Genomic DNA, 57,671 nt, shown 5'->3' on the forward strand with positions numbered 1-57,671 from the left:
GAGACGAATCGGCGGAATGGGGGGACGGCCCGTCGTACTCGTGTAGAAGGGCCTCGTTTTCTCCGTAATAAAGGAGAAGTCGATATGCATATCGATTAGCCGGAGCAAGTGATCTTCAGGAACTAACCTATCCGTACTGGCCATTTCGACTTGAAATCTTCCTTGGTTGAGATGCTCGGAGCTCATGCTCGTCCCCCACATTCATTCGCTTTTTCTATATGATAACACATTACCGCGTTAATTAATTGAAATGTCTTTTTCAACAACCTGGTTTTTAGCATTAAAACTTTCGTCGGAGGCGGCACCGAATCCAGCCGAACCGGGCGCGTCCCTCCCACGATCCCGCCGCTCCTCTCCATCTCGTTTTTCCTCGTTCCCCCGGCTCGTTCCCGCATTTTTTGACAAAAATCCGCTTTGAATCGTGAATGGTGTCGAATTGTTTAGTTTTTTTTAAGTGGCGTTCTTTATACTTAGGTCTGGAGAACTGAGCCTTCGGAAGGGGCGCGGTTGGCGTAATGCCAATTCCATGACAGAGAGAGGGATATAATGAAGGGATCAATCGGTAGGCTGTTCAGTCGGAGAAGAATCGCTGCGGTGCTTGCTTGGATGCTTGCCCTGCAGCTGGTTCTGTCAGGGTACTCGTCTGGCTCGAGAGTCGCAGGCGCGGAGCCGGAGAAGCCGGTCAAGTACATCACGTTCTTGTACACGGACTTCGTTCAAGCTTCCAACCGTTTGGTGTTTAACGGCAGCTCCAGCTATGTAGGGAGCGGGGGCGATTCCGGCAATCTTCGCCTGACTCCGAACCAAGGCGACAAGTACGGCACCGTGTTCAACAAAGAGAAAGTTTCGTTGCGGGCCGGCACCGGCTTCAGTACATATTTTACGTTCAAGATGACGAGTCCGGGAGGAACGACGGGCACCCCTCCGGGCGCGGACGGCATCGTGTTCGCCCTGCAGACGCGTTCGAACAGCGCAGGCAGCCTCGGCGGCGGCATGGGCTTCGAGAACATCACGAACAGCGTCGGCATCGAGTTCGACACGTTTAACAACGGCTCTTCACAGTGGGGCAATAACGGAGACCCGAGCGACAATCACGTCGCCGTCGACTTTAACGGTGTGGTTACCCACGGCAAGAACGGCAATCCGGCGGCCGTCAACGTAACGGGCATCGACTTCAACTCGGGGAGCGACGTGCATGCCTGGATCGACTACAGCACGGTCGAACAGAAGCTGTACGTTTATCTTAGCTCGAACGCAAACCGGCCGACGACGCCGACTTTGACCCAGAGCAATGTCAATCTCCAAAGCTACCTCGGCGCCGAAGAGATTTACGCCGGCTTCACGGCGGCGACGGGATCGGCATGGCAGAATCACGACATCGAGCAATGGTACTTCACGAACAAGTATGATCCGATCGACTTGAACAGTGCGACTTATGTCGAGGCTCCGAGTATTTTCTCGGTGACGTCGGCCGTGTATGAGCCGCCTGTCCCACCTTCGGTAGAAGGAGCCGTCTATCGCAAGGCGGATGTAAGGCTGGTCGATTCGAAGGGCAATCCGGGACCGGATTTGAACCTCATTGTGGAGAAGGAAGACAATGTTACCTTCCTCGATCCGGACAACGACTTGGCTCCGCTCGATACGGCGCCAAGCCTTGCGACGGATTCGAACGGACAAGCGACTTACTATTATATGGCGACGGACATCGCTCAGGCCGTACCGAGCTTCCGAATCTCGACCGAGTACGGGGCTTATTACGATCTGAAGATTACGGTTGCTCCAACGGTAGAGACGGGAGAGCCCATTCCGCAATACATCGCGGACAATCCGACCGATCAGCGAGCGGTCATTCCTGTCCAAGTAGTCAATACCGGCGGGGAGAATACCATATGGGGCGTCGATTACAGAGAGAAGACGGATGACGACAGCAACGTCTGGATTCCATATTCGGGCACAGTTCCCAAGGCAGTTCTGGATACCTCCGGCACGTATAACGTCACGCTGCAAGGCTTGAAGGAAGATACGTATTACGAGGTTCGAGCGTATGCCATCAACTCGAAGGGCGAAGATAAAGGCGAAGCCAAGACCTTCGCCGTTCAGATGCCGATGCCGAAGGAGCAGCTCACGTATCTGAACGCAGGACCGTCCAAGATTTACCGGGACGATGCGGAGTACGCAACGGTTGTTGGCCAGAACCTGTATTGGCTGCTGAAGCGTCTGCCGCATACGGATCTGAGCGTTAAGCTGACCGGAGAGGACAATACGGAATACGTCATTCCGCGTTCCGATATCCAGTCTCCGACCAACAACTCGCTGAAGATCAAGCTGCCGACGATAAGCGGCGAGAAGCTGCCGCTCGGCAAGTACGATATCAGTATCGGACATGAGTACTTCGACAGCAAGCTGTTCGAGAATGCGATCGAATTGACGGATGATCCGGCTTACCGCTCGATCAACTACGAGGTTGTGACGGTAGAGAACCCGAAAGTACGTCCCGATCCGAATGACGTTGAAGAGATCGAACTGCGCGGTCCGTTCGTCGTCAACGCATCCGAGCCGAACATTTATCGTCTGCGCGACACGAATTCGGTGGTCACGCTTAACGATAATCTGTTGTTCAAGGGGACGGATCTTACCGTCGACAAGTCAACGGGAGAGATCACCGGTAACGGCAGATTCTACGTTAACGGCAAGAATACGATTCCGCTTCTATCTACGTATACGGTCTATGAGGGGCAATTCAGCTTCACGCCGGCCACCTTCCGCTTCACTTTGAACGGAGGATTGGCGGGAGCGGCTTCGGACCTGACCGGTCTCAATATGCCGGTGTCCGTCAACTCGTTCACCTTCATCAAGGGCGGCATTCGCATCTCCGGCAGCGCCAACCTCGGCTTCAAGGCGGCCGGTACGACGATCGGTGCCTCGGCCGACGTCGAGGCCCTCGAGTTCAAGCAGAACCGCTTCGATCTCGCAGCCAAATTCGAGGTTCCGGCGGAGTTCAAGTCCGGCCCGCTCGAATCGGCGGCGCTGCGGTTCTCGATCGACACCCGTGTGCCTCAATTCGGAGTCGGGGCATCCGCCGAACTGAAGAAGGCGAAGATCGGCTTCGACATCGACCTGCTTATCGTCGACAAGAAGCTCGATTCGATCAGCTTCGCCGTCCAGAAGGAGATGAAGCTCGGCTCGACGGGCGCGCAGTTGACGAAGCTCGGCGGCGGCGTGTCCAACATGACGGCCTTGTCGCAGGCTCCGCTGACCTTCTCCGTTCTGGCGGGCATGTCGGACTACATCACGCCGAAGCTTGCCGGCACTTATATGGTGAACGGCAACGACCTGAAGGTGTCGCTGTCCGCCAACCACTTCGAGGCATCGGGCAAGCTGGCAATCTACAAAATCAACATCGCAGGCGTCAACATGTTTGTCGTGTTCAACCCGACCGGCTACAAGGGCTACAACCGGGCCGGCTTCGACTTTGACGCGCAGATCAACATCATCGACATCATTGTCGGGCAGGTTGCGGCCAGCTACTTCCAAGGCTCGTCCTTCGCAGGCTACGCCAAGGCAGCCGTGCAAATCCCGGGCAGCGTTCCGCTTGTCGGCGGCTATAAGCTGACTTCGGCGGAAGTGGGCGTCGATTCGAGCCGATTTAAGGGCGCACTGTCCGTCATCGGCATCGGGTTCACGGTGAAGTATCCGTTCTCGACCAAGAGCTTTGACTGGGACGTCGACCTGAGCTCGACGATCAAGAACGTGGCTAATGCAGTCGTGAATACGGCCAAGAGCATCTACAACACCGTCAGCAGCTGGTTCTGGTATACCGACCCGAACACAGCCGGAGAATGGACGGCAGCGGACACGGGCGACATCCCGGGCGTCACCGGGGAGAAGCTGTTCTCCGCCAGCGATATTCGTTCGACCGCCTTCGGCACGTACAACGCTGCCAAGTTGGCGACCGTCGTCGCGGAGACGAACCCGAGCGTCGAGAAGTCCGGCGGCAAGTTGGTCCATTCCTTCGCCGTCGACAAGGCCTATTCGGGTCTGATCGCGATCGAAGGGGAGCAGGCGAATCTCAGCCTTACTCGTCCGAACGGCGCACCGTACGAGATTGTGTTCGAATCGGAAGACGAGGCCAAGATCAACGCCTACTACGACGAGTCCGCGGACAAGACGGTCGTGGCGGTCGATCTGACGCCTGGCACCTGGAAGCTTAGCTCGGCAAACAGCCTGAGCCTGGCGATTCATAAGGTACTGTTCCGCCATTCGTCGCTGTCGCTCGCCGATGCGGCCGAACTGCTCGACGGCTCGGATGTGCAATCGATGATTCCGGTCACCTTCGCGAAGCGCGGCAAGTACCTCGTCGAGCTCGAGGAGACGGTTGCAGACGCTCTGCTGCTGAAGTCGGACGGCCGTCCGTACGCAACGGAAGCAAGCTCGGCAAGCGAAGCTTACAATACGCAATGGGTTGCGGAAGACGGCAAGCTGTATCTTCTCGTCGAAGCGCCGGAAGCGGGAACGTGGTATGCGATCGCCGGAGCGGAGGCTCATGCGAACCTGTACCGCATGGCGTCCGATGCCTCGATGAGCGAAGCTCTCGCCTGGATCGAAGGCTCCGAGTTCGTCTCAGCTGCGAACTTCACGGGACTTAAGGGCTCGCGAGTTCTTCTCGAGATCCAAGGCGCAAGCACGGAGACCAAGCTATACCGTCCAGACGGTACCGAGTATCCGCTCGTAACGGACTCGTCCGACGAGGACTGGAACGCGGTGTTCGACGCTTCGCAAGGCGTTATCCGCGCGCTTGTCGATGTCGATCAAGAAGGCGTCTGGCTGGTCAAGTCGAACGGCTTCACCGATTCGTTCGGTCTGACGCTGTCGGGCCGGATGACGATGGAAGAATTGACCGACGAGACGTCGACGATTACGTACTCGCTGCGAATCGGCGAGAAGGGCAAGTATCTGTTCGATATCGCGGGCGGAGACGCCAGCACGAAGATTTACGGCATCAACGGGCAGGAAGTGGCCGTCATCACCGACGAGAATGCCGCTAACCGCAACGCGATTGTGGATGCCGAAGGGCTGATGGTAACGGTGGACGCATCGGCTGCCGGTACGATCAAGATCAAGACGAAGCTTAACGCTTCGATCAAGCAATACCTGCTGACTCCGATTCCGGAAGTGACCAAGCTCAAGGCATCGGCACAGCTTGCACGCAATACGTACGAGGTCGAATGGAAGGTCGAGAACGCCAAGCAGGATACGAAGGTTAGCCTGATTCTGGCGAACGGCGACAAGGACGAAGAAGGCAAGATCGTTCCGGTCGGCGATGTGCTCGCATCCGATCTGCCGGCGACGGGCATCCGCACCGTGACGCTTCCGGAAGGGTATCTGCCGGGAGACTATTACCTCGCGGTTGTCGCGGACAGCGAATCGTACGGCCCGATCTACAAGACGTTAAACGATCCTCTGACGTACCAAGCTGTGAAAATGCAGCCGAAACCAACGTCCGTCCAAGCGACAGCGATCGGCAACGGAGAGGTCCGGATCAGCTTCACCGATCCGGGGTATGCAGAGACGACATCTTACCGGATCTATCCGGCCGATGTGAACGGCAATGTGGACTTTAACGGAACGTCCTATGAGGGCGAAGTCGCTTCGGGCAACGGAGCGAACCAAACGATTGTCCTGTCCGGCATCGAGACGGGAGTCGATTACCGGTTCCGCGTCATGGCTATCAAGGCGGAATACGGAACGATTGCGGGAGTCAACGACGACACGCTCATCAATCTGTACGTCAGCGAACTGTCTGACCCGGCCAGCGTCACCCTGCCGGTTCCGAATCCGGCGAAGCTGACCGTCTCTTACCTGGACGACGGCGACAGCGTTCCGCTGCAAACGTACTATCCGTACAACGTCACGGATGAGACGCTTGCCGGTCTGACCGCCGAAGAGAAGCAAGCTCTGCAGCATACGTTGGCGGTTACGTCCGCGAGCGATGTCGTTCTCAAGGCGCAGAGCGACCAGAACGCAACGATTAAGCTGTATGTGGACGGCGACGAGGTTGCGGCGTCCGGCGGAACCCCGGGAGAATTCCATCTCGGCGAGCTGAGCGAGAAGGCGTACACGATCGAGGTTGAAGCCGTTAATAGCGCAGGAGACGTCAGCTACTCCTACGGAAGACTGGTTGTCGATCGTACGGCTCCGTACCTGTACCTGAAGACGGCGGTTAACGGACAAGTCATTGAAGGCGACCGCGTTAAGCTGGAAGGCGTATCGGAAGCGGGAGTTACGCTGACGATTAACGATACGGTCGTACCGGTCGACGCAATGGGCCATTACATCTATTACGCCGCCATTCCGGCGACGGGATCGCTGCCGATCGAGATGATCGCAATCGATCAGGCAGGCAACGAGACGATTCATCGCTTGGAGGTATTCTCCTCCGGCGAAGCGGTTGCGGGAGAGACGGCAGTCGATCTCGGCGCGCTCGGAACGGACGACGGCATCTTCACATCGACGTTCGAATCGTCGGTTGCGGATTACGAGCTGGGGCTCGATGTCCGCACGAAGCAGCTTCGCGTCTGGGCCGTTCCGGTCGATCCGGAAGCTACGGTGACGATTGCGGGTCAAGCGGCCGATGAGCAATTCTCGGCGCAAGTTCCCGTCACCTTGGGGATGACGATTCCGATTGTCGTAACAGGCGCAGACGGAATTGCCACGAAGTCGTACTCCATCGAGGTGAAGTCGGAATCCGATCTGGCGAGCCTCAGCGGGCTTGAACTGGAAGGCATCCTGTCCGACAATACGGCTTCCGAAGAGTCGGTCGAGCTGTCTCGCTCGTTTAACGGTTCCGTCGACAGCTATGACGTCGCGGTCTCGTCCGATATCGAGTCCGTCAAGGTTACGCCGACCGTTGCGGCGGCAGGCTCGCTGATTAGAGTGGGCGAAGCGGTTGTGGCATCCGGCCAAGCTTCGGCTGCCATTCCTATCGCAACGAGCGAAGCCGGAACGACAATCACGGTGGATGTGCTATCGCTGAACGAAGCCTCGGCAGCGACTCCGGATTGGACTCTGGCGACGACGTACACGCTTCACGTCACTCGCGCAGCGAGCAGCGACGCATCGCTCGCGCAGCTTCAACTGTCCGGCATCTCGATGACTCCATCCGTGTTCGACAGCGAGGTGTTCGAATATAACGCCCGTGTCGGAGCAAGTGTAGAGTCCGTTCAATTGAATTACGCTGCTGCTGATTCTGACGCCGCCGTGACCTTGAACGGGGACAACGTAAGCTCCAGCGGAACGAGCTCCTTGGTGCTCAATCAAGGAACGAATCGCTTCGCGCTGAACGTACAGGCGAAGGATGGCTCCGAACAGACCTATCAGATCGTTATTTACAAGGACAAGGAGTTCTCGCAAGCTCTCTTGCTGAGCGATCTGTCGGTCGACGGCCTTGAGCTGACTCGCGAATTCGCTCCGCTCGTTCGCAACTACGCCGTAACGAAGGAGACGCTGGGCTCTTCCGTGAAGATCACGGCAGTTGCGAATGTCGAAGGAGCGACGGTCAAGGTCAACGGAGTCGTCGTGGACGATAACGACATCGCTCTGGCGAACCTTAACGTCGGCGACAATTCGGTTCTGATTCAAGTCGAATCGCCGGACAAGTCGGAGACGAACCTGTACTCGATTGGCATTACCCGCAGCTTTGTCGGCGGCGGCAGTTCCTCCGAGACGTTCAACGTTAAGGTGAACAACGGCGACAACGACAAGATCGCCAAGGGTGTGAAGACGGAAGAGAACGGCAAAACGATTCTGAAGGTGACATTCCTTGCCGACGAGACCAAGAAGTTGCTCGAGAGCGAGGGTGCGAATCCGGTCATTACGATCGACGCGGGCATGACGCCGGACCGCATGACGACCGAGCTGACGGCCGATCTGGTCGAGAAGATGAAGGAGAAGGACGCCATTCTGTTCTTCGACGCGGGAGGCTCGACCTATCGCCTTCCGACCTCGGCCATCGATCTGACGCAGATTCGCAATACATTCTCTTCGGGCTCGCTTGAGGATATCGTGGTCAAGGTGGATATCCGTCTTGTCGGCGAAGACGAGAGCCAGTCCATCGCCAAGCAGGCGGCCGCGTCGGGAGCTGCGGTTATCGGAACTCCGGTGGAGTTCACGATTACGTACACGTATAACGGACGGACGATCGAAGCGGATCGCTTCTCCGAATACGTACAACGCTCCATCGCTCTGCCGGAAGGAACCGCGGCTTCGCAGATCACGACCGGCGTCCGCATCGCGGAAGACGGCACGCTGCAGCACATTCCTACCGTCGTGACGCGAGTAGGCGATCGCGAGTTCGCCGTCATGAACAGCTTCACGAACAGCGTCTACACGCTGATCTCGAACAAGGCGACCTTCCCGGACATCGCGGGCAAGTGGTCGCAAGACGCGATTGAGAACCTCGCATCCCGCAAGATACTGGCGGGGCAAGGAGACGGCACGTTCGCACCGACCCGCGGCGTCACCCGCGCGGAATTCGCGGCGATGATCGTCCGGGCGCTCGGGCTTCCGACGCAAGCGGACGGCAGCTTCTCCGACGTGAAGACGAAGGATTGGTACGCATCGTCCGTCGCCTCGGCGAAGGCCTATGGCCTGATCAACGGCTACACGGACGGCACGTTCCGTCCGCAGCAGACAATCACGCGCGCCGAAGCCGTCGCCATCCTGAACAAGGCATGGGTTCTCGTCGGCAAGAGCGCAATCAGCGAATCCGACTCGGCATTGACGCTCGAGAAGGTTGTCGACCAAGCCGACATTCCGACTTGGTCGAGAGCGGCGATCGGTTCGGCTCTGCAGCTCGGTCTCCTGACCGGCTACGTCGACGGCTCCGTGAAGCCGCTCCGCACGGTCACGCGCGAAGAGACTGCCGCGATGCTGCAGAACCTGCTCATCCGCAGCGACCTGATCGATTCGAACTGATCGGATAGCTAGGCAAGTATCCCAGCAAGGCACAAACGGCATTCCCGTCCGGTTCCGGACGGCGAATGCCGTTTTTTTGCACATTTATTTATTGCCCGTATCGCGTCTTCGCCAAGCTTCCCCGACATACTCGGACGCCGTCCGCCAGATGCCAAGAATTTATGTGAAAATTCACATTCATGCAGCACGATAACGGGCCGGTTGACCGGTTTTATGTGAAAAATAGCATACATAGAGAAAATTCCAGCTCGAACCGCCGCATGTATGCTAAAAACAACATAAAACACCGTGATTTCCGCCCAATGCGAGCCGACGAATGTGAAAAACCGCATAAAATCGAATAAGACAAAGACAGCGGACGAGAGAGGCGGATCGCGCCTTGGCGCGCCGTCGCCCATACGGACTCACTGCCGAGGAAAAACGAAGCGGGGGAGCGGCATCGGGGGATCTCCTTGAGGCGGTGGAAGCCGTTATCCGCCGCAACAGCGAACTCAGCCAGGTACGGACGGCACTCTATCTGCTGCTAAGCGGCGGAGTATATCGCATCCGCATTCACTCCAGCGCGTCAGGCGGTATGGGCAGGCTCTGCACGATCCCGTTCATGCTGAACGAGGCGCAGGGCATCGTCTGCGAATGGATCGTGTCGTCCCCGGAATAAACTTCGGTCAGTTCGTAGCGGGTTCCATCCAATACGTATTGCTCCAACGTTAAATTAGAGAGGTCGACAATCCAATATTCCGGCACGCCGTACTGGGCATACACGACCCGCTTCTTCACCTTATCCCTCCGGCGCGAATGCTCGGAGGTGACTTCTACCACAAGATCGGGAGCTCCGTTAATGCCCCTGTTGCTAATGATCGACATTCGGCTTCGATGGATGATAACAAGATCCGGCTGCCTGACCTCCGTGTCGGACAAGATGACGTCGATCGGCGATGCGACGATGATATAATCGTTGCGACAACTGGTTGTGAGTATATAGTGCAACACGCCGGTTATCGACTGGTGAGTAAACGTAGGAGACGGGCTCATGAGCTCCAGTACGCCGTCAGAGATCTCGTAACGCTTCTCATCGTCGACCATATTGGCATACATCTCGTACGTCACGGGATATTCCCGGATGAGCTCTTCATAGGTTTTCTTCTTCATGCGGCTTCTCCTCTCCTATTAAAAAAACAAGTCCTATTAAAAAACAAGCACCCCGGCAAAGAAACACGGCTCGTGTTCGACTTTGCGAGGTGCTTCCCCGACATAATTACCATCATTATGAAGAATGACCTATCAGTTGTCAATGAGATTTGTCGAATTCCCGATTCCGACGGCTTGCCAAGCAGCGCTGACGAGCGAAGCCAGCTTGCTCTTCTGCGCATCGGTCAGGCCGGACAGCCGGGAGGCGGCGACGATGTAAGCGTCCCGCGCGTCCTGGAAGCTGGCCGTCGGCGAGAGGAGACGGTCGCGGAGCAGCACATAGGTGAGGCGGCCGAGCGTGTCGCGGCCCTTGAGGCCGAAGTCCGCGTTGTCGATCTTGAGCGCGGTCAGGTAAGCGGCATGGTTCGGAATGCCGCTGTTGACATGAACGCCGCCGTTGTCATGCTTCTCGTCCACGGGCAGATCGACGTATTCGCTCATGGACGCGGGCTGGCCGTACTTGGCCGGGTCGGCCAGGCTTCGCGAAGCGGCGCCGGTATCCTCGCCGATCTCCCAGTCGTCCGAGTCCATGACGGAGGCCATGATGTCGGAGATCGATTCGTTCAGCGCGCCGGACTGGCCGCGGTATTCCAGACCGACCGTGTATTGCGTCACGGCGTGCGTCATCTCGTGGGCGACCAGATCGAGAGCGCAGGACGTGCAGTTGGCGCCTCCGTTCGCCAGACCGGTCGCTTCGCCGTAATACATCGCCCAACCGGTCCAGACGGCGTTGTCGCGCATCGTCTTGCTGTCGATATGCACGAACGACAGAATATCCATGTTCTTGTCGTCGAGGCTGTTGCGCCCGAAGCGGTTCTTGTAGAACAGGTAGACCCGCTTGGCATTGACATGGGCGTCGACGGCCGCCGTGTCGGCGAACGTCTTGGCGGTCGAAGCGATATACTCGTAGCCCTCGGGACGGGTTTTGCTCTTGGACGGCTTGCGGAAGTCGAGCGTCTTGATCGCGGCCGGCCGTGTCGTATCGATCAACTGATAGATCGTCGGCTTGCCCGTCGACTTCTCGGACGAGATGTAGAACGACTGCTGCGCGCCGTTATACCCCTTGCCCCAGCCGATCGGCGCTGCGGCTGCCTGAACAGAAGTCGCTCCCGATGTCGATCCCGATGCCGAAGCTGCCGCGATGGCGTTCATCCCGCTGATCCGGTTGATCTCATCGATCAGAAGCCCGGTATGCGCATCGATCCAACCGACCCAATCGCCGAGCTCGGGCAGCGTGAATCGCAGCTCCGTCTCGTAGGCCAGGTGCGCGATGCCGCCGAACGAATAAATAACCAGGCTCGCCTTCGGCGCCGGCACGTCCCCGTCAACCGGCGAGCTTCCGATCGGCCCGCCGAGCTTGCGCGCAAGCTCGGCCTTATACATAGCGATCGCTTCGCTCTCCGTCAGCGAAGGAGTCGTGTTCAGCGCCGATAATTCGGCTTCCGGAAGCGCGCGCGGCTCGCCGCGCGGAATCAGCTCCTCCGAGCCTGCGGGACGATCGAGCGAGAGGTAGCTTCCGTAGATCGGAATTCCCCGATAAGCGGCTTGAAGCAGGTAGCTTGCGGCTCCTTCGACTCCGACGCTTGCGTGTACAAGAAGATAGTCTCCGCCGGAGTACGGAGCAGGCAGCGCGCCGAGAGCCGCTTCATCGGCAGCAGCAGAGGCGGATTCGGCACCGACGGAGCGGCCGGAAGAGCCGGGGGCGGCTGGAACGGCTGCGGCGGCAAGGAGAAGCAGCGCGAGAACGGCGACAATCGTTCGGGCTCCTAAGAGCGGTAAATTCGCGGAGCGCGGTTGCGGCATGAGAACCTCCAGAACATTCGATGTCATCAAACGACGCCCTCGGCGCATAACGGCCGAAGGCGTCTTGCATGTTCTCTCTATTATACAATAGCTGCTAGCTTCCTAGGAACGCCTGTCTCTCAATTCGTTCGCTCAATTCGAACGCTCCTGCTCCTTCAGCATCACGTCGTGGGCGCCGCCTTCGACGATGCTCGTCGAGGAGACGAGCGTAATCTTCGCCTTCTCCTGCAGCTCCGGAATCGTCAGCGCGCCGCAGTTGCACATCGTGGACTTGAGCTTGCTGACGGTGAGGTCGAGATTGTCCTTCAGCCGTCCGGCATACGGAATGAACGAGTCGACGCCTTCCTCGAACTCGAGCTTCGCTTCCTTGCCCGCGCCTCCGAAGTCGTAGCGCTGCCAGTTGCGCGCCCGGCTGGAGCCTTCGCCCCAATATTCCTTCACGAAGTTGCCGTTCACGAGCAGCTTGCGCCCCGGCGCCTCGTCGAAGCGGGCGAAGTAGCGGCCCAGCATGACGAAGTCGGCTCCCATCGCGAGCGCGAGCGTGATGTGGTAGTCGTGCACGATGCCGCCGTCCGAGCAGATCGGGATGTAGATGCCCGTCTTCTCGTAATATTCCTGCCGCGCGGCTGCAACCTCGATAACGGCGGACGCCTGGCCGCGGCCGATCCCCTTCTGCTCGCGGGTAATGCAGATCGAACCGCCGCCGATGCCCACCTTCACGAAGTCCGCGCCCGCCTCCGCCAGATACAGGAACCCGTCTCGGTCCACGACATTGCCGGCTCCGATCTTCGCCTTTTCCCCATAGGTGCTCTTCACGAACCGGATCGTCTCCGCCTGCCATTCCGAATACCCGTCCGAGGAGTCGATGCACAGAACGTCCGCCCCCGCCTCGAGGAGAGCCGGAACCCGCTGCGCGTAATCCCGGGTGTTGATGCCCGCCCCGGTAATGAGCTGCTTGTTCTCGTCGTGAAGCTCCAGCGGATACTCCTTCTGGCTGTCATAATCCTTGCGGAAAACAACATAAAGAAGGCACCCATCCCTGTCCACAACAGGCAGACTGTTCAGCTTGTGCTCCCAGATCATGTCGTTCGCCTCGGGCAGCGTGATGCCTTCCTCCGCATAGATGAGAGAGGGCAGCGGCGTCATGAACTCGGACACCGGCGTCGACAACGGCGTACGGCTCTCCCGGTAATCGCGGCTCGTGACAATGCCCGCCAGCTTGCCGTTCGGCGCCCCGTCCTCTGTGATGGCGATCGTGGAGTGGCCGGTCCGCGCCTTCAGCGCGAGCACGTCCTGCAGCGTATCGTCCGGCTTCAGGTTGGAGTCGCTCATGACGAAGCCCGCCTTGAACTTCTTGACCCGCCGCACCATCTCCGCCTGCTTCTCGATCGATTGCGAGCCGTAGATGAACGAGATGCCGCCGCACTTCGCAAGCCCGATCGCCATATTGGCATCGGACACCGCCTGCATGATCGAGGAAGCGAGAGGCACATTCATCGTCAGCGCCGGCTGTTCGCCCCTCTTGAACTTGGTGACGGGCGTCCTCAGGGTGACATTGCCCGGAATGTGCTGCTTCGTCGTCAGCCCGGGAACAAGCAGGAACTCGTTAAACGTGCGGGAAGGCCGCTCATAATAGTAGGCCATGCGAATACTCTCCTCTCGAAAATGTCAATATAGCTTACACGAAGCTTAGGCAGTGAACCGGGACTCCGAGGTCGGACGCCAGCTTGCGGTAATGCTCGCCCTTGGCGATGATGGCCTGGATGCCGACCAGCGTCACGTCCAGCTCGGCAAGCTGGGCCGCGATGCCTCGCAGCGTCGCTCCCGAGCTGATGACGTCGTCGACAAGAAGCACCCGGTCGCCCTTGCGGAAGCCTTCGAAATATAAGTAATTCTCATTATAAGCGGTCTCCCGCTTCATGCGCACCTCGTATTCTTCATACAGCTCCGTGCTGAGCCGGAGAATATTCATCGGCTTGCCGAGCTTGTAGGCGGCGAGCATGCCCCACGTGTGGCCGCCCGGCTCCGGAGAGACGATGTAATCGTAGCTCTCGAAGCGCTGACGGATCGTCTCGGCCAGGCTGTCGGCAATCTCGGCCATGAGCTCGGGAGCGATGTACGTGCCGCGTTCGCCGAACGGATACAGCTTGAAGTCGTAGAAGGTCGACGGGGTCTTCTTGATGCGGACGCTGCGGGCGTCGCGGATGGACTTGTCGAGCTGCGCGTAAACCTTGGACATCGTGCTCACTCCTTGATCGTTCGGAATAGGTAGACCAAATAGCCCCGAGCGAAGAGACGTCGCCGCTCGGCGCCGAAGCGGTCGATGCGAAGCGTCTCTTGTAGCCTGGGGCAATTAACGGTTGCCTGTAGATACGCCTGCGCCGTATTCGCGGGCTTATACAAGAGTTTGAAGAGTTTGTGTCACATTTTATTACATGAATAATTTTCACAATATTATCATTGCGGCTGTCGGCTGTCAATCGTCAATTCTTAAATTGGGCTTGGGAACAAGTGCCTCGCAAACTCCATTTATTGTCCACAAGTACGGTTCCAAATGACTCTTTGGGGTCATGCCATGTCAGCATGAATGCCTCTATACTCGGGCTAGATTGTCAAACCCGAACGGAGGAGTATTCCATTGAGCGAATTGGCCCATTCCATCCCGCCGGAGGCGGGAAATCCGCCCAAAGCGCCCAAAGCGCCGAAGGTCAAGCAAGCCGTGCATCAAGCGGTGTGGAGATGGCACTTCTATGCCGGCATCATCTTCGCGCCATTCCTGATCATCCTGGCGGTAAGCGGCGCCGCCTATCTGTTCAAACCTCAGATTGAAGGCATTCTGTACAAGGACCTGTTGACCGTCAGCCTGACGGGGCAGCAGGCGATGTCCCCTGCGGACATCATCGCGAAGACGGAGAAAGGGTATCCGGGATCGACCGTAAATTCGCTTACCCTGACCAACGATCCGAAGGCTGCCTACTCCATGTCGGTCAATTACGCCGGCAAGGCGACGACCATGTACGCCGATCCGTACACCGGCAACATCAACGGTTCGTTGGACAGCAACAAGACGTTCTCGGCTGTCTTCAAGAAGCTGCACAGCCAGTTGCTTATCGATGGCACCTGGACGAATCGACTCGTCGAGTTGGCGGCGTGCTGGGGGGTTATTCTTATTGCGACCGGTCTTATTCTCTGGTGGCCGCGCAGTCGAAGCGGCATCTGGGGCACGATACTGCCCCGACTCAGCAAGCCGGGCAGCCGAATGTTCTGGCGCGATCTGCATGCCGTGCCGGCGTTCTGGATCTCCATCATGCTGATTCTCCTCATCCTGACCGGACTTCCCTGGTCGGGAGTGCTCGGACCGAAGATCAGCAAGCTGGCGGACAATACGAATACGAACGTTCCTCCTTACGCTTACAGCTTCCTTCCCGGTCCGGAATCGGTTACGGTCAAGTCCAAGGATATTGCCGATGACTTGCCATGGGCCACGCAAGACTTGCCCGTGCCTCTATCGTCTGCAAGCGGCGGCTATATGACGTTGTCGGTCAACGACGTAGAGGCGATTGTCGACAAGCAGAATGTACTGAAGCCTTACACAATTACGCTTCCCAGCGGAGAGGCGGGGGTGTTTACCGTCTCGACCTCCCATAAGAAGCCGGACCATGATGCAACGCTTCATATCGATCAATACAGCGGCGCCGTGCTGACCGATGTTCGCTTCGCCGACTACGGCATCGCGGGCAAGCTGATCTCTTATGGCATTGCCCTTCACGAAGGACGCTTGTTCGGCCTCGCCAATCAACTGCTCGGGTTGGTCGCGGCTCTCGGTCTCGTGCTGATCTCGATCAGCTCATACTTTATGTGGCGCAAGCGCAAGCCTGACGGGCTTGGAGCGCCCAGTCGGACGAAGAACCGCAAGGTGTCGATCGCCGTACTGGCGCTGATGCTCGTATGCGGCGTGCTCATGCCGCTCGTCGGCGTATCGCTTGTTGTCGTCCTGCTGCTCGACTGGCTCGTCATACGCAGAATCAAGCCGTTAAAGACATGGTTCGCGGCTTAGGGGGGACTCATATGAGAATTCATTACGCTTCGGTTCGCAACGGCATAGCGCTTGCCATGCTCTTGATCGCCCTGGGCGGCTGCACCTCAAACACGGAGGGCTTGGACGAGAACGGCCTTAAACCTCATCTGACCGTCGATCTGAAGGTGGAGGCTCCGGCGGATGTTCTGGCGGAGGTTCCTCTGTCCGTGGAGGTCAAGAAGAGCGGGGAACCGCTGGTGCAAGCGGAGAAGGCGGAATTCGTCGTCTGGCCGGACGGAGATTCGGAGCACGCCGTGACGATTGCGGCCAGCGAACAATCCCCCGGCGTGTACACCGCGAACTACGCATTCGGCACTGAGGGCATGTACATCGTGCAGAGCCGCGTCTCTTCCGGCAATCTGGAAGTAATGCCGGCGAAGCGAATCGCCATCGGAGCAGCCGCAGTGGAGGCATTGGAGCAATTGGAAGGCGCAGGTGAAGGGGAAGGAGAAGCGGCGCAAGCCGCTTCGGAAGGTCATCACCATTAACATTATCCGATTTGAGGTTCTATAGCTGCGAACGAGGGTACAGTCCTTGCTCGAAGGCGTAACGAACGAGCTGCAGCCGATTCCGCAGACCGAGCTTGAACATCAGGTCCTTCAGCGCAATTCGGACCGCGCTCTCGGACAGCAGCAGCTCGTCCGCGATCTCCTCGTTCTTGTAACCTCTGCACAAGAATTCCAGCAACGTTCGCTCCATGATGCTCAGCACCGGCAGACCGCCGCCATTAAGGGGGCCGCGCGAGACGAACTGCTGCAGGATGTGGCGGCCAAGCTCACTCGGAAGCGAGGCTCCCTCAATGAGGAACGACCTCAAGTATTCGTGCAAGGAGGCCGGGTCCAGCGACTTCAGCGCATAGCCCTGAGCGCCTGCCCGTATGGCGTCGAAGAAGCATCGTACATCGGCGGATTCGGATTGAAGAATGACAATGACGGACGGGACTCGTTCCTTGATCCGTTTAATCGCATCGAGCCCGTTCATGTCCGTCAGCTCCATGTCGACGAGCGCCATGTCCGGCTTCATCTGCTCGGTGAGGACAACAGCTTCGACCCCGCGGTCGGTCTCCGCAACAACCCTGATCGTGGAATCGAGCTGGAGCAAGGTTCTTAAGTTGTCTCTGGATGCTGCCTGACGATCGGCAATCAGAATAGTGGCAGGGCCGTTCATTGCGATCACGACTCCGTTCTTCAGCCGGGAATAGAGGCTTATCCCCATGTTAACCCCAATCGGGAGGGGGACGTAATGCCTCGAATTGGTCATTTTCAGCGCGTGCAAGGCGATACATATGACTCTTTGGAGTCATGGAATCCTTGGTGAACCAATTGATAAAATAAGATGACTGCAAGAACGAAGGAGGAACCCCCGTGTATAAGTGGATCATGTCCACTCTGATTGTTGCCGCTTGCTTGTTCGGGATCGGATTGCTCGCGAACGGACTTCCGGAGAAGGAAGAGAGCGCCGAGCCGTCCGCTTCCTTCACCGTGCCGGATACCGTTGTCGACATCGCAGCCGACCAGCAGATCTACAAGAGCAGTTGTCTGTCCTGTCATGGGGATCAGCTTCAGGGCGGAGTCGGTCCCAAGCTGACGACGGTCGGCTCCGAGATGACCAAGGAACAGATCTACAAGCAGATCAAGAACGGCGGCGGCGGAATGCCGAAGTTCGAGAGCAGGCTGACCGAGGATGAACTGATCAACCTCACCAACTGGCTCGCAGGCAACAAATAAGCAACAAGGGAGACCGTTGTCGCAATCGACATCGGTCTCCCTTGTTGGCTATCTTCACTTGTCATACCCCTGTTCATATGCATATCTGGCCAATTGCACGCGATTGTCCATGTGAAGCTTCTGCAAAATATTTTTGAGATGATTCTTGACCGTATGCTCCGAGATAACAAGGGAATCGGCGATATCCCGATTCGAATGCCCCTTGGACACCCACTTCAGAATCTCCTGCTCTCGAGCCGTCAATGGAATGGCGGGCTGTGGAGTGCGGGACGGCGAAGTGAATTCGTGCAGGATTCGCTGGGCCAATTCTCGCGACAGGGGCACCTCGTCGTAAGCGATGGCGCGCAAGTATTCGGTCCAGGCTTCGGGATGCAGATTCTTGAGCAGATACCCGGAAGCGCCCTTCTTGAGAGCGTCGAGCAGATGCAGGATATCGTCCGATACCGTTACCATGACAATCTTCACATAGGGGTACCTGTCCTTGATCGCCTTCGTGGCTTCAAGCCCGTCCATGCCTTGCATATTGATGTCCATCAGAACGATGTCCGGCATCCACTGCTCCGTCAGGGCGATCGCTTCCGCTCCGTTCGAGCCCTCAGCCACAAGCTCGAAGATCGGATCCTGACTGAGAATATACCGCATCCCTTCTCTCGCGTGCCTGTGATCGTCAATGATGATGACGCGGAAAGGCTGCTCCACTGCGATCTCCTCGCTTCCTCGTGAAGTCGCTTCATGCTCGCGCTTGCCGTTTATTCCTGGACGGTCAGCTTCTTCGCTATCGCATAATGCTCTTCCTCGAATTCCATATGAACGGTAATCGTATATTCGCCGGCAGAAGGGAAGATGTAGTCTGCCGTGTAGTTATCTCCTTCGCGGGTTGCATCAATCAGGCTGGGCAGCGAGCTCTTGGAATTGATCTGCAGTTGAACCTCGGCTTCCTGGTCGACATATTCGGGATTGTCGACTTGGACAATAAGCTTCGTGCTCTCGTTCGCGACGGGCGCTGCGGGATTGCTCGACAGCACGACCTCGGAATACTTGAGCGTCGTCTTCCCCGAAGCCGAGCAGCCCGTCAATGCTGCGAAGGCAAGCAGGACAACCAAGACCGTCTTTATCAATCCGCTTGGATAGATGCGCATCATTGGGTCATCCTCCTTATCTTAAGGTGATCTTCCTTGTTTGTTACGAGGGCCTGGAAGGCGCCGTACAAGCCGCCTTCGCTCCGGTAGTCGTTCGCCAGGGCTGCGATGTCTCCCGAATAACGAACGTGTCCGGAGGCCATGAACAGCGCCCGGTCCGCATAGGCTTCGGCAATGTTTAATTGGTGCGTGGAGAAGACGACGGCCTGGCCGGTGCCCGCCGCTTGCCGGATCAATTGGCCGAATGCCTCCATCCAATAAGGGTCGAGTCCGTTCGTCGGTTCGTCGAGCAGGAGCAGGGCAGGCTTCGCCAGCATGGCCTGCGCGAACAACAAGCGCTGGCGCATCCCCTTGGAGAAGGTGGATACCTTGCGGCTGCGCACCTCCGTCAGACCGACCAGCTCCAGCAGTTCAAGGATGCGCTCCTTGCCGATGCGGCGGAGAGCCGCATAGAAGGCCAGCGTCTCGTATGCCGTCAAGGCCGAACCGAATTGGAATTCGTCCGGCATGTAGCCGATTCGATTCGCATAAGCGATGCGATTGTCCGACCAGCTCAGCCCGTCCAGGCGAACGGAGCCCGCCGAAGGCTTGGAGATGCCGGCCAGCATGCGAATCAGCGTACTCTTGCCCGCGCCGTTGCCGCCGCACAAGGCGACGATCTCCCCTTGGCCGACTTCCAGCGAGCAAGGATGGAGAAGAGTGGTCTTGCCAATCTCCTTCGATACCTGGTCGACTTCCAGCACAACCTTAGTCACGTCGCCGCCCCCGTTCCCATAGCCAAGTCGCCAGCTCCACATAAACGAGAATCCAGAGCAGGCAGACGGCCGCGAACACCAGGCTTCCCGTCGGTCGCTGAATCCAATCCACCCACTGATAGTACTCGGGACCGAGAATCGAGCCTCCGCCCATTTTCACAATAAGGAACAATCGATTCAGCTCCGCGGGATTGCAGAAGATCAGGAGAACGAGAGCCGGCTTGATCCACACGTAAGGAAGGAAGCCGAGCACCGCCATAAGAATCGTCGGCCAGCCCAGAATGAGGAAGAACCAGATGCCGACCCCGTAGGTGAGCGCTTGCCAGCGATTGCCGCAGATGGCTCCGACAAGGACGGCTATGCCAAGGAACAAGAAAATGATGAGAGCGGAGAACAGCAGGAATCTTCCGAATTCGGACGGCTCGAACGCCTGGCCGAACAAGGCTCCTATGGCTCCCGACAACCCGAAGCCGAAGCCTGCGATAAGCAGCAGAACGAGGGCCAGGCCCGCATACTTGCCCCAGATGTAAGAATGCGTTCGAAGCGAGAAGGAGGAGAGCAGCCGCCATCCCCCTTCTTCCTTCTCCGTCGTTAACGAGAACGAGCCGAGCAGCATCGTCATCAGAGGCAGCAGGTAGAGGATCAGATTGATCATCGTCCCGGTTGTGCTTGTGTAGCCCGACAGGCCCGTTCGCGATTGAATAAGCAGCAGAGCCAGGCTGAACAGGGCAAACAGGGCCATAAACGAGTACGCCCACGGATTGCGGAAGCCGAGCTTGAGTTCTCTTAACGCTATCGTTCGTAAATGAAGCATGGCCACTGCTCCTTACTTGGACTCCGAGCCCATGTCCATATCCATCATCTCGTCGGCATGCTCGGACATCATGGAGTGCATCATGTCCTCGTTCGTCGCCCATTCATGGCTCTCCAGATCCTCGGCCGTCAGCAGTTGGCCGACTCCTTCCTTGGAGATGTATGCTTCCGCATCCGTCTTCTCCTTGAAGGAGATCACATTAAACGCCATCGGGGTGCGAATCGACTTGTCGTACACGTAGGTTGCATCGCTCAGCTTTACCCATTCCTTCGTGTTGTAATCGCGCACGAACTGCTCGCCGATGTTCTTCGTTCCGTTCTGTTGCTTCCACACGTGCAGATCGCCAAGGTCGTCGAACTTGAGCGCTTGCTTGCTCTTGAGAATAATCTCGGTTGCGTACTGATCGTCGGCCACTGCCATATTGCAGATCGGACACTTGTCGACGCTCTCGTCGATAGCCACCGGCTCGTAGGTTGTCTTGCCGCATCCGGCCAGGATGGCCATAGCGAACAGTGTTGCCAGCATAAACGCGATTGATCTCTTCATGATTTGCGATACCCCCATCTGTAAATTGTCATTGCCGATGCGGCAAGTAGCGCGAGCCCGAGCCGCAGCGTCGTTCCTCTTCCTTCGGAGCCGCCCGGTTCTTCGTACCAGGAGGGAGGCTCGATTCGCGGCTTCAGATCCTTCAGCCACTTGGAGGTGTCGGTTCGGAATACTTCCGCCAGGAACGGCAGCCCCGGCGACTGGAAGAAGATCTGGAAGGCGTCGATGTCCTCTGTCGCCTGAAGGAAGAACGGATCGATCTCGTAGCGAAGCTCGCTGAAGCCGTCCCCGTTCTCGTCGAGCCCTCCGAAGTCGTCCCAATAATTCCCGCTAAGCGTGTTGTCGTCGCTCTCCGTCGCCTGGGCCTGGATGACGTTGGCCGCGAATACGCTGTCCTTGAACGCGTTCCCGCTTGCCCCGATCATCTGCATGCCAATAAAGTTGCGCGAGACTTCGTTGTCCGCAAGCGAGTTCCCGGTCGAGTTCTCGATATAGACGCCGACGCGATTCCCTTCGACGCGATTGCGATCGATTCGGGAGTTGTGAACGTCATACAGCAGGATCCCCTGGGAATTGACGTTCTCCGTCTGCTTGTCGAAGCGGTTCCCTTCGACGACGGCGCCTTCCACGCCCATGACCATGCCGCCGGTAACATTGCCTTCGCCGACATTGTCCACGAGCTCGGGCTTGCCCGAGAACATGAAGTGGAAGCCGTAGCGGGAATCGATCGCCGTGTTGCCGCTGACCCGGGTCTCGTTGCTGCTCTCCACATAGATGCCGTCGTGAACGTGGATAATCGTATTGCCCTCGATGACGTTGCGGGAAGAACCGAACAGATCGATTCCGTTGCCGCGCTTGGAGAACGCCTCTGACCGCTTGCCGGCCCCGGCTCCCTGAATCCGGTTGTTCCTCAGCTCATTGTCGTTCGCTTCCCGCAGGTAGATGCCGCCCCCTTGGGTCACCAGGTCGATTCCTTCGATCCGGTTCCGATCGGACTGAACAAGCACGGAGGGCTTCTTCGGGTCCGTTCCCGAATCGCGGATGATGAGATCCCGAATAACGATGCCATCCGCCTTCAAGACGAGTGCGGGCTCATCCCCCGGATTCGTCAGCGTCGATTGCCCGGCCGAAGCAAGCGTAATCGGCTTGTCGATCGTTGCCGGCCCCGCATATACCCGTCCGCGTTCAAGCGTCAGCGTCCCACCGGACGGCGTGCGGTCGATCAGCGGCTGCAGGTCCTGTACGCGGTCCTTCCCGTAGTCGCTGTCGGCGGTCGTTGCCGCTGCGGAGCCGTCGGCGCGAACTTCAGCGAAGCCTCCGGCCGGCCAGTTGCTCGCGGCCAAGAGCAGCAGAACCATCGTGGAAGCAACCACGCCGCCTCGGCGGACTTTTCCCATACCATGCATGTTCCCTTCACCCGATTCCTTGCTTTGTCCATCCACTTCTATTGTAACGAATGGGTTAACTATTCAGGATGGCTCGAAGGGGCTATTCGTACTTCCATACGGCGGGGGAAATGTGAGGGTTTTGCGAATTTTGGATCATGGCTCCCGTTCGCATTGCCTCATGCTACAATAACAAGAAAAGAGAAACGGTCTTATTCTCTGGAATGAAGAGGTAACCTAGCGCATGTCCGTCTACCTGATCAAGTTCGTCTACAGCTTCGTGCTTCCTCCCGGAGGCTTCCTCGTGCTTCTGCTGCTTCTAGCTGTCCGTCTGCGGAGACAAGCCCGCCGAGGCGCGCTTGGGCTATTCGCTCTGACGCTTCTGTTCTACGCATCGTCGACGCCGCTCGTCTCGAACGTTCTCGTCGGTGCGCTTGAGGGGACGTACGGGCAGCCGAGCGATCCCCAGGGGGACGTGATCGTCGTGCTCGGCGGAGGGGCGACCCGCACGACACCCGATCTGAACGGCCAGGGCAACCTGTCCGGTTCGGCTGCGAACCGCCTGCTCGCGGCGGCGAGGCTTCATCTGACGACCGGTCTGCCGATTCTTTTCTCCGGGGGCCAGGTATACGCCGAGAGCGGGAACGAAGCGGACATCGCGCGCCGCCAGTTGATGGAGCTGGGCATTCGGGAGGACGCGATTCTCGTCGAGAACCGCTCGCTCAATACGGAGCAGAACGCCGAATATACGGCCGAGCTTCTGGAGGAGAAGGGGCTCTCCCATCCGATTCTGATTACGTCGGCCATTCATATGCCGCGGGCATCGCACGAATTCCGCCACGTCGGCCTAGACGTGCTGCCTTATCCCGTCGATTACCGGGTGAACGACACGCGGAGCTTCTCGCTCTCCATGCTGCTCCCCGGCGCCGAGGCGTTCGCCGCGACCGGCTCCGCGTTGAAGGAGTACCTGGGGCTTCTTGCGGCGAATCTGTTCCGTTAGTGTGCAATTAGGGGGGAGTGGGGGGGCAATTCAATGTACATTTAGGATGCAAAATGCCTCTTCGCAGGGGAAGCGGGGGCATAGCCGGAAATTTTTGTGAAATTTCACATTCGTGCAGTGCGATAACGGGCAGTTTGGACGATTCTATGTGAAAAATAGCATACATGGCGGAGATTCCGGATCGAGTTGCCGTATGTATGCTAAAAACCACATAAAACGCCGAGATTCCATCCAATTCAAGCCGATGAATGTGAAAAACCACATAAAATCGCAAAAGTCATCGGAGCAGAGGGGAGAGCAGCGTTGATCATGTCACGCCGCCATCGCCATTAGCTGCGCCTCTGCCTCTGCCATCACCATCGCCGGAGTCGATGGCGATGCCGAACTTGCCGGACAGGTCGGCATCGGCCAGCACTCGGCGCGACCTGCGGCCGGACCCGGATGCGGCACCATCGGCCTTCGTCATCATGTCCTTGGACTTCTCGGCAATGGTGCTGGCGACGAGGTCGGCCATCTTGACGTTGCGCATCGTGAAGAACAAGGCGGAATCGTCGTCCAGGCGCGCGCCGATCCCGTAAAGCACGGCAGCGACGTGTTTGCACATCGAGGCGCCGTCCGGGCAACTGCAGGAGAAGCGGATCTCCTTCGGCGACGGGAACAACCCCTTGCCCTTCATCGTGAACAGCTCGGACAGCGCCGCGGGCAGCTTGCCTGCGGCCAACTCCTGCAAGGAATCGATCTTCCCGGCGCAGGCCTGCACCATCTCCTGCCAGATGCCCGGAGCCAGCGGATCGATGGCGACTTCCACCTTGTAAGGCTTGGAGGCGCTGCCTTGCACAAGCGCCGCGATCCTGCCTGCGGCAAGGCGCAGGTCCAGCACCGCGCCATGGCGCACATAGCTGCGGCCGCGGTCGATCCGATTGGCATAATCGGCGTAGCGCTCCAGGTTGTCGCACCACGACTTGCCCCACCAGGTGCGGGCAACCGTTCGGCCTGTGATGCGGACCGGCGCGATGTCGGAGTTGCCCTTCCGCAGCTTCTCCACTGCCTTCTCCGCTTTCCTGCGTTTCTCCGCTACCGGCACATACTTCGGATAATCGTTGTAGAACGCCATTTTTGCCACACCCCCGTCACTAAGATGACAGCTTCATCAGTTCGATCAGTTGCGCGTTGTCCATCTCCGTAATCCAGCTCTCCTGCAAGTCCGGCACGATATCCTGCGTCAGCCTGAGCTTGGTCTCGATAATCTGGTCGATCTTCTCCTCGATGGTGCCCTCGGTGACGAATTTATGCACCAGCACATGGTTCTGCTGGCCGATTCGGAACGCCCGGTCCGTCGCCTGGTTCTCCACCGCAGGATTCCACCAGCGATCGAAGTGGATGACGTGATTGGCCTTCGTCAAGTTGAGTCCGACGCCTCCGGCCTTGATCGACAGGACGAGGAACGGCAAATAAGCGTCATTCTGGAATTCAGCGACAATCTCGTGCCGCCGTGCGACCGGCGTTCCGCCGTGCAGCACCATGCCCTTGTGCCCGAAGATTTGCTCGAGGAACGCTCGCAGCGGTTCGGTCATCTCCTTGAATTGGGTGAACACCAGCACGCGTTCGCGCTTCTCCAGAATCGTCTCGCAGATCTCCTTCAGCCGCGCGAACTTGCCGCTGTCCTCGGCGCGGAACACTTCCTGCCCCAGGTACTGGTCGGGGTGGTTGCAGATCTGCTTGAACTTCAGCAAGGACGACAGGATCAGCCCGCGGCGCTGGATGCCTTCCTTGGCGGTGTCCAGCTTCCGCTGCAAGTCCTGCACAAGCTTGCCGTACAGAACGGCTTGCTTCGGGGTCAGGCCCGCATAGGTCTTCATCTCGATCTTGTCCGGCAGGTCCGAGATAATGGCCTTGTCCGTCTTCAGTCTGCGGAGGATAAACGGCCCGACGACCTGCTTCAACCGCTGGTAGCCCTTCGGCTGCTCGCGCATTCGCTTGGACAATTCCGTGAATTCCTTAGCCGTGCCGAGCATCCCCCGATTCAGAAAATCAAACAGCGACCATAGATCGGACAAGCGGTTCTCGACGGGGGTTCCGGTCATGGCGATTCGGGCTGCGGCTCTCACCTGCTTCACGGCTCGGGTCTGCTTCGTACCCGGGTTCTTGATCGCCTGCGCTTCATCCAGGATCAGCGTGTCCCATTCGATTCGGCTGAGCCAATCATACTTCAGGAGCATGCCGTAGGTGGTGATCACCAGATCATAGGCTTCGAGGTCCGGCATCGCGCCGCCGGCGTCGTTCTCGTCGTCTCCGCCGCCGCGCATATCCCGATTCTCGGACGGGTGCCACACGTTATACTTCAAGGAAGGAGCGAAGCGATCGAGCTCCCTCATCCAGTTGCCGATCAGCGAAGCCGGAACGATAAGCAGCGAGCGTTCGCGGCGTTCCGGCCGCTGCGTCCGCACGGCATTGAGCATGGCGATAATTTGGATCGTCTTGCCCAGACCCATGTCGTCCGCCAGGCAGGCGCCAAGCCCGAGCTTCTTCATATACAGCAGCCAGCTCACGCCGCGTTCCTGGTACGTGCGCAGACTGGCCTGGAAGTCGTCGCCGGGCGAAGCGGCGCGTTCAAGCGTGTCCGGGTGAAGCAGCTTGTTCTGCAGCTCCCGGAACCATTCGCCATGCGTGACTTCCAGCTCCACGGCGGAGTCGGAGCCGGTGTCGAGGGCTTGGGCGGCGTCCAATTGCAGGCGCATCGCCTCGGCAATCGTCAACGGCTCCCGGCCAAGCGTCTGCCGCGCCTTCTCATAAGCCGCCAGCGCTTCCTGCAGGCGCTTGTGGTTCACTTCCACCCACTTGCCCTTCAGGAACACGAGTCCTTCGGCTTCCGTCAGCAACCGCCGCAGTTCTTCCTCCGAGACGGCTTCGCCGCCGAGCCATAACCCGGCATCGAAGCTCAGCAAGGTGTCCGCGCCGAGCTGGGCCGGCTCGGTGCCGCCGATGGCGACGCTGACTTTGACGTTCCTGGACTTGCTGGCCCACCACTTGGGAATGCGGCAGAGGATGCCGGCTTCCTCGTACATCGTTACCTCGGTCAGGAAGGTATAGGCTTCATCGGACATCAGGCCGATCGGGTGGAAGATGTCTCCGGAATCGAGCAGGTCGGCAATGAGGCTGCTGCCGGCTGCGGCCTTGTGAACGGTGGACAGCAATTGCAGCAGCTTAATCTCGTTGTCGTTATATTCGATCAGGGCGTTCTTCAGCGGCAGGTGGCGGGATTTGCCCGATGCCTCGCCCTCGGCCTCGGCCGCATAGGTCGCCATGAAGGAGAAGGGATATTCCTCGGTCTCCTTGTTCTCGACCAGATGGAAGTAGATTCGACCGGCAAAATGGACGTGAGCGCGGCTGGCCGCCAGCAGCGATTCCACGCTGCCTTCCCAGGACGACAGGCGGGCGGCATAGGAGTCGTGGAGCCGGCTCCACGCCCGATCGAGCCATTCCCGATCCAGGAGGCTCTGGCCATGCAGATAAGGGGCGCCACCCAGCAGCCTGTCCGCCGTCTCCTCGTCCAGCTCGGCCGTCGCCCGTTCCCGCAGTTGCTCCAGGTCGGGATTAAGCGCAAGCCGGCGCACAAAAGATGAGGCAATCTCGATCAGATAACGCAACGATTCCGCGAGCTCGTCCGGCCGTTCGATATAAGCGAGCGAGAAGAATAAATCCCGATCGCCTCTGGCGCAGCGAGCGTGGATATCTTCCTGCAAGGCTTGCGCTTGCGCGGCGGGAGCCGCGGCATCCCATACATGCTGCCAATCCAATTCAAATCGTCCATCCGGCTGCACAATCGCAATCAGCTTTTTGGCGGCATTCTCATGCACTGTGGTTCAACTCGCTTCTATCATAAATACGGAAATAGATTCCGAGGGGAGAACAGAGGCGTTCTTATGATTTATCATAACATAGGACGATCCGATAGTTGAACCTGTTCATGGACGTTGGACAGGTTGGCGCCGGAGAGCGTATCGCATTCACTCCAGCGCGTCAGGCGGCACGGGCAGGCTCTGCACGATCCCGTTCATGCTGAACGAGGCGCAGGGCATTGTCTGCGAATGGATCGTGTCGTTCCCGGAATAAACTTCGGTCAGTTCGTAGCGGGTTCCATCCAATACATATTGCTCCAACGTTAAATTAGAGAGGTCGACAATCCAATATTCCGGCACGCCGTACTGAGCATACACGACCCGCTTCTTCACCTTGTCCCTTCGGCGCGAATGCTCGGAGGCGACTTCCACCACCAGATCGGGAGCTCCGTTAATGCCTCTGTTGCTAATGATCGACATTCGGCTTCGGTGAATGACAACAAGATCCGGCTGCCGGACTTCCGTGTTGGACAAGATGACATCAATTGGAGAGGAGACGATGACATAATCGTTGCGGCAACTGAGTTTGAGTAAATGCAACAACTCGTCGGCAATCGACTGGTGCGTAAATGTAGGAGATGGACTCATGAGCTCCAGCACGCCGTCAGAGATCTCGTAACGATTGCCATCGTCGACCATATTGGCGTACATCTCGTACGTCACGGGAGTTTCCCGGATAAGCTCGTCATAGGTTCTCTTCTTCATGCGGCTTCACCTCTCCTAATAAAAAAACAAGCACCCCGGCAAAGAAACACAACTCGTGTTCGACTTTGCGAGGTGCTTCCCCGACTTTATTACCATTATTATGAAGAATGGATTGTCTGCTGTCAACCGCAGTCGGATTGCGATCCGACGTTTTGCGCGGTTTTATGTGGTTTTTCACATTCGTTGGCTTCGATGGGCGGGAATCTCGGCGTTTTATGCGTTTTTTCGCATACATGCGGCAACTCGAGCCGGAATCTCCTCTGTGTATGCTGTTTTTCACATAGAATCGTCCAAACTGCCCGCTATCGTGCTGCACGAATGTGGTTTTTCACATAAATCCCGGTCCCGCAGGCCCAAAGCGGCTTTACTGGCTTCACCGGTCTCATCATCGTCTCCGATGCGCGGTTACGGAACGAGCGTGCGGACGACGTCGTCGATCTTCAGCGAGTTGGCGATGGCGCCGCTGGCCATCCAGTAATTGCTCGGCATCTCGTAGGCATGGCCTGCCTTGACGGCGGGAAGCGACTGCCACAGCGCGCTGCTCTGGAACTCCTCCAGCAGCGGGCGCGATTGCTCGCCTTGCACGAGGATAAACAGGTAGTCGGCGTCGAGCTCGGGGAGCTTCTCGAGCGACAGCGCCTGCGCGTAGTCCCAGCTCCATTCCTTCACGAGCTTGTGCGGCGTGAGCCCGAGGTCGGCGTACAGCACCGGGCCGCTGTAGTATGTCCCGTCCATCAGTTGAATCTCCTTCGGCTTCGCGCGGATGACGGCGAACGTCTTGCCTTCGACATACGGCTGCAGCTTCTCCTTCGCGTCAGCGACTTTGCTGTCGTATTCGGCGATGGCGGCGTCGGCCTTGTCGGACGTGCCGGTCATGTCGCCGATCACGTTAAGCGTATCCTTCCAGGAGACGGTCGCATCTTGGAAAACATACGTCGGAGCGATCTGGCTGAACTGATCATAAGCGCCTTCGGCGGCAAGGTCCGGCGTGTACAGAACGATCAGGTCGGGATCGGTTCCGACGAGCGCTTCCTTGTTCAGGCCGTCCGTGAAGTCCAGCTTCGGAACGTCCTTGATGTACGGCTCAAGGTATTCCTGCACGAGATCCCCGTACGCCCACTTGGCAGCCGGAGTAATGCCGAGCGTCACGAGCGCGTCTTCGAGGTAGGGAGCGACAATTCTCTCCGGTTTGCCTTCGAGCGTGATCGTGCCCATCAGGTGAGTGTATTCCCGGCTCTCGACGGAGGCCGAAGGAGATGCCGTCGCAGAGCTTGCAGACGAAGCGGAAGGAGAGGCGGCCGGCGACGCGGAGGAGCCCGAGGAACCCGAGTCGGAATTCGAGCCGCAGCCTCCGAGCAGAAGGACGGAGGAGAGGGCGCAGACGGACAGGACGGCGGAGCGGCGAGATGTGAAGAGCTTGCGATGCATGACGAATCCCCTTTGTGGTGTACACGCGAATGTACGGATGATAATAATTCTCACTGTTAGCCATTCTACCACCGTCCCTCTCCCCGCTCCAGAGCGAAAGGTGCGGAATTCCGCGCACAAATTGTGCGGGCGGGAGTCCGTCACGGGCACCGATTGTCCGTCCGAGCTTCCGTCCTGCGCACCGATGGCGCGCCCGCAGCTCCCATCACAAGATTTGGCAGCATCAACGGAGTGCCCGGAATTCCATTAGCCTCTGAACAGCCGGAGCGCTTCCTCCAGCACCAGCGCATGAGCGTGCGGAGAGTATTCCAGCCACGGCGTCTCCGCGATCCGGTGCAGCTTGTCTTCCCGCACGGCGCGAAGGCCGTTCCACTCCGCGCTCCGGCGAAGCCGTTCCCAGCGGTCGACGGAAGCATCGTCCGAGTCGACGACAAGCAGAATTCGCGAGGGATCGCAGCGCGTCAGATCATCCTCGGCGATCGTCCGGAAGACGTCGCTTCCGTCCCATTCGTAAGCGGGGCGGAGCTTCAAGTCCTCGAAGAGGACGGCTCCTCCGTTGCGCTTCCCGTAGATGACGAGCTCCCCCAGCATGATGTGAAGCAAGGCGACCGTCCCTTCTCCGACGCGTTCGCGAATGCGGGAGCCGATGTCCGCCGCCCGGAGCTCGTAGTTCCCGATCCATTCGGCCGCTTCCCGCTCCTTCCCGAGAATGGCGGAGATGCGCCGGAATTGGGTGCGCCAGTTGTCCGCCATCCACGGGATGGCGACGGCCGGGGCGATCTTGCGCAGTTGTTCCTCCACCTCGTCCGGGATGTTCTCGTCATGCAAAATAATCTGAGGCCGCGAGTCGGCGAGGTGCTGCAGGTTGTAGCGCCAGAGCTCGGGGGGCATGCTCTTGCCCCGCTTCAGATGGACCGGAATGCGGTCGTGGAAGCCGCGGCGATGCTGCTCGCGGGAGCGGTCGATCGGCGCCGCATAAGGGACGATGTCCAGCGCGAGCAGATGAGCCGCATAGTGGTAGCTCACGGAGGCGATCCGCTCGTTCTTCCGGCTCGCGAATGCGGCGGGCGAGAGGCCGACCGCCTCCTTGAACGCGCGGCGGAAGCTTGTCTCCTCCGCGTAGCCGACCCGGAGCGCGACATCGCGCCATTCGGCTCCGGTCAGGAGAAGCTCCTGCGCGCGCTTCATGCGAATGCCGGCGAGGAAGCGATGCGGGGAAGCGCCGGTCTCCTTCTTGAAGGTGTGGGAGAAGTGCCATGGGCTCATGCCGGCGATTCCGGCCAGCCCGTCCCGGGACAGCGGCTCCTGGTAACGAAGCTCCATCTCCCGGACGACGCGGAGGATGGCCCGGTCCGCTTCCTGGCTGCGGTCCTCCGCCAGCAGCTCCAGAAGCCGATAGACGAGCGCATAGAAGAGCGGCTGCATCTTGAAGTCGCGCTGCTGCGGCGGAAGCGCGCGGGCAGCGGCGAGCCGCGAAGCCAGATGGTGCAGCTCGCGGAACCAGGCCCGCGGCAGCTCGACCCTGTCGATGCCGAGGCACGCCGCCGCTCGGAAAACCCGTCGGCTCCCGCCATCCGTCGCCTCCCGAAGAGCCTCGAAGCCGAGCCGGAAGCCGCGCAGCGAAGCCAGGCCATCCGGTTCGCTCTCAATCAGCATTCCCGGAGCGAGCAGCAAGCTCTTGCCTCGTTCCAGGGAGTAGACGCGTCCGTCCACGACGAGATTGCCTTGCCCTTCGTCGACGAGAAGCAGCGTATGGAGCTCGGCGAACGCTCGCTTCGACGCGGCGATAGCGGCCGGAACCGACGGAGAGCCCGGTGCGGCGGAAGCGGGCAGGCGCTCGCCCTCGAGACGATCGAGACAATCGAAGCGGAACAGGGGAAGGGAAGCGGGCTGTGCATCAATTGGACGCTCATTCATCGGCAAGGCTCCTTGTTCGAGGCGGGTGATAATTATTATCAATTATAAGCGCAACGTCTCCACATAGAAAGAGGGAGCTCCTTCCGCCGAATCGGACGGATGAAGCTCCCTTGCCCATTGTTCTTACTCTCGCTCGCCCGAGACTCCTTACACGCCGGAGTAAGCCATGAAGCCGCCGTCGACGGGGATGACCGCTCCGGTGACGAAGCTGGACGTGTCGTTGTCGAGCAGCCACAGCACCGTTCCGAGCAGGTCCTCCGGCACGCCGAACCGGCGCATCGGGGTATGCGCAAGAATTTTGTTCGAGCGGGCGGTCAGGCTGCCGTCCGCGTGGCGGAGCAGCGTCTTGTTCTGCTCCGTCTCGAAGAAGCCGGGCGCGATCGCGTTCACGCGAATGTTCGACTCGGCCAGGTGGACGGCGAGGAACTGCGTGAAGTTGTTGACCGCGGCCTTGGCCGCGCCATAGGCGGCGACCTTCGTCATCGGGCTGAACGAGCTCATGGACGAGACGTTCAGCACGACGCCTCCGCCGCGTTCGGTCATGGAACGGGTGAAAATCTGCGTCGGGATCATCGTCCCCATGAAGTTCAGGTCCAGCACGTTGCGGAAGCCGGGGATGCTCAGGTCGAACAGCGTCGTGACGCCTTCGCGGCCGAGATCGTCCAGGCTGAACGTCTCGTTCGTCGTATTCGCGCTCGGATGATTGCCGCCGGCTCCGTTCAGCAGAATGTCGCACGGGCCGAGCCGCTCGGTGACGGCGCGCTCCGCCTCGCGCACGCTGTCCGCGTTCGTCACGTCGCAAGCGACGGCAATCGCCGTTCCTCCGCTGCGCTCAATGTCGCTTACGACGGCCTGTCCCTTTTCCACCGTGCGATTAAGAATGGCAACCTTGGCGCCCTGGCGGGCCAGCTCGATCGCCATCGCCCGGCACAGCACGCCCGAGCCTCCGGTAATGACGGCAACCTTGCCGCTTAGGGAGGTGTGCAGCGGAAGTCCGCTCATCGAGACCCCTCCTTATTGGCGCTGCGCGCTGCCGCGTCCCATACGCCCCACAGATACATGATGCCGAGCGCCCGGTCGTACAGCCCGTAGCCGGGCCGGCACACTTCGCCCCACAGATGGCGGCCGTGGTCGGGACGAGCATAGCCGGTGAAGCCGATGTCGTGATACGCCTGCACGATGCCCGCGATGTCGACGCTGCCGTCCTGCGTGCGGTGCGACGATTCGATGAAGTCCCCGTTGTCGTAGCGTCGCACGTTGCGGATGTGGGCGAACGGAATCCGGTCCTTGAACTCGTGGATCATGGCGATGAGGTCGTTGTCCGGATTCGCGCCGAGCGAGCCGCTGCACAGCGTGATGCCGTTGCTTGGGTGGTCGTGCAGCTTCAGGAAGCGGCGGAAGTTCGCCTGGCCCGTCATGATGCGCGGCAGCCCGAAGATGGACCACGGCGGATCGTCCGGGTGAATCGCCATCCGGATGCCGCTCCTCGCGGCAACGGGAACGATCTCGTCCAGGAAGTGCTTCAGGTTGTCCCACAGCTTCTCCTCCGTGACGCCCTTGTAGGCTTCGAACAGCGAGGTCAGATGCGCAAGCCGCTCCGGCTCCCAGCCCGGCATCGTCAGCGCGGAATTCTCGTTGATCTTGGCGACCAGGTCGAACGGGTCGATATTGTCAATGCGAGCCTTCTCGTAGAATAGCGCGGTGGAGCCGTCTTCCAGTTCCTTGTGCAGGTCCGTACGGAGCCAGTCGAAGATCGGCATGAAGTTGTAGCAGATGACCTTGACGCCGATTTCTCCAAGCTTCTCGATTGTTCGTTTGTAATTCTCGATATAGCGGTCCCGGCTCGGCAGACCGAGCTTGATGTCCTCATGGACGTTGACGCTCTCGACGACATCGATGTTGAAGCCGGCGGCGACCTCGTCGCGCAGCGCGACGATCTTGTCCATCGGCCATTCTTCGCCGGCGGGAACGTCGTGAAGCGACCAGACGATCGTCTCCACGCCCGGAATCTGCCGGATCTGGGCGAGGGAGACGGTGTCGTTGCCTTCGCCGAACCAACGGAAGCCCATTCTCATAGCTTGCGATTCCTCCTTAGATGAAGTAATGCGGGTACTTCTCGCGCAGGACGACTTGATCCTTGACGCTGAGCAGCAGGTGCTCCTGCATCGTGCTCTCGGCCAAGGCCGCGTCGTGCGCCTCGATGGCGTCCGCCATCCTCTCATGCTGGTCGTACAGGTGGTTCCACTGGTGGTCCGAGAAGAGCCGAAGCAGCCGGGTGCGGTTCAGGTGCGCGTTCATCTGCTGGATGACCGCCCACGTATTGAGCTTGCCGCAGCCTTCGAACAGCGTCCGATGGTAGCTCTCGTCGAGCTCGAACAGCCGAAGATCGTCCTTGCGCTCCATGCTCTCGCGCTGCTCCTTCAGGTTGGCGCGCAGTTCCGCAAGCTTGTCCGCCGGGAAGCTGTCGCAGGCAAGGCGAATAACCGCCTTCTCAAGCTGCTCGCGCATGAAGCGCGCCTCCTCGACCAGCTCGGGGTCGATCAGGGAGACGAACGTGCCGCGCTGCGGCAGCACCTGGACAAGCCCTTCCTGGGCGAGCCGGAGGAAGCTCTCGCGAACCGGCGTCCGGCTTACGTTAAAGGCGAGAGAGGACTCCTTCTCGGACAAGGCGGCTCCGGGAGGGAGCTCAAGGCTTAGAATCTGGCTCTTCAGCTTCGAGTAGACGACGTCTCTGGCGGACGGGATCGGCGTCTGTCCGAGGAATGGCATGGCGAATCGACTCCTTTCCATTCCATACTACCACACTTGTATGGTAGTATGGAACTGTAAATCGGAGACGAACTCGCATGGGGGGAATGTACGGATATGACAGCTGTTTTTCCAACGGAACAATTGCTCTTGACGAGCAAAAGCGCCAGGCGCCTGTACCACGATTACGCGGCGGAGATGCCGATTCTCGACTATCACAGCCATCTCGACCAGAGGAGAATCGCGTCGGGGCAGCCGTTCCGCAACCTGACGGAGCTCTGGCTGAACGGGGACCATTACAAGTGGAGGGCGCTGCGCTGGCTCGGCGTGGACGAGCGGTTCATTACCGGCGACGCCTCGGACAAGGACAAGTTCCTCGTCTGGGCGAAGGCGGCTCCGGCGATGGCGGGCAATCCGCTGTATCACTGGACGCATCTGGAGCTGTCGAGGTACTTCGGCATCGAGGAGCGGCTGACGGAAGACAATGCGGAGGCCGTCTGGAACCGGGCGAACGAGCGGCTCTCGGAGCCTGCCTTCACCGGCGCGGGCATTCTGGACCGCTTCAAGGTGCGCGCCGTCTGCACGACGGACGATCCGATCGATTCGCTCGCGGACCACGCCGCCATCCGGGATAACCCGGCGATTCGGGCGAAGGTCGCGCCGACGTTCCGACCGGATCGGATTCTCGACATCCGGAGGCCGGACTTCCCGGCCTACATCGCCGAGCTGGGGAAGACGTCGAACACGGCGATCGAGGGCCTGCCGGGGCTACTGGCGGCGATCGACTCTCGAATTGCGTTTTTCCACGAGTCGGGCTGCCGCCTCTCCGATCACGGCTTCGGCGAGCTGCCCTACGCTCCGGCCCCGGAATCCGGGATCGCCCGCATCCTGAAGGACGCGCTCGGGGGAAGGGCGGTGTCGGAAGCCGATGCCGCGGCTTACCAGACCTGGCTGCTGCTGCGGCTCGGCGAGCGGTACCATGCCAAGGGCTGGACGATGCAGTTGCACATCGGCGCCATCCGCAACAACAACGACCGCATGTCCGCGCTGCTCGGCAAGGACAGCGGCTACGATTCGATTCTCGACTACTCGCTGGCGAGATCGCTGAACGGGGTGCTGAACGCGCTCGACAGGGAGGACCGGCTGCCGAAGACGATCGTCTACTCGCTGTATCCGTACCATCACGAGCTCATCGCGACGACAATCGGCAACTTCCAGGGCGGCGGCGTCCGCGGCAAGCTGCAGCTCGGCTCCGCGTGGTGGTTCCACGACCAGAAGGAAGGGATGATCCAGCAGCTCAAGGCGCTGTCGAGCATCGGGCTGATCAGCGCGTTCGTCGGCATGCTGACCGATTCGCGCAGCTTCATGTCGTTCCCGCGCCACGAGTACTTCCGCCGGGTGCTGTGCGGCCTGTTCGGGACGTGGATGGAGGAGGGCGAGCTGCCGATGGATTACGACTATATCGGCGAGATGATTCGCGACATCTGCTACCGGAACGCGGAGGGGTACTTCGGGTTGCTAGAGTGATGAACGCCGCCGCCCGTTTGCGCCCGGTTTTATACGAATTTTCACATTCATCGGCGCGTTTATAGCGGAAAATGACGTTTTTATGCGGTTTTTCACATTTATCTGGAGGCTGAGGGGGCGTTTGTCCGTGATATATGTTAAATTTAGCATTCATCGGCCCAAAGCGCCCCGATTGCCGTAAATGAATGCGGTTTTTCACATTCGTTTGTTAAACCGATACGAGATCGAGATAGAGATCGCCAAAGACCAAGAGCGCCCCCGTCATTCTTGCGATGACAGAAGCGCTCTTCGGCATGTTCAGTTCATGCTATCCGCCAATTCGCCAACCAACCAACCAACCAACCAACCAGCCCGCCAGGCAGCTATGATCCAAATTACAGAATTTTGAAGCCGGAGGCGTTATCCTCGAGATAGAGGGGACGCCTCTTCGCGATGAATTCGCAGTTCCGCACGCTCGCACACCCGCTTCGCCCAATTGTTTGATTTACTCTTTACTTTTTCTTAAATTATAATTATTCTAAAGTAGACAAAAAAGCAGCACAAGCAGGTTCCATACAAAAGCGCGCGAGAACCCTCTCGCTTACCGTGCAGTCTCCTTAACCGGAGGCTGCATGTGCCGTTTTAAGGGCCGTAATAATGGGATTCATTCTCACCAGAAGGAGTTGTTCACACATGAACACCACAATGAAGCCGACGATCAACCGGACGATGGAGCCGGCGCAGGGGCAAGCCGAATATCAAGATAAGCAAGCCGGATGGCAGGAGGAGCAATTGCCGAACGCAAGCGGGAGCCTCGGGCGCAAGCGGGCGCGGATGCAGCTCGGAGAGGATCTGAAGAGATACGGGGAAGGGCTGGCCGCGCTTGCGAGCGGTCTGCTGATCGCCGTCGCATGGAGCTTGTCGTCCGCCGCGGAGTCGGCCTCGATCGCCGTCTATGTGCTGGCGTTCCTCGTCGGCGGCTTCGCCAAAGCGAAGGAAGGATGGCTGACTCTTGTCCGGGAGAAGGAACTTGATGTCAACCTGCTCATGATCGTCGCCGCCATCGGAGCCGCCGGAATCGGCTACTGGACGGAGGGCGCCGTTCTTATTTTTATTTTCTCGCTGAGCGGGGCGCTCGAGACGTACACGATGGACCGGAGCAGCCGGGACATCTCCTCCTTGATGGGGCTGAAGCCCGAGACGGCGGTGCGCTGTTCCGAGGAGGGCGAGAGCGTGGTCCCGATCGAGAGCCTGAACGTGGGGGATGTGATTCTCGTTCGTCCGGGCGAACGGATTCCGGCGGACGGACTTGTGCGCGAAGGCACCTCTTCCGTCAACCAGGCGTCGATTACCGGAGAGTCGCTGCCGGTCGACAAGGGACAGGGCGACGAGACATTCGCCGGGACGCTGAACGGGCAAGGCGCGCTGTTCATCGAGGTGACGAAGCGAAGCGATTCCACCCTGCTGACGAAAATGATCCGGCTCGTGCAGGAAGCACAGAGCGAGAAGCCGGCAACCCAACGGTTCATTGACAAGCTTGAGCGGATTTACGTTCGTCTCGTGCTGCTGGCGACAGCGCTGCTGATTCTGGCGCCGCCGCTGCTGCTCGGCGCTTCGTGGGAGTCGACGTTCTACAAGGCGATGGTGTTCCTTGTCGTCGCCTCGCCGTGCGCTCTTGTCGCAGCGACGATGCCGGCCGTGCTGGCGGCGATCTCTTCGGGCGCGCGGCACGGGCTGCTCTTCAAGGGCGGCGCCCACGTCGATGCGATTGCGGGCATCCGGGCGATCGCCTTCGACAAGACGGGGACGCTGACGCTCGGCCGGCCGGACGTCACCGATGTTGCGGCGTTCGGCGGAGTGGGCGAGTCCGAGGCGCTTCGCATTGCGGCGTCGCTGGAGAGCCTGTCGGAGCATCCGCTTGCCCGCGCGATCGTCCGGGAGGCGGAGAGCAGAGGGCTGGCGCTTCGCCGTCCGTCCGGCTTCCAGGCCTTGATCGGCTGGGGCATCCAGGCGGAATGGGAAGGCGAGACATGGAGGCTGGGCAAGGCGGAGCTCGGCGTGCCGGCCGAGGAGGAGCGTTCGGCGGAGTGGACGCGGGTCGCCGCCGAGCTTGAAGCGCAAGGCAAAACAGTGACCGTGCTTTACCGGGAGAATGTCGTCGTCGCCATTATCGCCCTGCGCGACGTTGTTCGGCCGGAGGCGAAGAGCGTTGTCGCGCGGCTTCGCGGCATGGGCATCGAAGTGGCGATGCTGACGGGCGACAGCCGCCGGGCGGCAGCGGCGATCGCCGGGGAGCTTGGCATCGCGCGAGTGTTCGCCGAGCTTCTGCCGGAGGACAAGGTCGCCAAGGTGAAGGAGCTCGGCGCGGGCTTCCGTTCCGTCGCGATGGTCGGCGACGGCGTCAACGACGCCCCGGCTCTCGCCGTCGCTTCCGTCGGCATCGCGATGGGAGGCGCCGGCAGCGATGCCGCGCTGGAGACGGCCGACATTGTTCTGATGAACGACGATATCGGGCGCATCGCCGACGCCGTCGAGCTGGGCCGGCGCACGAGGCGAATCGTGAAGGCGAACATCGCCTTCGCGCTCGGCGTCATCTCGCTGCTCATCGCCGGCAACTTCGCCGCAGGGCTGGCGCTTCCGCTCGGCGTCGTCGGGCACGAGGGCAGCACCATCCTCGTGATTCTGAACGGGCTGCGGCTGCTCGGAGGCGCGCCTTTCCGCTCGCGGACACCTCTTCGGGCAGCCGGAGCGGAGGAGGAGGCTCGGGGAGGAATCAGGGCGTAAGCTCGCGGGGGTTGGCGGGAGGGGGGGACTGCTCGGAGGGGCTGGCGCACGGGCTGGGTGCTAGTTGCGCAAAATAGTCTCTTATCCCTTCGATTCAGGGCTGCGTGCGAAGGGGGCCCCCTGAATCGAAGGGATAAGGCACCCTTTTTTGTTGGTGTTGGGGGATGCGAGGGGCAGAGAAGGGGGCGCGGAGGGGGAGTGTGCGGAACGAATGCGGTTTTTCACATATAATTCTCTCGGATACCGCGATTACGCGGGTTTTATGTGAAATTTCATGTTCATGGCCCCGAAATTCAATAATGAATGTGAAAAATCACATTCATCTCGCTGGATGGCGCACCATCGAGCCTCAGCGAGCACGCAGGGATGCCAACGCACGACCGCGCCGCCCCGAACGCCCCAGTTCTCGCCTACTCCCAAACAAACTAACCCATCTCAGTTACTCCATTCTCCCAACCCAGCCTGCAGCGCCATCCCCAGTTACTCCAATCGCTCACCTCAGCACCCGGCATCCAGCGCCGTCACCAAGCTCCAGCTCGAGTCGCTCCATCCTCCAATCCGGCACCCAGCCCGTTTCACGCCATTCATCCGTCTTTCAGCGCACTGTCTCCACACATTCCGTCTTTCGACGCACTGTCTTCCCACGTTCTGTCTTTCAACGCACCGTCTCCCCGCATTCCGCCCCCCAACCTCGTGGATCGCCCGCCAGCACCCCCAACAATCCCGCCGATTGCTCAACTCTTTATTTTTTTAGATACGATTTCGTTACTTTTTGAATAGTGCGGGGCTGCGGGGGGACCTACAATGGGGTGGAATTTATCGCGAATGGAGGATCACAATGGGCAAAAATCGGTTGATGAGCGTGATCGCACGGGTTTGTCTGTATACGCTTACTTTCTCGGCTCTGTTGGGGGTGTGGCCAACATCGGGAAGCGCGGGGGCGAGCGAGGACGTGAACGTGGCGCTCACCGGGACCGCGACGGCGTCGTCGGTGCAAGATGCCGCGCACGGGGCGGCCAAGGCGATCGACGGCGACTCGGGCACCCGCTGGGCGGCGGACGGCAGTTCGAAGCCGCAATGGCTGCAGGTCGACCTGGGCCGCTCGCAGAGCATCTCGGAGGTGAGGACGTCGTTCGAGTTCACGGACTCGTACTACCAGTACAAGGTCGAGACGTCCGCAGACGGCTCGTCCTGGGCGATGTTCGCCGACCGCACCGGCAATACGGCGCTGGCGGACGGAGCCTACCGGGATACGGGCGCGGCGGAGGCCCGTTACGTTCGCATTACGGTGACCGGGACGCAGACTTCCGGCATGTGGGCGAGCATCAAGGAGTTCCGCATCGAGCCGAAGGAGCTGGAGGATGTGCGGAACGTCGCGCTTGGCAAGACGGCGACGGCGTCATCGACGCAGGACAGCGCACACGCGGCGGCGCTTGCGGTGGACGGCGATTCGGCGACGACGCGTTGGGCGGCGGACGGCAGCTCGAAGCCGCAGTGGCTGCAGGTCGACCTGGGACAGAGCTACTGGATCGCGGCGACGCAGACATTCTTCGAGTTCGCCGACTCGTACTATCAGTACAAGGTCGAGGTGTCCCAGGACCAGTCTGCGTGGACGACGTTCGCGGACAAGACGGGGAATACCGCGCTTGGCGATCCTCTCTACGAGGATCGGGGCGGCGCGAGCGCCCGCTATGTGCGCATCACGGTGACGGGGCAGCAGCATTCGAGCGTGTGGGCAAGCATCAAGGAGTTCAAGGTGCTGGGCACGCTTAATCTCGCGCAGGGCAAGACGGCGACGGCCAGCAGCTCGCAGGATGCGGCCCATGGTCCGTCGCTTGCGGTGGACGGCGACTCCAAGGGCACGCGCTGGGCGGCGGACGGCAGCTCGAAGCCGCAATGGCTGCAGGTCGACCTCGGCCAGTCGATGACGATCGCGCGGACGGAGGCGACGTTCGAGTTCGCCGATACCTACTACCAATACAAGATCGAAGTGTCGCCGGACGGTTCGCAGTGGAACCTGTTCGCCGACCGGACGGCGAATGCCGTCGTCGCGAACCCTGCCTACACCGATACGGGCAGCCAGACGGGCCGTTATATTCGGATTACGGTGACGGGGGCCGCTTCGTCCGGCATGTGGGCGAGCCTGTACGAGTTCAAGGCGTTCGGGCCGGAGAGCCTGGCGGCTTCGACCAGCCAGCTCTCTTCCGGCGACTATCGGCTGAAGGCGGACACCGTCGGGCCGAACCGCTACGGCATCGGCATCTACCGGGCGAGCGGCGAGCGGGTATACGGCCAGGAGCGGCCCGAGTCGGTGCTGATCAAGGACGCTTACGGCAACATGCGCTCCTTCGAGGCCGCCTACACAAGCGCGTCATGGTCGGGAAGCGCGCTGACGATGAGCGGAACGGTCACGACGGACAACGGCAGCCGGATCTCCTTCCAAGACGTGTATTCGGCCAATGACGCGACGGGCGCCTTCAAGGTATCCCGGACGGCGACGGTTGTCCGCGCGGACAGCCGGGACGCCGGCTTCAACACGAGGTTCAGCCTCGCTCCCGCCAGCCCGGAGAGCATGACCGAGTACGACATGCTGGCGCCGGGCGTCTGGTACAAGCAGAACGAGAATGCCGTCGCCGGCTCGCTCGGCAAGGGCTTCTCCGCCGACTACTTCTACATCCGGGAGATGCGGCTGACGCTGCCGTTCCTGATGATGCAGAACAAGGCAAGCGGCGACATCGCGGCGCTTGGCCACATCGATGCGAACGCCTCCTCCGGCGTCGACGAGCGCAGCTCGGCCTGGCTGGTCGACGGCTCGATCCAGTTCGGGAGCCTCGGCATTCGCAAGGAGGCGCAGCCGTCCCTGGACTTCGTCTACCCGGGCATGGAAGGCGAGAAGAGCTACTTAAGCGGCGGCTGGACGCGCCGCAGCCATCCGGTGGAGGCGAACTTCTCGCAAGAGTACGAGCTTGTGCTCAAGTTCTCCTCCGGCACCGACTACAACGCGGCGATGGAGACGACGTGGCGGTATTATTACGACCAGTATAATCCGCAGGTGCAGACGGTCGACGTGTCCGACGTGTACGGCAACGCGATCGACCTGCTCGATACGTACGCGCAGAATTATAACGGCGTCACCGGGCTGCCGTTCAAGGCGTCCATTCCGGACGGCACGATTACGGGCAACGGCATGTCGATGGGCTTCGTGGGCCAGCAGATCCCTGCGGCCTACCAACTGATCCGTTACGGCCTCGACAACGGCGACAGCGGCATTCTGGGCAAGGGAACCGCGATGGTCGACTTCTGGGCGACCAACTCGATGACGTCGTCCGGCCTGCCGCGCATCTGGTACGAGCCATACGAGTCCGGCGGCTCGTTCCGCGCCTACGACGTGGACCTGCGCACGGTCAGCGACGGCATGGAAGGCGTCGTCGACGCGTACCGGGTCATGAAGGAGAACGGCCAGACGAAGACGGCTTGGCTGAATTACGCCGCGACATTCGGCGACTGGCTCGTGGACAACCAGAATGCGGACGGCTCCTATTACCGCATCTACAATCAGGCGGGCAGTCCGGTCCACACGGGCAAGTTCAACACGACGAACCCGATCCGCTTCCTGCTCAAGCTGTACAAGGCGACGAACGACGCGGACTATCTGGACGCGGCTGTCGCGGCGGGGGATTACGCCTACGCGAACGTGTACCGGACGACGCAGTATGTCGGCGGCACGTCGGACAACAACAACACGATCGACAAGGAAGCCGGCGCGCTTGCGATCAATGCCTTCCTCGCGCTGTACGACGCGACGAAGACGGCCAAGTGGCTGGAGGCGGCGCAAGGGGCGGCGACGTATACGGAGACTTGGACGTATGCGTGGAACTATACGGTGACGCCGGGCGGAACGCGCTGGGCGGCGGCGGGCGACGCGAAGCCGCAATGGCTGCAGGTCGATCTCGGCGAGACGACGGCGATCAACCGGGTCGAGTCGTACTTCGAGTTCGCGAACAAGTATTACCAATACAAAATCGAAGTGTCGACCGACGGCAGCAGTTGGACGACGTTCGCGGACAAGACGGGGAATACGGCGGACGGCAATCCGAATTACGCGGATACGGGCAGCGCGAACGCCCGTTACGTTCGCCTGACGGTAACGGGGACGGAAGCGCCGGGGGACTGGGTCAGCCTGTGGGAGCTGAAGGTGTTCCGGGCGTCCGACAACGTCAATGTCGCGCTAAACAAGCCGACGACCGCTTCTTCCTACGACAATGACCGCAACGCCCCGGCCAAGGCGACCGACGGCTATGTGACGACAAGCGATTACTCTCCGTTCCCGGACAGCGGCCTGATCGGGCAGAGCCTTGTCGCGACGGGACACTCGTATACCGACATGTACATGGCCTATATGGGAGCGGCTTATTACCGGCTTTACCTGTTCCTGGGGGACTCCCACTACCTGAGCATGGCCCGCATTCTGCAGAACAACGCCAACCGGACGACCGATTGGGACGGGACGATCGGCTACGCGTATCCGGGACTTGTCGAGGAAGGCGGCGACGTGACCGAATTCAAGTATTACGGCGTCGGCGTCTGGCTGACCTGGTGCACGGTCGCGCAATTGGAGCCGCTCGCTCTGCTGGAAGACCGGTTCGGCAGCATGTCGATCGACGAGATCGAGCAGTTGCCGCTTCTGACGCGCCAGTCGCTTAACGATTCCTTCTGACGGGGGATCGGCAACGTGCGGCGGCCTCTTCTCTATTAATTTTTAGAATCGGATGTCGCAATTTATGAACTGCTCCGGCGGTCCTTCTTGGCTACCATAAGGATACAGACAGACCGGCTCGCAAGGCCGGCAGGTTAGCGCATGGAGGGACCGCCTATGGCAAGAGACGAATATCCGCGCCCGCAGTTCAAACGGGCCGAGTGGATGAACCTGAACGGACAATGGGAGTTCGAATTCGACGACGGAAGGGCGGGCTTGCGCGAACGGTGGCAGCTCGGCGGCCGCAAGTTCTCGAAGACAATCGAGGTGCCGTATTGCTTCGAGAGCAGGCTGAGCGGCATCGGCGATCCGTCGGCGCACGACGTCGTCTGGTACAAGCGAAGCTTCGAGCTGCCGGAGAGCTGCCGGAGCAAGCGGGTGCTGCTTCACTTCGGAGCGGTCGATTACTCGGCTTCCGTCTGGGTGAACGGCAACAAGGTCGGGGAGCACGAAGGCGGCCATATCGGCTTCTCCTTTGACATCACGGACGCGCTGCAAGAAGGCGCCAACGAGCTGGTCGTCCGCGCGGAGGACTATGCCCGGGATCTGGCCGTGCCTCGCGGCAAGCAGTATTGGAAGGATCAGTCGGAGACGATCTTCTACACGCGGACGACGGGCATCTGGCAGACGGTATGGCTGGAGCCGGTCGGCGGCATCCGCCTCGAACGCGTCAAGCTGACGCCCGACATCGATGCGAACACATGCGGGCTTCGCGCCTTCGTCAGCGGCCTCGAATCGGCTTCGGGCAAGGTGGAGCTGAGAGCGACGGCGACGTTTAACGGCGCGGTCGAGGCGGCATCCTCGTTCTCGATCGGCAAGAGCGTGACCAACCACGTGATCGCCTTGAACGACTACAACTACCACGACAGCCGATGGAATCGCTGGTGGTCGCCGGAGCATCCGCATCTGTACGACCTGGAGCTCGTGCTGACCGTGGACGGCCGGGAGGTCGACCGGGTCGACAGCTACTTCGGCATGAGGAAAATCTCCATCGAGAAGGGCCGCGTCTGCCTCAACAACCACCCGTACTACATGAAGCTCGTGCTGGACCAGGGGTATTTTCCCAACGGATTGCTCACCGCTCCGACCGACGACGATCTTCGCAGAGACGTTGAACTGACCAAGGAGATGGGCTTCAACGGGGCGCGCAAGCACCAGAAGATCGAGGACCCGCGTTATCTGTATTGGTGCGACAAGCTCGGTCTGCTCGTCTGGGGCGAGACGGCGAACGCCTACGAGATGCACGAGGACTACATTCGGCGCTTCGCGGCGGAGTGGCAGGCGGCGATCGAGCGCGACTGCAACCATCCGTGCATCGTCGCCTGGGTGCCGCTGAACGAGAGCTGGGGCGTGCCGAACATTATGCACGACGCGAGGGAGCAGCAGCACGCGCTGGCGATGTACCATCTGACGAAGTCGCTCGACCCGCACCGGTTCGTCGTCTCGAACGACGGCTGGGAGCACATGAAGAGCGATCTGCTCACGATCCACGATTACGAATGGCGCGAAGAGAAGCTGACGGAGCGCTACGCGGATACGGGAACGGCGATCGCCGCAAGGCCGGCCGACCGCCAGCTCCATGTCGGAGGCACCGAATACGAGGGAGAACCGATGATCGTCTCGGAATTCGGCGGCATCTCGTTCAAGAAGAGCGACTGGGAGGGCTGGGGCTACTCCGGCGCCGACAACGACGAGGACTTCCTTGAACGGCTCGAAGCCGTCATTCGTCCGCTGCTCGCTTCTCCGGTCGTGCAAGGCTTCTGCTATACGCAGCTCACGGACGTCGAGCAGGAGATCAACGGGCTGCTCACGTACGATCGGAAGCCGAAGGTGCCGCTGGAGACAATCAGACGAATCGTGGACGGCCGGCCATGAGAGGCTCCAGCTTCCGCAGCGTCAAGCTGCCGCTCATGCTGATGACGTTGCCGTTCTTCGCTCTCGTCGTTCTGTTCAACTACGTTCCTCTGTTCGGCTGGCTGATGGCTTTCCAGAATTATTTTCCCGGAACGTCGATTGTGGGACAGGAATTCGTGGGGCTGAAGCAGTTCGAGAGAATTCTGTCGGACGATCAATTCCTTCACGCCCTGCGCAATACGCTGGTGCTGAGCCTCCTCGGCCTGATTACGTCGCCGGCTCCGATGGTGCTGGCGCTGCTGCTGAACGAGGTGCGGCGGCTGCGGTTCCGCAAGTTCGTCCAGACGGTGTCGTCGTTCCCGAACTTCATCTCCTGGATCATCGTATATTCGATCTTCTTCTCCTTCTTCTCGGTCGACGAAGGCGCGTTTAACCGGCTGCTGCTCCATCTGGGGCTGATCGACACCCCGACCGACGTGCTGGCCAACTCCGGCATCGCCTGGTACTTCCAGACGCTGGTCGGCATGTGGAAGGGGCTCGGCTGGGGCGCGATCATCTATCTGGCGGCGCTGAGCGGAATCGATCAGGAGCTGTACGAGGCCGCCCGCGTCGACGGTGCGGGCCGGTTCCGGGAAGCGCGGCACATCTCGCTGCCCGGCATGATGCCGACGTTCGTTGTTCTGTTTATTCTCGGCATCGGCAATCTGTTGGCCGGCGGCGGCTTCGAGCAGATGTTCACGTTCATGAACCCGATGGTTATGGACCGGCTCGAGAACCTGGACACGTACACGTACAAGATCGGCCTGCAGGGGCTCAGCTTCTCGTACGCGACGGCGGTCGGGGTGATGAAGTCCGTGGTGAGCATCGTGCTGCTCCTGATCGCGAACGGGGTCAGCAAACGGATCAACGGGCGGTCGATTCTATGAGCCGCGAAGCAAGGAGGGAATTACGATGATCAAGGAATCGCCGTCCTACCGGGTATTCAGCTCGCTTAACTACCTCGCGCTCGGACTGCTTGCGCTGGCGACCTGTTATCCGTTCTACTTCATTCTTATTTATTCGCTGTCCGATCCGGCGCGGGTCGTGGGCAATCCGAGCTTCCTGCTGCCCCGCGGCCTGACCCTGGTGAATTACAGCGAAATCTTCAGCAAGAACGACTTCACCGGGCCGGTGCTCATCTCGGTCGGGCGGACGGTGTTCGGAACGCTGCTGACGCTGATCGGCTGCTCGATGCTTGCGTTCGGCCTGACGAAGCGGGCGACCCCCTTCCGCAAGCCGATGTACATCGCCATCGTGATGACGATGTACATCAACGCGGGGCTTATCCCGAACTACATTCTGATCTACGATCTGCATCTGCTGAACACGTTCTGGGTGTACATCATCCCGGGCATGATCAACGCCTTCTTCCTCGTGCTCATCAAGACGTACTTCGAGCAGTTGCCTCCGGAGCTGGAGGAAGCGGCGATGCTGGAAGGGGCCGGCTACTTCACCGTATTCGCGCGCATCGCCCTGCCGCTGTCCAAGCCGATTCTGGCGACGATCACGATCTTCGCGGCGGTCGGCCAGTGGAACAACTGGATGGACAACCTGCTCTACAACACGAGGCAGGAGCTCATGACGCTTCAGCTCATGCTGCTGCGCTTCCTGCAGAGCCAGTCCTACAGCCTGCGCGACGCGGCCCTGCTGGCGGCAACGCAGGATACGCTGACGATTACGCCGACGTCGCTGCGAATGACCATTACCGTTCTCGTCGTCGTCCCGGTGTTCCTCGTATATCCTTGGCTGCAACGGTATTTTGTCAAGGGCATAATGATCGGCGCGGTCAAGGGCTGATCGGCAAGATTCACGATTGATCTGTTGCGGCGAGAGCCGAATAGATAGAGAATAGACCTTACAGGGAGGTTGCACTTCAGTGAGAAAATCATCCATCGGAGTCGCGACGCTGGCCGCACTCATGGCATTCATGACGGCCTGCTCGAACGGCGGGAACAACAACGCAAACAGCGGGGCAAGCGGGGGCAGCGAAGCAAGCGGCACGGCGCAGGCGGCGACGGAGTCGGCGTCCGCAGCGAAGCAGGAGACCGTGACGATCAAGGTGTTCCACGCCAACACGGGAACGCTGCCGTCCAATGTGCTGGACAATCCGGTCATGGACGAGATCGAGCAGCGCATCGGCGTGAAGCTCGAATTCGTGAACACGGGCGGCAACCAGGACGAGGCGAACCAGCGCCTGGCGACGCTGATCGCCACGAACGACCTGCCGGACCTGATCATCACCGGCGATATGAACATCAACAAGCTGCTGCTCAAGAACGATATGATCACGCCGCTGGACGATCTGATCGCCCAGTACGGCTCCGATCTGACGGCCAACGTCAAGGAAGGCCTCGACTACAGCAAGCTTATGTATTCCGAAGGCAAGGACAATCTGTACTTCGTGCCCGGCCTGATCGGCGACGAGAGCTTCTATCCGATGGGATATGACCTCGTCTTCCAGATTCGCGGCGATCTGCTGGAGCAGTCCGGCCTCGGCGAGCTGAAGAGCCTGGACGATCTGATCGCTTACGGCAAGAAGGCGCAGGAGCTCGAGCCGACGAATGCCGAAGGGCAGAAGACTTATCTGACCGGCATTCCGTTCGCGGATTCCGGCGGCTGGGACTACGTCGACTGGAACACGTCGCACAACGACGGCTTCGCCGGGGTCGGCGGCTTCAACTACCTGGACATCGAGAAGAACGAGCTCGTGCCAAGGTTCACGGACGAGAACAATTCCTTCTGGAAGGCGATGAGCTTCTGGAACAAGGCGTACCGCGAAGGCCTGCTCGACCCGGAATCGGCGACGATGAAGGCTCAGCAGGTGCAAGACAAGGGCAAGGCGCTCCGTTACCACCTCGGCCTCGCGAACTGGCAGATCGGCTGGCCGAACGACGTCATTCGCGGGAGCGGCGACACGGTGAAGGGCTTCATCCCGACGCTGCTGGACGCGAAGGCGAACAACACGTTCTTCCGCTTCTCGTCGCCGGTCGGCAACAACATGCTGTGGTCGATCGCCAAGGGCTCGAAGAAGCAGGAAGCGGTCATGAAGTTCATGAACTTCGCGGCGAGCTGGGACGGCGTGGAGCTGATGTGGAACGGGCCGGAAGGCAAGCTGTGGAGCATGGATAACGGCGTGCCGAAGACGCTGCCGGTCGACCCGAACGTGCCGTCGGACCCGGATGCCGCGAAGAAGGTCGGCAACGCGTACATGGCGCCGAACTTCATCATCAACGGCAAGCCGATCAATGCGGACAAGGGCTGGAAGGTGAAGTACGGCGACAACGCGCCGGAGCGCTACGTCGACAGCATGACGACGCCGGAGAAGAAGTATATCGAGGATAACGGGCTGAATTATCCGACGCAGATCTTCGAGACGCGCGAGAACTATTCCGTCAACACGTCCCTGATCGACCCGGTCAAGCCGGACCCGAACAGCGATGTCGCGCTGCTGGAGCAGAAGATCAAGACGTACCTCGACATGAACATCGCGAGGGTGATCTTCTCCAAGGACGACGCGGCGTTCGAGACGGCGAAGACGAAGTTCATCGGCGAGCTGAACGACATGGGCATCGAGCAGGTAATGGCCTTCTACAAGGAAGGGTTCGACGCGAACAAGACGAAGCTGAGCGCTCTTCAGTAAGCGGCGGCCAAGCGGCATTCAAGCGTTCAACATAACGGGCAAGAGCGCCATTCGAGGGGGGAATTCGTTCCCCTCTTTAACCTATTTATCGGAAGCGGGAGTGGGACGAGACCAACATGAAGTGGACCAACTTAACGTTAAGAACCAAGCTGATCATCGTGTACTTCTTCTCCGTCTTCATCCCGCTCCTGCTCATCGCGCAAGTGATCCTGAACGTATCGGAGAACCAGATCATCCGCCAGACGACGGAGCTGACCCAGGAGTCGGCGGAGCAAATGGGCAACAACGTGCAGGATCTGCTGCAGCAGTACGCGGATCTCGTGACGCGCTTCGGCATGGACGAGACGCTGCATTATTACCTCAACCCGCTTAACGATTACAGCGATATGATGGACAGCATCGACGCGTACCAATATTACCTGAAGCCGATCACGTACGACTTCGGGCTGCAGAACGTCGCGACGGACCTGAAGATTTACTTCGTCAACGAGACGCTGCTGCCGGGCCTCGGCATCTACGAGCGGATCGACGACAAGGTGAAGGCGATGCCGGAATACGCGCGCGCCGTCGAGGCCGGCTCGGGCATCGTGTGGGGCAAGACGGGAAGCGATCTGTACGTGAGCAAAGCGATTCGCAATCTGAACGGCAATCTGTTCGGCGTCGTCAGCCTGCGGTTCGAGGAGGAGCGGCTGTATTCGCTGATGAAGGAGAGCGACCCGAAGGAGCGGCGAACCTCGATTGTGGATAGAGACAACCGGATCGTCTCCTCCAACGAACGCTCGCTTGTCGACAAGACGCTGGACGAATCGCTGGAGGAGGAAGAGAGCGACTCCGGCTCGGATTACAAGGTCATCATCACCCTGATCGACGGCAAGTCGCTGCCGGACTGGCGAATCGTCACGGAAGCGCCGATCGACAGCCTGCTGAAGGAAGCCCGTCAGGTTCGCACCACAAGCCTTGTCGTAACTGGACTCACTCTGCTTCTTTCCTGCTGTTTGATCGTGATTTTCCTCAATCGGATTATGGATCGGATTCGCAAGCTGCTGCGCACGATGACGCTCGTCAAGCAGGGCAAGCTGGTCAAGGTGAAGGACGAAGGCGGTGCGGACGAGATCGGGCAGCTCACCAAGAACTTCAACCAGATGGTCGAGGGGCTGGAGAGCTCCATCGAGGAGAACTACGTGATCCGGCTGTCGCTCCAGGACGCGCAGATTAAGAAGCGGGACGCCGAGCTGTATGCGCTGCAGAGCCAGATCAACCCGCACTTCCTGTTCAATACGCTCGAGTCGATCCGGATGAAGCTCATTACGGCGACGACTTCGGCCCAGAATCTCGAGACGGCGGGCATGGTGCGCAATCTGTCGAAAATCCTGCGGAAATCGCTCAACTGGCATGAGGACGTCGTCCGCCTGGAGGAGGAGATGGAGTTCGTGCGCAGCTATATCGACATTCAGAAGGCGAGGTTCCACGACAAAATATCGGAGCAGCTTGGCGTCGACGAATCGCTGCTCGCGCTTAAGGTGCCGAAGCTGATCGTGCAGCCGATCGTGGAGAACGCGATCAAGCACGGCATCGAGAACAAGAAGGGCAAGGGCGTCATCGCCATCTCCGTCAAGGAGGAGGGAGATACGGTCCGGATCGTCATCCGCGACGACGGGATCGGCATCGACGGCGGCAGGCTGGAGCGCATTCGGCAGGCGCTGAGCCAGACGGGAAGCGAGCGCAAGGAGAGGCGGGCGATTGGCTTGCAGAACGTTCACGACCGGATCGCGCTTCATTACGGGGAAGGCTACGGGCTGACCGTGGACAGCGCGGAAGGCGAAGGGACGACGGTGACGCTGAGCTTGCCGAGACATCAGGGGCAGACGGGGGAGAATCCGCATGTTTAGAGTCATTATCGCGGACGACGAGTTCGATATTCGCCAAGGGCTGAAGCGCGTCATCGACTGGTATGCGGAGGGCTTCGTCATCGTCGGCGAAGCGGAGGACGGCGACGAGGCGCTCGAGCTGTACAAGAAGGAGCGGCCGAATCTGCTCATCACCGACATCAAGATGCCGGGGATGAACGGCCTGCAACTGTCCCGGAGCGTCAAGGAGCTTGACCCGGACGCCCAGATTATTATCCTGAGCGGCTACGACGACTTCGCTTATGCGAAGACGGCGATTCAGCACGGGGTGAGCAGCTACCTGCTCAAGCCGGTCGACGAGGACGAGCTGCGCGGCGTGCTCGCCGGCATCAAGCAGAAGCTGGAGGACGAATGGTCGATCCGCTACGAGGAGCGGAGGCGGGACAAGTGGGTGCACGACTACTTCTTCCAGAAGCTCGTTCGCGGGGAAGCGATTCGGGAGGACGTCGCCGAGACGATGCGCTGGCAGGCGCTGCTCGAGCGGCATTACTTCCGTGTGCTGCTCGTGGAGCTGGCCGATTACGGCGATATGCTGCTGGAGCTGCGGGAGAGCGACATTCATCTGATCCGGTTCGCCGTGCGCAACATCCTTGAGGACACCGTGAAGACGTTCGGCGGAGACGGCGGACGCGGCAACGGCAACGGCGATGGCAACGGGATCGTGTTCGAGGAGAGCGAGCTGCGGTTCGGCATTCTTCTTGTCGGCCGGGACGAGGAGCTGGGGAACGAGGCGATTGCCCCGCTGCTGCGGCAGATCGTCGACTTCACCCGCGATTACGCCAAGGCGAAGGTGATGGTCGGGGCGGGAACGACGGTCGGGCACGCTTCGGCGATCGTCCGTTCCTGCGAGCTGGCGAAGGCGGCGCTCGGCAAGGCGTTCTTCGATCCGCACGAGCAGATTTTCGCCGACGAGCAATTGCAGCGCTTTGTGCCCGCCTGGTCGCTGGAGTGGCAGGCGGATCGGCTGAGGGAAGCGGTCGCGCGCGGGAGCCGCGACGGCTGGGAGGCCGAGCTGCGCGCGCTGTTCCGGGAGCTCGAGGAGCGGTCGGCGACGCTCGGCGCGATTCGCAGCGCGATCGTGTTCGCGATCCTGCCGCTGTCGCGGCTTGTGATCGAGCACGAAGGGGATTGGAAGCGGCTGTACGCGGACCGCTACGGCGATGCCGACTGGATTGCGGAGCTGAGGAGCCGGGAGGAGGCAGCTCGGGAGCTTGCCGCGCTGTGCGAGGGCATCTCGGAGTTCCTGCGGAAGACGCGGGAAGCGCCGCCCGCTTCGGAGATCGCCGGCATCGTCGCCTACATTCGCGGCCATTACTGGGAAGACATCAACCTGAAGAAGATCGCCGGCATGTTCTACATCACGTCGGGGTATCTGGGTCAGTTGTTCAAGAAGGAGACGGGCAAGTACTTCAACGACTACATCAACGAGATTCGCGTCGAGGAAGCGAAGAAGCTGCTGCGCGACCCGAGATGGTCGATCGCGGACATCGCCGAGAAGGTCGGCTACAAGAACACGAATCACCTGTATCTGCACTTCCGCAATTACGCCGGCATCAGCCCGGGCGACTATCGCAAGATGTTGTAGGGTCGAGCGGCCAAAAGCAAGGAACCGGCGGGGGAAAAGATTGCGGGGCGGCAGCAGGCAGCGGATAAAGAAGGCAGGACAGGAGCAAGCTGGCGGAACAGATTCATGGGCCAAGGGGAGGAGAAGGTGCGGCATGAGGGAATGGAGTCTAGTCTCCGGCTCGTATCGGCTTGCCGTCGTTCCGGCCGCGGAGGGCGGGTATGCCGTCGAGATTTATCGCGAGGAGCGGGGGGACGGAGCTCGGCCGGAGGAGACGGACGAGGCGGTTAAGACGGATAAGACGGGGAAGGCAGGCGAGGCGGGCAAGGCGGTAATGGCGGATCGAGCGAAGCCAATGAGCAAGTCGGCCAAAGTCGTCAAGCTGGAGAAGCCGGTGTCCGTCTGGCTGAAGAGCGCCGCGGGCGAACCGCTGCTTGTCTGCGGAACGTATCGGGCTTGCCGCGCGGAAGCCGGTCGGCTGCTGCTGGAAGGGGAAGCGGCGAGCGGCGGGGGCACGGTAATCCGCGCGGAGGACGTGTACGAGGCGGAGACGTTCGAGCCGGATACGGACAATAACGGCAACAGGGGGAGGAGCGCGACCGGGACCGGGGGAGTGTTCCGGCTCTCGCGGCAGGTGACGGTCGTCTCGGCGGGGAGCGATGCGGTCGGGTTCAGCTCGGTGCTTAGCGCGGAGCCGGCGGCGGGAGGAGTCTTGAGCGATTACGAGATGTTCGCGCCGGGCGTCTGGTACAAGGGCAACGAGCACGTCGTCAAGAAGGCGATCGCCAGCGACTATTCGCGTTCCGATATCCATATGCGCGAGATGAGGCTGGCGCTGCCGTTCCTTATGATGAGAGAACCGCGTTCGGGCGAGTCGCTGGCCGTCGGACACGGCGATGCCGCCCCGTCCTCGGAGGCGGACGAGGGCAGCCCGGAGTGGCTTGTGGACGAATCGATGCAATACGGGAGCTTCGGCATCCGGGTTGACGCGGCGCCGAAGCTGCAATTTGTGTACCCCGGCTGGGAAGGGGACATCAACTACATCGACGGAAGCGTGCCGTGGATTCGGCGCTGCCACCCGCTCCGGCCGGGGCTGTCGCACGGCTATCGCCTCGTTATGCGCCTGGACAACAAGTCCCGCGATTACGCGGAGGCGATGACGGGCTCTTGGCGGTTTTACTACGAGGGCGCGGGGCCCGGAATCGAACGCCTCGATGTATCTTCCGTGTACGACCATGCGGTGCGGCTGCTTGACGACTATTGTCGGGACTACAACGGCGTGACTGGCCTGCCGTTCAAGTCGCAACTGCCGACCGGGGAGGTGACCGGCCATGCGATGGTGATGGGCTTCGTCGGTCAGCAGTTGCCGGCGGCCTATCAGATGATCCGTTACGGGTGCTTGCGGGGGGAACCCGGGCTCGTTGCGAAGGGCGCCGCCATCGTCGACTTCTGGGCGAGCCGCTCCATGACGCCAAGCGGCCTTCCGAAGACGTGGTACGAGCCGTTCTTCGCAGGAACGGGCGTCTTCACGAATCGAACGGTCGACTTGCGGACGATATCGGATGGGATGGAAGGCGCCTTGGAGGCGTATCGGTTCCTGAAGGAGCGCGGCGAAGAGCGGGGGGAATGGCTGAGGTATGCGGCCGCCTTCGGCAATTGGCTGGCGGCGAACCAGAACGAGGACGGCTCCTTCTGCCGGGAGTACGACCTGGCCGGGACTCCCGTCCATCACGGCAAGCACAACACGAGCAATCCGATCCGGTTCCTGCTGCGGCTGGCTTCGGCTTCCGTGACGGGTGACGGCCGCTATTGGGATGCGGCGCTGCGGGCGGGCGACTACGCCTATCGGCACGTCTACGAGTCGTTCCGCTATGTCGGCGGGACGTCGGACAATGACAACACGATCGACAAGGAAGCGGGAGCGATGGCGATGAACGCGTTCCTCGCGCTCTACGAGCATACCGGCGAAGCCAAGTGGCTGGAGGCGTTGCGGGGAGCCGCGGACTTCACGGAGACGTGGATGTTCGCCTGGAATTACGGCCTGCATCACGGCGGCACGCACTGGGAGGCGGGCGACGGGACGTTGCCGCAATGGATCGCGACGGAGCTGGAGCAGACGGAAGCCGTTCAGGCGGTTGAGGTGCAGTTCTATCCGGCTGATGCGGCGTACAGGTACGAATTGGAAGTGTCCCGTGACGGCGAGGAATGGGAGGTGTTCGCCCCCGGTGCGGAGGCGCGGTACGTGCGGGTGACGATCATCGGCATGGACGGTACGGGTGATGCGACCAACTCGACCAACTCGATCAACTCGATCAACTCGACCAATGCGACCAATGCGACCAATGCGACCAACTCAGCCCATTCGATCGCTTCGCGCCCCGGCCTGTGGACGCTCGATGTGCGGGGAGCGGACGGGCGTCGGCTCGCCCTTCATCGGCCGACAACCGCCTCTTCCTGGCGCAACGAGATCGTACGGCCCGAGAAAGCCGTGGACGGTCGGGGGCCGCAATTCCGTTCGCCCGTCAAGGACGGGCTGATCGGCCGGAGCATCGTCGCCACCGGCCACACGTACGCGGACATGTATCTGGCGTATAAATCGTCGCAATTTTACCGGCTGTACCTGTTCACCGGCGACGCCCACTACCTGCATGTCGCGCTGCTGCTGCAGCATAACGTGAATCGGCTGGCGGACGGCGACGGAACCAAAGGCTACGCGTTCCCCGGCCTCATCGAGGAAGGGATCGGCGTCGCGGAATTCGTCTGCCGCCCGATCGACGTGTGGCTGACCTGGTGCACCGTCGCCCAACTGGAGCCGCTCTCGGAGCTGGAGGAGCGCTTCGGAAGCTGCGACATCGACGCGATCGAGCGGCTTCCGTTGGAGGAGCGGCTGTCTCGCAATAGGAGGGGCCGCAGCGGAGTCGAATCGAGGGAATAATAGAACGCCGGGGTCGGGCAACCGACGGACTGGCGTTTTATTTTGACGGGCGAATCGGTTGTAATATATACTTGCAATAAATGTAAAATAAAGGAACGTGATTCAATGGGCAAGCGACGATGGACGGGGCTCGGACTTGCGGCGGCGGCTTGGCTGACTTTAAGCGGATGCGAGAACGATTCGAACGGAGCGCATCGGGTCTCATCGGACGTTTACTCGGCGCAGATGGAAGGGGCTGCGGAGACGGAGGCGCTCGCGGAGCAGCTAAGGCAAGAGAACGCCCGACTCAGAGAGACGTTGGCGAAGCAGGAGGCTGCGGTTGAGGCGCAACCCGAGAAGGAGAACTGGAGGAAGTCGGCTCCGGAGATCGCCGCATTCTCGGATTCCGCCCACGAATGGACCTCCATAGCCGTGCTGGCCGACGGCTCCGAGACGGTCCTTGACGATCCGCGCTTGATGGAATACGCGTCGCATCTGTTCGCCATTCAGGGAACGGCGGATTATACGAACGGAGCACACAGCGACATCGACCCGTTTGCGTTGAGGCTGACGGAGAAGAACGGGCAAGTTTACGTCTTGAACATCGTGAACCGCGAGTCCGTCGAGTTCCCCGAATACGCGCCGGGGCTGTGGTACCGGGTATCGCCCGAGGTGGCCAACCTCGGCAAGGGATGGATGAAGAGACCCGACTATGTTCCGGAGGAGTCGCTCGCCAGCCGCCTGCTGAACAGCGGAGTTATGCGTGTTGCCTTCGGAGACGGGACGTATTATTTTGCCCAATCGTATCGGGTCAGAAGGTTGGCTGTCGAGTTCCTGCAAGCGGACAAGAAGCTGGTGAAGGAGGCTGGCGACACGAACGCCGAGCCGTCTCTGGAAGCGACCTTCTATCTGTACGGGAAGGAGATTGAGATGAAGGCGTACCCGCAGTCGATCGAGCTCCGGGACGGAGAGGAGCGGTTCGAATACGAGGTGGGGGAGGAGACGGTCCGGCAGATGCTCGCTTTCCTGTCTGCAGGCTGATGCGGGCTAAGCTGGGGGATTGCGAATTCCTTCGGATACGCTATAATGATGACAATGATTATCATTGCTGTGAGCCAAGGGGGAGGAAAAGTGGACTACGTGCTGCCCGCAACAACGTTCGTACTCGTCATTCTCGGGGCCTTCTGCCTGTTCGCGGCAATGGCGAACGACCGGCGCAGTCGCAAGACGCAGCCGACGGAATGGACTCCGCGCGGGCAGGACGCCCGCTAGGACGATCTCCGGCTCGCTCAACGCCCCATGAACACGAGTGCGCAAAACCACATACATCCCCCTCGCAAAACGGCCCCTGAGGCCGTTTTGTGCTAAAAACCACATACATTCCGCCAAAAGCAACTCTTCGCGCCGAATGTATATGAAAAACCACACACATTCCGCCAAAAGCAGCTCGTCGCGCCGAATGTATGCTAAAACCACATATATTCCGCCAAAAGCAACTCGCCGCGTGGAATGTATGCGAAAAACCACATACATTCCGCCGAAAGCGGCTCGTCGCGCCGAATGTATGCGAAAAACCACATACATTCCGCCAAAAGTGGCTCGTCGCGCCGAATGTATGCTAAAAACCACATACATTCCGCCAAAAGCAACTCGTCGCGCCGAATGTATGCGAAAAACAGCTATAACAACCCGAATGGTTGTCATCCCCTGCCATGAAAATTTTGCGTATGCGGTCATCCGGACCGTGCCTTATCCCCTCTGGCGGTATTAGGTCTCCTCTCCCGCTCGTTCAGGATAGGAATGTATAGGGGATAACACGGCGGCGGTCGGGGGACGGCAATGGTCGATGCAACGAAGGTCGGCGATGATCGGTACGGCCTCTGTGCTGCGTGCAGGTGAACAGGCCGACCCTGAGGTCGAAGGAGATGAGCGGTAATGGGAGGTTCCTGAGCCGCGGGGAGAAGAGGCATAAGCGTTCAAAAGAGGGATACCCACTTGTAACGACCATAATATGGAATTTGTCTTGAGGGGCGGAAAGAAGGCGAGCGAGCGTTCGACGGTATGAGAAAGTTCGATGAGAAAAGAAAGTTCGATGGGATCACAGAACGTGAACCCAACCGCGCTCCCCTCTGTCTTGCCTCTCACCGACATGCCGACCGCGCCGGACCAGATCTGGATGCATGCTAAAATTCAGGCGGATTTTTGGGGCGGCGGGACTTTTTTGTCTAAATGCGTTACGCCAAAAGCGGCCCGCATAGCCGAGGCGGCCCCTCGTCCATCGACCTACGCAATCGCAATCGGCATCACAGGAACAGTCCAGCGCCGCGAGCGCTCTCCAGCCGATTTTCCTCCCACTCCGGAAAAGTTGCACAAACTTCAGGTATTGGCAGAAGACAGCGTGTCCCTCTCGTCGTATAGTAGAGCTATCAGGAAGGCGGGGGAACCGTTGAGAAGAAAAGAATGGCTTGAGCGGCTCTATGGCGACGATTACATGGAGAAGGACGGGCTGAGCTTCGCGCTGTCCGAATACGAGGTGGACCGTTCCTGGGAGCTGCACGGCCACGACTTCTACGAATTGGAGTTTGTCCTGGCGGGGGACGCC

Annotated in this window: 37 protein-coding genes, 1 pseudogene and 1 riboswitch (1 of these 39 running past the window's edge); of the genes and pseudogenes, 18 read left to right on the forward strand and 20 right to left on the reverse strand. The window is 60.0% G+C overall.

Features of this window, described 5'->3' with window-relative positions; translation table 11 throughout:
- Positions 1–186 (reverse strand): annotated as a pseudogene (locus E6C55_RS34920) (IS5/IS1182 family transposase); the annotation flags it as partial.
- 360 nt (positions 187–546) lie between these two features.
- Between E6C55_RS34920 and E6C55_RS27635 the strand changes: the two are divergent.
- Positions 547–8,973, forward strand: coding sequence for a cadherin-like beta sandwich domain-containing protein (locus E6C55_RS27635; protein ID WP_136373066.1), 8,427 nt, complete (start codon positions 547–549; stop codon positions 8,971–8,973).
- Positions 8,974–9,525: 552 nt separating this feature from the next.
- On the opposite strand, the gene E6C55_RS27640 is transcribed toward E6C55_RS27635, so the two are convergent.
- The 4 genes from E6C55_RS27640 to E6C55_RS27655 all read right to left on the reverse strand — a co-directional run bounded on the left by E6C55_RS27640 (position 9,526) and on the right by E6C55_RS27655 (position 14,203).
- Positions 9,526–10,122 carry a Uma2 family endonuclease gene (locus E6C55_RS27640; protein WP_136373067.1) on the reverse strand — a complete coding sequence of 199 codons (597 nt, stop codon included), beginning with the start codon at positions 10,120–10,122 and terminating at the stop codon, positions 9,526–9,528.
- 132 nt (positions 10,123–10,254) lie between these two features.
- Complete coding sequence (locus E6C55_RS27645) at positions 10,255–11,964, reverse strand: M4 family metallopeptidase (RefSeq protein ID WP_168735909.1); 1,710 nt, start codon at positions 11,962–11,964, stop codon at positions 10,255–10,257.
- Between the two features lie 132 nt (positions 11,965–12,096).
- Complete coding sequence (locus tag E6C55_RS27650; RefSeq protein WP_136373069.1) at positions 12,097–13,608, reverse strand: IMP dehydrogenase; 1,512 nt, start codon at positions 13,606–13,608, stop codon at positions 12,097–12,099.
- Between the two features lie 34 nt (positions 13,609–13,642).
- Positions 13,643–14,203 carry a phosphoribosyltransferase gene (locus E6C55_RS27655; protein WP_136373070.1) on the reverse strand — a complete coding sequence of 187 codons (561 nt, stop codon included), beginning with the start codon at positions 14,201–14,203 and terminating at the stop codon, positions 13,643–13,645.
- Between the two features lie 81 nt (positions 14,204–14,284).
- A riboswitch (purine riboswitch) is annotated at positions 14,285–14,387 on the reverse strand.
- Between the two features lie 215 nt (positions 14,388–14,602).
- Between E6C55_RS27655 and E6C55_RS27660 the strand changes: the two genes are divergently transcribed.
- Positions 14,603–16,021, forward strand: coding sequence for a PepSY-associated TM helix domain-containing protein (locus E6C55_RS27660; RefSeq protein WP_330999667.1), 1,419 nt, complete (start codon positions 14,603–14,605; stop codon positions 16,019–16,021).
- 11 nt (positions 16,022–16,032) lie between these two features.
- Positions 16,033–16,530: a FixH family protein gene (locus tag E6C55_RS27665; protein WP_168735910.1), complete on the forward strand. Its 498-nt coding sequence runs from the start codon at positions 16,033–16,035 to the stop codon at positions 16,528–16,530.
- 19 nt (positions 16,531–16,549) lie between these two features.
- Here E6C55_RS27665 and E6C55_RS27670 read toward each other — a convergent pair whose 3' ends face one another.
- Positions 16,550–17,209, reverse strand: coding sequence for a response regulator (locus tag E6C55_RS27670; RefSeq protein ID WP_230986892.1), 660 nt, complete (start codon positions 17,207–17,209; stop codon positions 16,550–16,552).
- Positions 17,210–17,406: 197 nt separating this feature from the next.
- Between E6C55_RS27670 and E6C55_RS27675 the strand changes: the two genes are divergently transcribed.
- Complete coding sequence (locus E6C55_RS27675) at positions 17,407–17,769, forward strand: c-type cytochrome (protein ID WP_136373073.1); 363 nt, start codon at positions 17,407–17,409, stop codon at positions 17,767–17,769.
- A 54-nt stretch (positions 17,770–17,823) separates the two neighbouring features.
- Here E6C55_RS27675 and E6C55_RS27680 read toward each other — a convergent pair whose 3' ends face one another.
- Genes E6C55_RS27680 through E6C55_RS27705 form a run of 6 tightly spaced genes read right to left on the reverse strand, consistent with a single transcriptional unit; the run spans position 17,824 to position 22,420 of the window.
- Positions 17,824–18,468 carry a response regulator gene (locus E6C55_RS27680; protein WP_136373074.1) on the reverse strand — a complete coding sequence of 215 codons (645 nt, stop codon included), beginning with the start codon at positions 18,466–18,468 and terminating at the stop codon, positions 17,824–17,826.
- A 50-nt stretch (positions 18,469–18,518) separates the two neighbouring features.
- Positions 18,519–18,911: a hypothetical protein gene (locus tag E6C55_RS27685; protein WP_136373075.1), complete on the reverse strand. Its 393-nt coding sequence runs from the start codon at positions 18,909–18,911 to the stop codon at positions 18,519–18,521.
- The gene (locus E6C55_RS27690) at positions 18,908–19,663 is read right to left on the reverse strand and encodes an ABC transporter ATP-binding protein (protein WP_230986890.1); all 756 of its coding nucleotides are present in this window, start codon (positions 19,661–19,663) and stop codon (positions 18,908–18,910) included. Before E6C55_RS27690 ends, E6C55_RS27685 begins: the two co-directional genes overlap by 4 nt.
- The gene (locus E6C55_RS27695; RefSeq protein WP_136373077.1) at positions 19,656–20,477 is read right to left on the reverse strand and encodes an ABC transporter permease; all 822 of its coding nucleotides are present in this window, start codon (positions 20,475–20,477) and stop codon (positions 19,656–19,658) included. The genes E6C55_RS27690 and E6C55_RS27695 overlap by 8 nt, the downstream gene beginning before the upstream one ends.
- A gap of 12 nt (positions 20,478–20,489) precedes the next feature.
- Positions 20,490–21,023, reverse strand: coding sequence for a nitrous oxide reductase accessory protein NosL (locus E6C55_RS27700; protein WP_136373078.1), 534 nt, complete (start codon positions 21,021–21,023; stop codon positions 20,490–20,492).
- Positions 21,020–22,420, reverse strand: coding sequence for a right-handed parallel beta-helix repeat-containing protein (locus E6C55_RS27705; protein ID WP_168735912.1), 1,401 nt, complete (start codon positions 22,418–22,420; stop codon positions 21,020–21,022). Before E6C55_RS27705 ends, E6C55_RS27700 begins: the two co-directional genes overlap by 4 nt.
- A gap of 232 nt (positions 22,421–22,652) precedes the next feature.
- On the opposite strand from E6C55_RS27705, the gene E6C55_RS27710 reads away from it, so the two are divergent.
- Positions 22,653–23,408, forward strand: coding sequence for a YdcF family protein (locus tag E6C55_RS27710; RefSeq protein WP_136373080.1), 756 nt, complete (start codon positions 22,653–22,655; stop codon positions 23,406–23,408).
- 307 nt (positions 23,409–23,715) lie between these two features.
- Here E6C55_RS27710 and E6C55_RS27715 read toward each other — a convergent pair whose 3' ends face one another.
- The 8 genes from E6C55_RS27715 to E6C55_RS27750 form a co-directional block, all read right to left on the reverse strand.
- Positions 23,716–24,522 carry an SWIM zinc finger family protein gene (locus E6C55_RS27715; protein WP_136373081.1) on the reverse strand — a complete coding sequence of 269 codons (807 nt, stop codon included), beginning with the start codon at positions 24,520–24,522 and terminating at the stop codon, positions 23,716–23,718.
- 19 nt (positions 24,523–24,541) lie between these two features.
- Complete coding sequence (locus E6C55_RS27720; RefSeq protein ID WP_136373082.1) at positions 24,542–27,265, reverse strand: DEAD/DEAH box helicase; 2,724 nt, start codon at positions 27,263–27,265, stop codon at positions 24,542–24,544.
- A 150-nt stretch (positions 27,266–27,415) separates the two neighbouring features.
- Positions 27,416–28,012, reverse strand: coding sequence for a Uma2 family endonuclease (locus E6C55_RS27725; protein ID WP_136373083.1), 597 nt, complete (start codon positions 28,010–28,012; stop codon positions 27,416–27,418).
- Positions 28,013–28,417: 405 nt separating this feature from the next.
- Positions 28,418–29,440, reverse strand: a complete 1,023-nt coding sequence (locus E6C55_RS27730) for an ABC transporter substrate-binding protein (protein WP_136373084.1) — start codon at positions 29,438–29,440, stop codon at positions 28,418–28,420.
- Between the two features lie 246 nt (positions 29,441–29,686).
- Positions 29,687–31,357, reverse strand: coding sequence for an AraC family transcriptional regulator (locus E6C55_RS27735; protein ID WP_136373085.1), 1,671 nt, complete (start codon positions 31,355–31,357; stop codon positions 29,687–29,689).
- A gap of 147 nt (positions 31,358–31,504) precedes the next feature.
- Positions 31,505–32,359, reverse strand: coding sequence for an SDR family oxidoreductase (locus E6C55_RS27740; RefSeq protein WP_136373086.1), 855 nt, complete (start codon positions 32,357–32,359; stop codon positions 31,505–31,507).
- Positions 32,356–33,432: a mannonate dehydratase gene (uxuA, locus tag E6C55_RS27745; RefSeq protein WP_136373087.1), complete on the reverse strand. Its 1,077-nt coding sequence runs from the start codon at positions 33,430–33,432 to the stop codon at positions 32,356–32,358. Before uxuA ends, E6C55_RS27740 begins: the two co-directional genes overlap by 4 nt.
- A 16-nt stretch (positions 33,433–33,448) precedes the next feature.
- The gene (locus E6C55_RS27750) at positions 33,449–34,126 is read right to left on the reverse strand and encodes a GntR family transcriptional regulator (protein ID WP_136373088.1); all 678 of its coding nucleotides are present in this window, start codon (positions 34,124–34,126) and stop codon (positions 33,449–33,451) included.
- A gap of 96 nt (positions 34,127–34,222) precedes the next feature.
- Here E6C55_RS27750 and uxaC point away from each other — a divergent pair, with 96 nt between their 5' ends.
- The 13 genes from uxaC to E6C55_RS27810 all read left to right on the forward strand — a co-directional run.
- Entirely contained in the window at positions 34,223–35,632 is a 1,410-nt protein-coding gene (uxaC, locus tag E6C55_RS27755; RefSeq protein ID WP_136373089.1) for a glucuronate isomerase, read from the forward strand.
- A 672-nt stretch (positions 35,633–36,304) separates the two neighbouring features.
- Positions 36,305–38,395: a heavy metal translocating P-type ATPase gene (locus E6C55_RS27760; RefSeq protein ID WP_330999668.1), complete on the forward strand. Its 2,091-nt coding sequence runs from the start codon at positions 36,305–36,307 to the stop codon at positions 38,393–38,395.
- 838 nt (positions 38,396–39,233) lie between these two features.
- Entirely contained in the window at positions 39,234–43,112 is a 3,879-nt protein-coding gene (locus E6C55_RS27765; RefSeq protein WP_136373090.1) for a discoidin domain-containing protein, read from the forward strand.
- Positions 43,113–43,268: 156 nt separating this feature from the next.
- Entirely contained in the window at positions 43,269–45,026 is a 1,758-nt protein-coding gene (locus E6C55_RS27770; RefSeq protein ID WP_230986891.1) for a glycoside hydrolase family 2 protein, read from the forward strand.
- Positions 45,023–45,931: an ABC transporter permease gene (locus tag E6C55_RS27775; protein WP_136373092.1), complete on the forward strand. Its 909-nt coding sequence runs from the start codon at positions 45,023–45,025 to the stop codon at positions 45,929–45,931. The genes E6C55_RS27770 and E6C55_RS27775 overlap by 4 nt, the downstream gene beginning before the upstream one ends.
- 25 nt (positions 45,932–45,956) lie before the next feature.
- Positions 45,957–46,841 carry a carbohydrate ABC transporter permease gene (locus E6C55_RS27780; RefSeq protein ID WP_136373093.1) on the forward strand — a complete coding sequence of 295 codons (885 nt, stop codon included), beginning with the start codon at positions 45,957–45,959 and terminating at the stop codon, positions 46,839–46,841.
- Positions 46,842–46,920: 79 nt separating this feature from the next.
- Complete coding sequence (locus tag E6C55_RS27785) at positions 46,921–48,684, forward strand: type 2 periplasmic-binding domain-containing protein (RefSeq protein ID WP_136373094.1); 1,764 nt, start codon at positions 46,921–46,923, stop codon at positions 48,682–48,684.
- Between the two features lie 116 nt (positions 48,685–48,800).
- A complete protein-coding gene (locus tag E6C55_RS27790) occupies positions 48,801–50,573 on the forward strand; it encodes a cache domain-containing sensor histidine kinase (protein ID WP_136373095.1) in 1,773 nt (590 codons plus the stop codon).
- Complete coding sequence (locus tag E6C55_RS27795) at positions 50,566–52,176, forward strand: response regulator (RefSeq protein ID WP_136373096.1); 1,611 nt, start codon at positions 50,566–50,568, stop codon at positions 52,174–52,176. The genes E6C55_RS27790 and E6C55_RS27795 overlap by 8 nt, the downstream gene beginning before the upstream one ends.
- Positions 52,177–52,309: 133 nt before the next feature.
- Positions 52,310–55,090 carry a discoidin domain-containing protein gene (locus E6C55_RS27800; RefSeq protein WP_136373097.1) on the forward strand — a complete coding sequence of 927 codons (2,781 nt, stop codon included), beginning with the start codon at positions 52,310–52,312 and terminating at the stop codon, positions 55,088–55,090.
- A 105-nt stretch (positions 55,091–55,195) separates the two neighbouring features.
- Complete coding sequence (locus E6C55_RS27805) at positions 55,196–56,110, forward strand: hypothetical protein (protein WP_136373098.1); 915 nt, start codon at positions 55,196–55,198, stop codon at positions 56,108–56,110.
- Between the two features lie 90 nt (positions 56,111–56,200).
- Positions 56,201–56,341 (forward strand): hypothetical protein, encoded by a 141-nt coding sequence (locus E6C55_RS33965; RefSeq protein WP_168735913.1) that lies wholly within the window; start codon positions 56,201–56,203, stop codon positions 56,339–56,341.
- Positions 56,342–57,515: 1,174 nt separating this feature from the next.
- Positions 57,516–57,671: the 5' portion of a helix-turn-helix domain-containing protein gene (locus tag E6C55_RS27810; RefSeq protein ID WP_168735914.1), read on the forward strand. The gene runs 735 nt beyond the window's last position; 156 of the gene's 891 nt are visible here — the first part of the coding sequence; its start codon is at positions 57,516–57,518; its stop codon lies off the right edge, out of view.

This window comes from Cohnella fermenti, from assembly GCF_004801405.1.
In the GTDB taxonomy this organism is placed as follows: Bacteria; Bacillota; Bacilli; order Paenibacillales; family Paenibacillaceae; genus Cohnella; species Cohnella fermenti.

Coding starts and splice junctions, on each gene's coding strand:
- E6C55_RS27635 (WP_136373066.1), top strand. CDS start 547: ATGAAGGGATCAATCGGTAGGCTGTTCAGTCGGAGAAGAATCGCTGCG.
- E6C55_RS27640 (WP_136373067.1), bottom strand. CDS start 10,122: ATGAAGAAGAAAACCTATGAAGAGCTCATCCGGGAATATCCCGTGACG.
- E6C55_RS27645 (WP_168735909.1), bottom strand. CDS start 11,964: ATGCCGCAACCGCGCTCCGCGAATTTACCGCTCTTAGGAGCCCGAACG.
- E6C55_RS27650 (WP_136373069.1), bottom strand. CDS start 13,608: ATGGCCTACTATTATGAGCGGCCTTCCCGCACGTTTAACGAGTTCCTG.
- E6C55_RS27655 (WP_136373070.1), bottom strand. CDS start 14,203: ATGTCCAAGGTTTACGCGCAGCTCGACAAGTCCATCCGCGACGCCCGC.
- E6C55_RS27665 (WP_168735910.1), top strand. CDS start 16,033: ATGAGAATTCATTACGCTTCGGTTCGCAACGGCATAGCGCTTGCCATG.
- E6C55_RS27670 (WP_230986892.1), bottom strand. CDS start 17,209: ATGAACGGCCCTGCCACTATTCTGATTGCCGATCGTCAGGCAGCATCC.
- E6C55_RS27685 (WP_136373075.1), bottom strand. CDS start 18,911: ATGATGCGCATCTATCCAAGCGGATTGATAAAGACGGTCTTGGTTGTC.
- E6C55_RS27695 (WP_136373077.1), bottom strand. CDS start 20,477: ATGCTTCATTTACGAACGATAGCGTTAAGAGAACTCAAGCTCGGCTTC.
- E6C55_RS27700 (WP_136373078.1), bottom strand. CDS start 21,023: ATGAAGAGATCAATCGCGTTTATGCTGGCAACACTGTTCGCTATGGCC.
- E6C55_RS27705 (WP_168735912.1), bottom strand. CDS start 22,420: ATGGGAAAAGTCCGCCGAGGCGGCGTGGTTGCTTCCACGATGGTTCTG.
- E6C55_RS27710 (WP_136373080.1), top strand. CDS start 22,653: ATGTCCGTCTACCTGATCAAGTTCGTCTACAGCTTCGTGCTTCCTCCC.
- E6C55_RS27715 (WP_136373081.1), bottom strand. CDS start 24,522: ATGGCGTTCTACAACGATTATCCGAAGTATGTGCCGGTAGCGGAGAAA.
- E6C55_RS27725 (WP_136373083.1), bottom strand. CDS start 28,012: ATGAAGAAGAGAACCTATGACGAGCTTATCCGGGAAACTCCCGTGACG.
- E6C55_RS27730 (WP_136373084.1), bottom strand. CDS start 29,440: ATGCATCGCAAGCTCTTCACATCTCGCCGCTCCGCCGTCCTGTCCGTC.
- E6C55_RS27735 (WP_136373085.1), bottom strand. CDS start 31,357: ATGAATGAGCGTCCAATTGATGCACAGCCCGCTTCCCTTCCCCTGTTC.
- E6C55_RS27740 (WP_136373086.1), bottom strand. CDS start 32,359: ATGAGCGGACTTCCGCTGCACACCTCCCTAAGCGGCAAGGTTGCCGTC.
- uxuA (WP_136373087.1), bottom strand. CDS start 33,432: ATGAGAATGGGCTTCCGTTGGTTCGGCGAAGGCAACGACACCGTCTCC.
- E6C55_RS27750 (WP_136373088.1), bottom strand. CDS start 34,126: ATGCCATTCCTCGGACAGACGCCGATCCCGTCCGCCAGAGACGTCGTC.
- uxaC (WP_136373089.1), top strand. CDS start 34,223: ATGACAGCTGTTTTTCCAACGGAACAATTGCTCTTGACGAGCAAAAGC.
- E6C55_RS27760 (WP_330999668.1), top strand. CDS start 36,305: ATGAACACCACAATGAAGCCGACGATCAACCGGACGATGGAGCCGGCG.
- E6C55_RS27765 (WP_136373090.1), top strand. CDS start 39,234: ATGGGCAAAAATCGGTTGATGAGCGTGATCGCACGGGTTTGTCTGTAT.
- E6C55_RS27770 (WP_230986891.1), top strand. CDS start 43,269: ATGGCAAGAGACGAATATCCGCGCCCGCAGTTCAAACGGGCCGAGTGG.
- E6C55_RS27775 (WP_136373092.1), top strand. CDS start 45,023: ATGAGAGGCTCCAGCTTCCGCAGCGTCAAGCTGCCGCTCATGCTGATG.
- E6C55_RS27780 (WP_136373093.1), top strand. CDS start 45,957: ATGATCAAGGAATCGCCGTCCTACCGGGTATTCAGCTCGCTTAACTAC.
- E6C55_RS27790 (WP_136373095.1), top strand. CDS start 48,801: ATGAAGTGGACCAACTTAACGTTAAGAACCAAGCTGATCATCGTGTAC.
- E6C55_RS27795 (WP_136373096.1), top strand. CDS start 50,566: ATGTTTAGAGTCATTATCGCGGACGACGAGTTCGATATTCGCCAAGGG.
- E6C55_RS27800 (WP_136373097.1), top strand. CDS start 52,310: ATGAGGGAATGGAGTCTAGTCTCCGGCTCGTATCGGCTTGCCGTCGTT.
- E6C55_RS27805 (WP_136373098.1), top strand. CDS start 55,196: ATGGGCAAGCGACGATGGACGGGGCTCGGACTTGCGGCGGCGGCTTGG.